This window comes from Achromobacter sp. Root170 (assembly GCF_001428165.1).
Classification (GTDB): Bacteria; Pseudomonadota; Gammaproteobacteria; order Burkholderiales; family Burkholderiaceae_B; genus Achromobacter; species Achromobacter mucicolens.
Window position 1 is genome coordinate 279982 of record NZ_LMHN01000015.1, and the last position, 56143, is coordinate 336124.

Annotated in this window: 54 protein-coding genes (2 of these 54 running past the window's edge); 31 read left to right on the forward strand and 23 right to left on the reverse strand. The window is 65.6% G+C overall.

The annotated features are described in order from the left end of the window. Positions 1 to 532: the 5' portion of a UTP--glucose-1-phosphate uridylyltransferase GalU gene (galU, locus tag ASD87_RS15690; RefSeq protein WP_056323333.1), read on the reverse strand. It extends 302 nt beyond the left edge of the window; the window shows 532 of its 834 coding nt (coding positions 1-532); its start codon is at positions 530 to 532; its stop codon lies off the left edge, out of view. A gap of 168 nt (positions 533 to 700) precedes the next feature. On the opposite strand from galU, the gene ASD87_RS15695 reads away from it, so the two are divergent. Beyond that, entirely contained in the window at positions 701 to 2251 is a 1551-nt protein-coding gene (locus ASD87_RS15695; protein WP_056323337.1) for a PAS domain-containing sensor histidine kinase, read from the forward strand. A 26-nt stretch (positions 2252 to 2277) separates the two neighbouring features. On the opposite strand, the gene ASD87_RS15700 is transcribed toward ASD87_RS15695, so the two are convergent. Further along, positions 2278 to 2787, reverse strand: coding sequence for a DUF421 domain-containing protein (locus ASD87_RS15700; RefSeq protein ID WP_056323340.1), 510 nt, complete (start codon positions 2785 to 2787; stop codon positions 2278 to 2280). 141 nt (positions 2788 to 2928) lie between these two features. On the opposite strand from ASD87_RS15700, the gene nadE reads away from it, so the two are divergent. The 12 genes from nadE (at position 2929) to ASD87_RS15760 (ending at position 24578) form a co-directional block, all read left to right on the forward strand. Then, positions 2929 to 3768 (forward strand): ammonia-dependent NAD(+) synthetase, encoded by an 840-nt coding sequence (gene nadE / locus ASD87_RS15705; protein ID WP_056323343.1) that lies wholly within the window; start codon positions 2929 to 2931, stop codon positions 3766 to 3768. 71 nt (positions 3769 to 3839) lie between these two features. Then, the gene (locus ASD87_RS15710) at positions 3840 to 7970 is read left to right on the forward strand and encodes a CheR family methyltransferase (RefSeq protein ID WP_056323345.1); all 4131 of its coding nucleotides are present in this window, start codon (positions 3840 to 3842) and stop codon (positions 7968 to 7970) included. 834 nt (positions 7971 to 8804) lie between these two features. Further along, positions 8805 to 9827 (forward strand): efflux RND transporter periplasmic adaptor subunit, encoded by a 1023-nt coding sequence (locus tag ASD87_RS15715; RefSeq protein ID WP_230965040.1) that lies wholly within the window; start codon positions 8805 to 8807, stop codon positions 9825 to 9827. An 11-nt stretch (positions 9828 to 9838) separates the two neighbouring features. Beyond that, complete coding sequence (locus ASD87_RS15720) at positions 9839 to 13015, forward strand: multidrug efflux RND transporter permease subunit (protein WP_056323351.1); 3177 nt, start codon at positions 9839 to 9841, stop codon at positions 13013 to 13015. Continuing rightward, positions 13012 to 14577, forward strand: coding sequence for an efflux transporter outer membrane subunit (locus ASD87_RS15725; RefSeq protein ID WP_082586308.1), 1566 nt, complete (start codon positions 13012 to 13014; stop codon positions 14575 to 14577). Before ASD87_RS15720 ends, ASD87_RS15725 begins: the two co-directional genes overlap by 4 nt. Next, positions 14574 to 16064, forward strand: a complete 1491-nt coding sequence (locus ASD87_RS15730) for a carboxylesterase (protein ID WP_056323354.1) — start codon at positions 14574 to 14576, stop codon at positions 16062 to 16064. Before ASD87_RS15725 ends, ASD87_RS15730 begins: the two co-directional genes overlap by 4 nt. Further along, positions 16061 to 17047 (forward strand): AI-2E family transporter, encoded by a 987-nt coding sequence (locus ASD87_RS15735; RefSeq protein WP_056323357.1) that lies wholly within the window; start codon positions 16061 to 16063, stop codon positions 17045 to 17047. Before ASD87_RS15730 ends, ASD87_RS15735 begins: the two co-directional genes overlap by 4 nt. 73 nt (positions 17048 to 17120) lie before the next feature. Next, the gene (locus ASD87_RS15740) at positions 17121 to 18542 is read left to right on the forward strand and encodes a basic amino acid/polyamine antiporter (protein ID WP_056323360.1); all 1422 of its coding nucleotides are present in this window, start codon (positions 17121 to 17123) and stop codon (positions 18540 to 18542) included. A gap of 16 nt (positions 18543 to 18558) precedes the next feature. Continuing rightward, positions 18559 to 19800: an arginine deiminase gene (gene arcA, locus ASD87_RS15745; RefSeq protein WP_056323362.1), complete on the forward strand. Its 1242-nt coding sequence runs from the start codon at positions 18559 to 18561 to the stop codon at positions 19798 to 19800. Positions 19801 to 19883: 83 nt separating this feature from the next. Then, the gene (locus ASD87_RS15750) at positions 19884 to 21314 is read left to right on the forward strand and encodes a basic amino acid/polyamine antiporter (protein WP_255357264.1); all 1431 of its coding nucleotides are present in this window, start codon (positions 19884 to 19886) and stop codon (positions 21312 to 21314) included. A gap of 25 nt (positions 21315 to 21339) precedes the next feature. Next, positions 21340 to 23160 (forward strand): SLC13 family permease, encoded by a 1821-nt coding sequence (locus tag ASD87_RS15755; RefSeq protein ID WP_056323366.1) that lies wholly within the window; start codon positions 21340 to 21342, stop codon positions 23158 to 23160. Between the two features lie 104 nt (positions 23161 to 23264). Beyond that, positions 23265 to 24578, forward strand: coding sequence for an amidohydrolase family protein (locus ASD87_RS15760; RefSeq protein ID WP_056324571.1), 1314 nt, complete (start codon positions 23265 to 23267; stop codon positions 24576 to 24578). A 67-nt stretch (positions 24579 to 24645) separates the two neighbouring features. Here the strand turns inward: ASD87_RS15760 and ASD87_RS15765 are convergent, their stop codons facing one another. From ASD87_RS15765 to ASD87_RS15770, 3 genes are all read right to left on the reverse strand, one after another. After that, positions 24646 to 25263 (reverse strand): YiiX family permuted papain-like enzyme, encoded by a 618-nt coding sequence (locus ASD87_RS15765; protein ID WP_255357265.1) that lies wholly within the window; start codon positions 25261 to 25263, stop codon positions 24646 to 24648. Further along, positions 25260 to 25427 (reverse strand): hypothetical protein, encoded by a 168-nt coding sequence (locus tag ASD87_RS27200; RefSeq protein ID WP_174245436.1) that lies wholly within the window; start codon positions 25425 to 25427, stop codon positions 25260 to 25262. The genes ASD87_RS15765 and ASD87_RS27200 overlap by 4 nt, the downstream gene beginning before the upstream one ends. Before the next feature lie 117 nt (positions 25428 to 25544). Continuing rightward, positions 25545 to 26243 (reverse strand): DUF3313 domain-containing protein, encoded by a 699-nt coding sequence (locus tag ASD87_RS15770; protein WP_056323372.1) that lies wholly within the window; start codon positions 26241 to 26243, stop codon positions 25545 to 25547. Between the two features lie 225 nt (positions 26244 to 26468). Between ASD87_RS15770 and ASD87_RS15775 the strand changes: the two genes are divergently transcribed. Beyond that, complete coding sequence (locus ASD87_RS15775) at positions 26469 to 26663, forward strand: hypothetical protein (protein ID WP_056323375.1); 195 nt, start codon at positions 26469 to 26471, stop codon at positions 26661 to 26663. Positions 26664 to 26798: 135 nt separating this feature from the next. Then, a complete protein-coding gene (locus ASD87_RS15780; protein ID WP_056324574.1) occupies positions 26799 to 27428 on the forward strand; it encodes an FMN-binding negative transcriptional regulator in 630 nt (209 codons plus the stop codon). 4 nt (positions 27429 to 27432) lie between these two features. On the opposite strand, the gene ASD87_RS15785 is transcribed toward ASD87_RS15780, so the two are convergent. Continuing rightward, positions 27433 to 28680 (reverse strand): MFS transporter, encoded by a 1248-nt coding sequence (locus ASD87_RS15785; RefSeq protein ID WP_056323378.1) that lies wholly within the window; start codon positions 28678 to 28680, stop codon positions 27433 to 27435. A gap of 80 nt (positions 28681 to 28760) precedes the next feature. Here ASD87_RS15785 and ASD87_RS15790 point away from each other — a divergent pair, with 80 nt between their 5' ends. From ASD87_RS15790 to ASD87_RS15800, 3 genes are all read left to right on the forward strand, one after another. After that, the gene (locus ASD87_RS15790) at positions 28761 to 29489 is read left to right on the forward strand and encodes a helix-turn-helix transcriptional regulator (protein WP_056323380.1); all 729 of its coding nucleotides are present in this window, start codon (positions 28761 to 28763) and stop codon (positions 29487 to 29489) included. 136 nt (positions 29490 to 29625) lie between these two features. Then, positions 29626 to 30282 (forward strand): N-acetyltransferase, encoded by a 657-nt coding sequence (locus ASD87_RS15795; RefSeq protein ID WP_082586310.1) that lies wholly within the window; start codon positions 29626 to 29628, stop codon positions 30280 to 30282. 231 nt (positions 30283 to 30513) lie between these two features. Beyond that, the gene (locus tag ASD87_RS15800; protein WP_056323383.1) at positions 30514 to 30789 is read left to right on the forward strand and encodes a hypothetical protein; all 276 of its coding nucleotides are present in this window, start codon (positions 30514 to 30516) and stop codon (positions 30787 to 30789) included. Positions 30790 to 30794: 5 nt separating this feature from the next. On the opposite strand, the gene ASD87_RS15805 is transcribed toward ASD87_RS15800, so the two are convergent. From ASD87_RS15805 to ASD87_RS15815, 3 genes are all read right to left on the reverse strand, one after another. After that, a complete protein-coding gene (locus tag ASD87_RS15805) occupies positions 30795 to 31559 on the reverse strand; it encodes a DUF1828 domain-containing protein (RefSeq protein WP_056323386.1) in 765 nt (254 codons plus the stop codon). Beyond that, complete coding sequence (locus ASD87_RS15810; protein ID WP_056323388.1) at positions 31556 to 32092, reverse strand: hypothetical protein; 537 nt, start codon at positions 32090 to 32092, stop codon at positions 31556 to 31558. Before ASD87_RS15810 ends, ASD87_RS15805 begins: the two co-directional genes overlap by 4 nt. A gap of 213 nt (positions 32093 to 32305) precedes the next feature. Further along, the gene (locus ASD87_RS15815; RefSeq protein ID WP_056323391.1) at positions 32306 to 33157 is read right to left on the reverse strand and encodes a neutral zinc metallopeptidase; all 852 of its coding nucleotides are present in this window, start codon (positions 33155 to 33157) and stop codon (positions 32306 to 32308) included. Between the two features lie 84 nt (positions 33158 to 33241). On the opposite strand from ASD87_RS15815, the gene ASD87_RS15820 reads away from it, so the two are divergent. The 4 genes from ASD87_RS15820 (at position 33242) to bamC (ending at position 36721) form a co-directional block, all read left to right on the forward strand. Further along, a complete protein-coding gene (locus tag ASD87_RS15820) occupies positions 33242 to 33868 on the forward strand; it encodes an L-threonylcarbamoyladenylate synthase (protein WP_056323394.1) in 627 nt (208 codons plus the stop codon). Positions 33869 to 33937: 69 nt separating this feature from the next. After that, the gene (locus tag ASD87_RS15825) at positions 33938 to 34585 is read left to right on the forward strand and encodes a site-2 protease family protein (protein WP_056323397.1); all 648 of its coding nucleotides are present in this window, start codon (positions 33938 to 33940) and stop codon (positions 34583 to 34585) included. An 88-nt stretch (positions 34586 to 34673) separates the two neighbouring features. Next, positions 34674 to 35579: a 4-hydroxy-tetrahydrodipicolinate synthase gene (dapA, locus tag ASD87_RS15830; protein WP_056323399.1), complete on the forward strand. Its 906-nt coding sequence runs from the start codon at positions 34674 to 34676 to the stop codon at positions 35577 to 35579. A 17-nt stretch (positions 35580 to 35596) separates the two neighbouring features. After that, positions 35597 to 36721, forward strand: a complete 1125-nt coding sequence (gene bamC / locus ASD87_RS15835) for an outer membrane protein assembly factor BamC (protein WP_056323402.1) — start codon at positions 35597 to 35599, stop codon at positions 36719 to 36721. A 187-nt stretch (positions 36722 to 36908) separates the two neighbouring features. On the opposite strand, the gene ASD87_RS26630 is transcribed toward bamC, so the two are convergent. The 3 genes from ASD87_RS26630 to mutS form a co-directional block, all read right to left on the reverse strand. Further along, positions 36909 to 37130, reverse strand: coding sequence for an endopeptidase (locus ASD87_RS26630; RefSeq protein WP_081101139.1), 222 nt, complete (start codon positions 37128 to 37130; stop codon positions 36909 to 36911). A 218-nt stretch (positions 37131 to 37348) separates the two neighbouring features. Then, positions 37349 to 38542, reverse strand: coding sequence for a cupin domain-containing protein (locus ASD87_RS15845; RefSeq protein WP_056323404.1), 1194 nt, complete (start codon positions 38540 to 38542; stop codon positions 37349 to 37351). Beyond that, a complete protein-coding gene (mutS, locus tag ASD87_RS15850; RefSeq protein ID WP_082586311.1) occupies positions 38539 to 41193 on the reverse strand; it encodes a DNA mismatch repair protein MutS in 2655 nt (884 codons plus the stop codon). The genes ASD87_RS15845 and mutS overlap by 4 nt, the downstream gene beginning before the upstream one ends. Before the next feature lie 257 nt (positions 41194 to 41450). Here mutS and ASD87_RS15855 point away from each other — a divergent pair, with 257 nt between their 5' ends. The 5 genes from ASD87_RS15855 to ASD87_RS15875 all read left to right on the forward strand — a co-directional run bounded on the left by ASD87_RS15855 (position 41451) and on the right by ASD87_RS15875 (position 44340). After that, a complete protein-coding gene (locus ASD87_RS15855) occupies positions 41451 to 41915 on the forward strand; it encodes a hypothetical protein (RefSeq protein WP_056323407.1) in 465 nt (154 codons plus the stop codon). Positions 41916 to 42111: 196 nt separating this feature from the next. Further along, positions 42112 to 42321, forward strand: coding sequence for a cold-shock protein (locus ASD87_RS15860; protein ID WP_056323411.1), 210 nt, complete (start codon positions 42112 to 42114; stop codon positions 42319 to 42321). A 200-nt stretch (positions 42322 to 42521) separates the two neighbouring features. After that, on the forward strand, positions 42522 to 42917 hold the full coding sequence (locus ASD87_RS15865) for a YkvA family protein (RefSeq protein WP_056323414.1): 396 nt from the start codon (positions 42522 to 42524) through the stop codon (positions 42915 to 42917). A gap of 96 nt (positions 42918 to 43013) precedes the next feature. After that, on the forward strand, positions 43014 to 43916 hold the full coding sequence (locus ASD87_RS15870) for an aldose epimerase (RefSeq protein WP_056323416.1): 903 nt from the start codon (positions 43014 to 43016) through the stop codon (positions 43914 to 43916). Between the two features lie 67 nt (positions 43917 to 43983). Further along, positions 43984 to 44340: a hypothetical protein gene (locus ASD87_RS15875; RefSeq protein ID WP_056323418.1), complete on the forward strand. Its 357-nt coding sequence runs from the start codon at positions 43984 to 43986 to the stop codon at positions 44338 to 44340. Positions 44341 to 44404: 64 nt separating this feature from the next. On the opposite strand, the gene ASD87_RS15880 is transcribed toward ASD87_RS15875, so the two are convergent. Together ASD87_RS15880 and ASD87_RS15885 are read right to left on the reverse strand one after the other, a co-directional pair. Then, positions 44405 to 45418 (reverse strand): zinc-binding alcohol dehydrogenase family protein, encoded by a 1014-nt coding sequence (locus ASD87_RS15880; protein ID WP_056323421.1) that lies wholly within the window; start codon positions 45416 to 45418, stop codon positions 44405 to 44407. Positions 45419 to 45445: 27 nt separating this feature from the next. After that, positions 45446 to 46240: an SDR family NAD(P)-dependent oxidoreductase gene (locus tag ASD87_RS15885; RefSeq protein ID WP_056323424.1), complete on the reverse strand. Its 795-nt coding sequence runs from the start codon at positions 46238 to 46240 to the stop codon at positions 45446 to 45448. A 113-nt stretch (positions 46241 to 46353) separates the two neighbouring features. Between ASD87_RS15885 and ASD87_RS15890 the strand changes: the two genes are divergently transcribed. Beyond that, on the forward strand, positions 46354 to 47256 hold the full coding sequence (locus ASD87_RS15890; protein ID WP_056323427.1) for a LysR family transcriptional regulator: 903 nt from the start codon (positions 46354 to 46356) through the stop codon (positions 47254 to 47256). Between the two features lie 66 nt (positions 47257 to 47322). Here ASD87_RS15890 and ASD87_RS15895 read toward each other — a convergent pair whose 3' ends face one another. Further along, on the reverse strand, positions 47323 to 47841 hold the full coding sequence (locus tag ASD87_RS15895) for a DUF6496 domain-containing protein (RefSeq protein ID WP_056323428.1): 519 nt from the start codon (positions 47839 to 47841) through the stop codon (positions 47323 to 47325). A gap of 188 nt (positions 47842 to 48029) precedes the next feature. Here ASD87_RS15895 and ASD87_RS15900 point away from each other — a divergent pair, with 188 nt between their 5' ends. Then, on the forward strand, positions 48030 to 48245 hold the full coding sequence (locus tag ASD87_RS15900; protein WP_056323431.1) for a dodecin: 216 nt from the start codon (positions 48030 to 48032) through the stop codon (positions 48243 to 48245). A gap of 733 nt (positions 48246 to 48978) precedes the next feature. Here the strand turns inward: ASD87_RS15900 and ASD87_RS15905 are convergent. Together ASD87_RS15905 and hpxZ are read right to left on the reverse strand one after the other, a co-directional pair. Further along, positions 48979 to 49533, reverse strand: a complete 555-nt coding sequence (locus ASD87_RS15905; RefSeq protein WP_056323434.1) for an NADPH-dependent FMN reductase — start codon at positions 49531 to 49533, stop codon at positions 48979 to 48981. A gap of 156 nt (positions 49534 to 49689) precedes the next feature. Continuing rightward, positions 49690 to 50064, reverse strand: a complete 375-nt coding sequence (gene hpxZ / locus ASD87_RS15910; protein ID WP_056323436.1) for an oxalurate catabolism protein HpxZ — start codon at positions 50062 to 50064, stop codon at positions 49690 to 49692. Between the two features lie 201 nt (positions 50065 to 50265). On the opposite strand from hpxZ, the gene ASD87_RS15915 reads away from it, so the two are divergent. Beyond that, positions 50266 to 50805 (forward strand): antibiotic biosynthesis monooxygenase, encoded by a 540-nt coding sequence (locus ASD87_RS15915; RefSeq protein WP_056323439.1) that lies wholly within the window; start codon positions 50266 to 50268, stop codon positions 50803 to 50805. 50 nt (positions 50806 to 50855) lie between these two features. Here the strand turns inward: ASD87_RS15915 and ASD87_RS15920 are convergent, their stop codons facing one another. Genes ASD87_RS15920 through ASD87_RS15945 form a run of 6 tightly spaced genes read right to left on the reverse strand, consistent with a single transcriptional unit; the run spans position 50856 to position 55888 of the window. After that, a complete protein-coding gene (locus tag ASD87_RS15920) occupies positions 50856 to 51563 on the reverse strand; it encodes a GntR family transcriptional regulator (RefSeq protein WP_056323441.1) in 708 nt (235 codons plus the stop codon). Positions 51564 to 51606: 43 nt separating this feature from the next. Continuing rightward, a complete protein-coding gene (locus tag ASD87_RS15925) occupies positions 51607 to 52995 on the reverse strand; it encodes an AtzE family amidohydrolase (RefSeq protein ID WP_056323445.1) in 1389 nt (462 codons plus the stop codon). Then, entirely contained in the window at positions 52992 to 53174 is a 183-nt protein-coding gene (locus tag ASD87_RS15930; RefSeq protein WP_056323446.1) for a DUF4089 domain-containing protein, read from the reverse strand. Before ASD87_RS15930 ends, ASD87_RS15925 begins: the two co-directional genes overlap by 4 nt. Positions 53175 to 53201: 27 nt before the next feature. Beyond that, positions 53202 to 54023 (reverse strand): ABC transporter ATP-binding protein, encoded by an 822-nt coding sequence (locus tag ASD87_RS15935; RefSeq protein WP_056323449.1) that lies wholly within the window; start codon positions 54021 to 54023, stop codon positions 53202 to 53204. Beyond that, the gene (locus ASD87_RS15940) at positions 54023 to 54877 is read right to left on the reverse strand and encodes an ABC transporter permease (RefSeq protein WP_369818543.1); all 855 of its coding nucleotides are present in this window, start codon (positions 54875 to 54877) and stop codon (positions 54023 to 54025) included. Before ASD87_RS15940 ends, ASD87_RS15935 begins: the two co-directional genes overlap by 1 nt. 3 nt (positions 54878 to 54880) lie before the next feature. After that, positions 54881 to 55888: an ABC transporter substrate-binding protein gene (locus tag ASD87_RS15945; RefSeq protein WP_056323453.1), complete on the reverse strand. Its 1008-nt coding sequence runs from the start codon at positions 55886 to 55888 to the stop codon at positions 54881 to 54883. 239 nt (positions 55889 to 56127) lie between these two features. On the opposite strand from ASD87_RS15945, the gene ASD87_RS15950 reads away from it, so the two are divergent. Continuing rightward, a protein-coding gene (locus ASD87_RS15950; protein ID WP_056323455.1) for a LysR family transcriptional regulator crosses the window boundary here: on the forward strand, positions 56128 to 56143 show its beginning. The gene runs 905 nt beyond the window's last position; only the first 16 of its 921 coding nucleotides appear in the window; it begins with the start codon at positions 56128 to 56130; the stop codon falls past the right edge of the window.

Consider the following 56143-nt stretch of genomic DNA (forward strand, 5'->3'; position numbering starts at 1 on the left):
GGCTGCCGGAGACGATCCCGTACTGGTGGGTGTTGGCTTTGGGCACCTGCTGGATCGCGAGGACGCTGCCGTCGAACTCCCGGGCTACCTTCGCCATTTCGCCGATGACGGGGGCATCCGCGTCTATCATGTCGTCCGCCAGCAGCACGGCAAACGGTTCGTTGCCTACAATGGGCGCCGCGCAGAGCACCGCATGGCCCAGCCCCAGGGCAGCCGGCTGGCGGGTGTACACGCATTTGACGTTGTCCGGAATGACGTTGCGGACGGTTTCCAGCAGGGCGTTCTTGTTTTTCGCTTCCAGGTCGTATTCCAGTTCCGGCACGCGGTCGAAATGATCCTCGATGGCGCGCTTGTTTCGGCCGGTGACGAAAATCAGTTCCGTGATGCCTGCGGCGACCGCTTCCTCGACGGCATACTGGATCAGCGGCCGGTCGACGATGGGAAGCATCTCCTTGGGCATGGCCTTGGTGGCGGGAAGAAACCGCGTGCCGAGGCCCGCGACGGGAAATACAGCTTTACGAATGGGTTGCATTGCTAAGGCCCTCTATGCCCGGACGGCGCCAGGGATGGGCCGCCCACTGATCGCTGTTACAGCAAATTTTGTGCCTGCCGGGCGGCGGCTGTAACAGAGTTTTCGGGATGGCACGCCGTTTGCTGACGGGGGCTTGAGCATGAATAGACACGCAGGTGGGGACATTGCATGACTTCTTTACCGGATTTTCCGTCCGAGGATCGCTATCGTCTGCTGGTAGGGGCAGTACGGGATTACGCCATCTACCTTTTGGACGCCAATGGCCGCGTCAGCAGCTGGAATCCGGGCGCTGAACGTTTCAAGGGCTATGGCGCGGACGAGATCATCGGGCAGCACTTCTCCGTTTTTTACACGCCGGAGGACCGGAATGCCGGCGTGCCGGGGCGCGCGCTGGAGACGGCACGGCGAGAGGGGCGCTTCGAGGCCGAGGGCTGGCGTGTGCGCAAGGACGGCAGCAGGTTCTGGTGCAGCGTGGTGATCGACCCGGTCGTTGACGATCGCGGCGAACTGGTCGGCTTCGCGAAGATCACGCGCGACATCACCGAGCAGAAAGAGCGGAACGAGCAACTGCAGGAAGCCCGCGATTCGATGCACCATGCCCAGCGCAACGAGGCCATTGGCCGGCTGACGGGTGGCGTGGCGCATGACTTCAACAATTTCCTGACGGCGATCCGGTTCTCCGCGGAATTCATCAAGCGCTATCCCGACCTGCCTGCTTCGCTGATGCGTTATGTGGGCATCATCATCGACACGACGGAAAAAGCGGCCCAGCTTACCCGGCAGTTGCTTGCCTACGCCAAGCGGCAGCCGCTGCAGCCGCACGCGTTCGACGTGCGCGATAGCCTTGCTTCGATGCGGCAGCTCTTCGAAACCACGGTGGGGTCGTCCGTGGCGGTCAGCTACGAGTTCGGGCCGGGCGACTGTACGATCTTCGCCGATCCCACCCAGCTTGAGTCGGCGCTGCTCAACCTGGTCATCAACGCGCGCGACGCGATGCCCTCGGGCGGCCAATTGAGGATATCGGCCCAGATCGTGCCCGACACTGCGACGCTTGGCGGCTTGGCGAGGCTCAATGGGCCGCAGGTGGCGCTGTCGGTGCAGGATTCCGGCAGCGGGATTGAGCCGGAGGTGCTGGCGCATGTCTTCGAACCCTTCTTCACGACCAAGGGCCAGCATGAGAACTCCGGCTTGGGGTTGAGCCAGGTGCAAGGCTTTGTCCGGCAATCGGGCGGCGACGTTACGGTGGACAGCACGGTGGGCACGGGCACGACGTTCACGCTGTACCTGCCAGCCGCGAAGGCGTCGGGCGCCACGGCCGAATCGCCCGTCTCCGTTGAGCTGGCCAACGTGCCGGTGCGCCGCGAGGTGCTGCTGGTGGAAGACAACCGCATGGTCGGTGAAGTGGTATCGGCATGGCTGGAAGAGCTGGGTCAACAGCTCACCTGGACCGTTGACGCCGAAAAGGCTCTGAAGGAACTTGAACAGCGCGACGGCAGGTTCGATCTGGCCATTCTTGATCTGGTGCTGCCCGGCATGAACGGCATGGATCTGGCCTATCGGATCCGGGAGCGCTGGCCCGGCATCCGGATCGTGCTGGCCAGCGGTTACAGCGAGGCGATGGCAGGGCCCCGGGCGCTGGGCTTTCCGGTCATGCAGAAGCCTTATTCCGTTGAAGCCCTGATGCAGGTGCTGACCGAGGACGCGCATACGATGCCCTGAGCGCCGGGTGCTTCACGGGACCGGCGCTATACCCGGCGAAACCGGTTGTGCGTCCGACGTTTGATGACGCTGATGTCGCCATCCGGTTCGATATACGCCCGGCGCACCTCAGATAGTTCAAGCACCCCTTTGAGCCGAAGCTGGCTCATGAGCTCATCTTCGGTCAGGTATTCACGCCGGAGCGCCCGTTTGGCGATCACGCCGTCCCGCACCAGACACACGCGATCCGACTCCAGCAGGCGGCCCAGCGGCTTGCAAAAATAACTGACGCGGTCAACCAACACTGTCCAGCCGAGAATCGTGGAAATCAGCACCATCCCATCCAGGATGGATTTGTATTCACCGGCCATCGCATTTTGCGCGGCATCGGCAATCAGCACCAGCACCAGCATGTCGGCCACACCCAGCGAACCGACATCGCGTCGCCCGGCAAGCCGGAGCAGCAGGAAGATGAACCAATAAACGATTGTCCCGCGGATGAAGATTTCCAGCGGGGCCACGGAAAACGAAAACATCGTCGACCAATCCGGGTCCATTGCGGCGCCTCCTTCAAGCAAAACGCAATCCCTGGACAAGGCGAGCAAGTTGTGTGCCTGCGCGGCCGCAGCCCAGGGGCGGGCAAACCGCTGGGCACACGGTTTGCTGCGAGGATCCGCCAGAAGCTGAAAGGAGTGAATATGCAATCCGAGAACTCGTCCTTGCGGGCGCAAGACGTCATTGCGCGCGAACTGGGCGTCACCAAGGACTTTGACGCGGCGGCAGAACTGGAAGCGCGGATCGCATTCCTGGCCGACTACCTGACTCGCGCCGGGCGCGCGGGCTATGTGCTGGGCATCAGCGGCGGGGTGGACTCCACGGTGGCCGCTCGAATGGCGCAGCTTGCCGTCGAACGTGTGCGATCCCAAGGCAGGCCGGCCACGTTTATCGCGGTACGCCTTCCCTATGGCGAACAGCGCGACGAGGAAGATGCGGCGCAGGCGCTGGACTTCATCGCGCCGGACCGCCGCATGCGCATCGACATCAAGCCGGCGGTGGACGCGCAGCGCGAGGCGCTTCGCGCAGCGGGCGTGGCCTACGCGGACGAGGCGGCCGAGGACTTCGGCGCGGGCAACATCAAGGCGCGGCAGCGCATGATCGCCCAGTACGCAATAGCCGGCGCGCTGGATTGCCTGGTCATCGGCACGGACCAGGCGGCCGAGGCGTTGATGGGTTTCTTCACAAAGCATGGTGACGGCGCGGCGGATGTGCTGCCGCTTCGTGGACTGACCAAGCGGCGGGTACGGGCGTTGGGAACGCAGTTGGGGGCGCCGGAGCGTCTGGTGATGAAGGTGCCCACGGCCGACCTGGAATCGTTGCGGCCGTTGCGCCCGGATGAGGACGCGTACGGTGTCACGTATGCCCAGATCGATGGATATCTGGAAGGCGAGGCGATTGCGCCGGACGCCGTGGCGGTGATCGAGCGGCAGTTCAACGCCACCGCGCACAAGCGTGCGCTGCCGCCGGGGCCTGCATCGTGACGTGAAGCCGCCGCGCTTTTCGCGACCTGTATCATTGCCGATACCCTTCAGCCCGTCACCCCAGGCAAAAAATGTCCGATTCGCCGTCCGTTCCGAACAACAAGCCCGGCGTCGTCCGTAGTGACCTCAGCTTTCCTGTGGTCGGCCTGGGCGCCTCAGCCGGGGGGATCGACGCGCTTAAAACATTTTTTTCGCATATGCCGGCCAAGCCCGGCATGGCCTTCGTCGTGGTGGTGCACCTGTCCGCGGATCACGAAAGCGTCCTTGACAGGATTTTGCAGTCCAGCACCGTCATCCCGGTCGCGCAGGTCACCAAGCCGGTCCCGATCCAGCGTGATCACATCTATGTGATACCCCCGGGCGCGACGCTGGCGATGAACGACGGGTATCTGCGCGTGACCGCCGCCACGCCCAGACCGGAAGGCCGCCACATCGCCATCGACACGTTTTTCCGGACGTTGGCCGACGTGCACACAACGCGCGCCGTCGGCATCGTCCTGTCCGGCGGCGGATCGGACGGGTCGGTGGGCCTTGCCCGTATCAAGGAACAGGGCGGCGTGACGTTCGCGCAGTCGCCCCAGGACGCCGAACACGACACCATGCCGCGAAGCGCGATCGCAACGGGCGCGGTGGACATCGTGCTGCCGGTGTCGATCATGCCGGATCGCCTCAGGAAAATCGCGGAGAACATGGGCAGCATCCACCTGCCGCCGCTGACCGAGGAGGAAGCCGCGGGCGCGGCCGACGCCGAGCAGGCGGTGGATGAGTCCAAGCACGATCGCAACACGTTGCGCGAGATCCTTGCCTTGCTGCGCGCCCGCACGGCGCACGACTTTCGTCACTACAAGAAAGCGACGGTGCTGCGCCGGATCGAGCGCCGCATGCAGATCACGGGCACCGCCACCCTGGCGGACTATGGAAAGCTGCTTCAGGAACGCAGCGACGAAACCCCCAAGCTGCTGTCCGACATGCTGATCGGCGTGACGCAGTTCTTCCGTGACCGGGACGCCTTCGCCAATCTGGATGAATTTGTGCTGCCCAAGCTGTTCAAGGCACTCAGCCATGCGCCGGATTCCGCGTTGCGCGCATGGGTGGCGGGTTGTTCGACGGGCGAAGAGGCGTATTCGCTCGCCATGTTGATGAGCGCGCGGGCTGCGGCGATGCCTCAGCCGCCCAGGATCCAGATCTTTGCCACCGACATCGACGAATCGGCGCTGACGGTGGGCCGGGCGGCGGCCTATCCCATGGCGATCAAGGCCGATGTGCCCGAGGCAATGCTGCAAAGCTTCTTCAGCCGCAAGGACGACGAATACCGCATCAAGAAAGACGTGCGCGAGCGTGTTCTGTTTGCCGTGCACAACATCCTGCGCGACCCGCCTTTTTCGCGGCTGGATCTGGTCAGCTGCCGCAATCTGCTGATCTACCTGGATCGCGAGGTGCAACGCGATGTGCTGCGCATGTTCCATTTTGCGCTTAAGCCGGGCGGCTTCCTTTTTCTGGGCAGCTCCGAATCGGCCGATGCGTGCCCGCAGCTGTTCCAAGTGGTAGACAAGCGCTATCGCATCTACGCCGCGCGCGAAACCCCGGCGCAGCTGAGCGGCATGCCCGAACTGACGGACGGCGGTTTCAGTCACGTGCGGCCCATCCACGCCTCCACCGCGCCGGTGCGTGAGACCAAGGTGTCGTACGCCGCGGTGCACCAGCGCGCGCTTGAAATGTACGCGCCACCCAGCGTCATCGTCGATGCCAACAGCGACATCGTGCATATCTCGGACCGCGCAGGCCGTTTCCTGCGCCATCCGGGCGGCGAGCCTTCCCGGAATCTCCCGGCGTCGGTGCATCCCGAACTTCGCACCGAACTGCGCACGGCAATGTTCCAGGCGCTGCACTCGCGCAAGAGCGTTGAGGCGCGGCGGGTCAAGATGACCTTTGGCGACCGCCAGGCCTACATCAACATGGTGGTGCGGCCGTTCCGGCACGAGGAGTCCGCCAGCGACTACATGCTGGTGCTGTTCGACGAGGTCGAAGACGTCATGAGCGCCGATGGCAGCCAGGGCCCGACGAGCGGCTCTGCCGCCGTGCTGACGCAGCTGGAGGCAGAGCTGCAGCGCACCAAGGATCAGTTGCAGGCCACTATCGAGCAGGCCGAGACCTCGACGGAGGAACTGAAGGCCTCCAACGAGGAACTGCAGGCCATCAACGAAGAGCTGCGTTCGACCACCGAAGAGCTGGAAACCGGCAAGGAAGAACTGCAGTCCGTCAACGAAGAGCTTATTACCGTCAATGCGGAACTCAAGACCAAGGTCGACGAAACCGCCAAGATCAATGACGACCTGCAGAACCTGATCGCGTCCACGGACATCGCCACGGTGTTCGTGGATCGCATGATGCGCATTCAGTGGTTCACGCCGCGCGCCTCCGATATCTTCAATGTGATTCCCAGCGACGCTGGCCGTTCGGTGCTGGACATCACGCATCGGCTGGAATATCCGGACCTGGCCAAGGATGCCGCGGGCGTGTTCGAATCGCTGCGGCCGCTTGAGCGCGAGGTGCGCAGCGCCACCGACCGTTGGTATCTGGCGCGGCTGCTGCCCTACCGCAGTGCCGAACACCGCATCGAAGGCGCGGTCCTGACGTTCATCGACATCACCGACCGGCGCAAGGCGGAAGACCGGGTTCGTCTGGGCGAAGCCCACCTGAAGCTGATGACGGAAAGCGCGCGCGACTTCGGCATCATGACGCTGGATAACCAGGGCATCATCACCAACTGGAACATCGGCGCCGAGCTGATGTTTGGATACACCAGCGCCGAAGCCGAAGGCAAGTCGATATCCATCATCTTCACCGACGAGGACATTGCCGCCGGCCGGCCGGAATACGAACTCGATCGTGCCCGGCAGATCGGTTACGCGCCGGACGAGCGGTGGCACAAGCGCAAGGATGGCAGCCTGGTGTACTGCACCGGGGGCGTGAACCGCATGGACGACCCGGTCTACCAAGGGTTCGCGAAGATCGTGCGCGACGTGACGGAATTGAAGCTGCGCGATGCCGAGCAGGAATCGCGGCTGGATCGCGCGCGTGCCGACAGCATGCTCAAGGACGAATTCTTCGCGGTCGTGTCGCACGAACTCAAGCACCCGCTCAATCTGATTCAGCTCAATGCCGAGCTGCTGGCCCGCGCGCCAGCCGTGCGCAACCTGGCGCCGGCAGCGCGCGCCATCGATCTGATCCAGCGGTCGGTCAGGGGCCAGGCCCGCATCATCGACGACCTGCTGGACCTGTCGCGCGTGCGCACCGGAAAGCTGGCGCTGAACAAATCGATCATCGACGTCGCGGCCATCGCGAAAAATATCCTCGATGTGCTCAGGCCCGCCGCCGCCGCCGCCGGCGTCGACCTGCGCGCGGACTTCGATCCCGCCCTGGCGATCTACCTGGATGCCGACCCGGTTCGCATCGAGCAGGTGATCTGGAATCTGCTGAACAACGGGATCAAGTTCACGCCGGAAGGCGGGCGGGTCGCGCTCAAGCTCGCTGTTGAAGACAACCGTTTGAGGCTGGACGTGGCCGATACGGGCCAAGGCATCGACCCGATGTTTGTCGGCCGGGTCTTCGACATGTTCAGCCAGGGTGACATGCGTCAGAAGGCCGGCACCAGCCCCGGGCTGGGTATCGGACTGGCGGTCGTCAGCGAACTCGTCGGCGCCCATGGAGGCACGATCGAGGTGCACTCGGACGGTCGGGGCGCCGGCGCGCGGTTCACGGTTTGGCTGGACCTGGCCGGGGCGCGCGAAGAACAGGACGCGCCCCAAACCAATGGCGACATGCCGCTCGACGGGTTGAATGTCCTGCTGGTCGACGATTCCGAGGACGTCCTGCAGGTCATGCGCGAACTGCTGGATCTGGAAGGGGCCATCGTGACGGCCGTCTCCAGCGGCCGCGAGGCCTTGGAACGGCTGGATCAGTCCCCGTTCGATCTGCTGCTGTCGGACATCGGCATGCCCGACATGGATGGCTATGCGCTGATGCGGGCCATCCGCGAGCGGGAGGACGGCGTCGATCTGCCGTCCATCGCGCTTACCGGGTTTGGCGCCAAGGAAGACATGCGAGAGGCCGTCAGCGCCGGCTTCTCGGCGCACATCAGCAAGCCCGTGTCGTTGGACGATCTGCTAGAAGTCGTGCGCAAGATTCGTCCCCGCAGTTGAATGTCGCCGGCGGCCGCGCGCAGCGGCCGCCGCACCCCCTCCGCCGCGAAGTTTCAATTAGTGCCAATTTTCCGCTTCTGGAAATAATTAACCTGCATTGCCGTAAAGCGTGATGGCGCCTCTTTTGGGTTGCGCGCAAAGCATGCTGCGAAAATTCGCATATTTGCGACCACCAATCCGGACACGCATGCGCCAAGGTTTCGATGCAAGGCGTGAAAAATGCTGCCATGCGGGCGATTGACACCATCGAGAAAAGCTTGCGCTCAGCGTCGCCGCTACTTAAGCTGTCCCGAAACGCCGCGCCCCAGCACGTGACGTGCCAGCGTCGGCAAGCGGATCGCAGCGCCTTTCCGCCGAATGACCACGCAACACTTTGTCAGCCAGTTTCCCTTGTCCCGGACATAAAGGATCCTTGTGCGAAAGTCGATGGTCTTGTTGGTATCACGATGCGGCCGGCGCACGCCCGGCACGCATCGGCCTTGCCCAGTTGGGCAGGTTCTTCCTGGATCGGTTGTTTCCCGATCGGGCCCTCCTCCCTTTTCCGGCGCGTTATTCCCTTTGCGCCGCGTCGCGCCCGTAATCCACAATAAATACGCTGAACCGGCGCACCCGCCGCGCCATTGAGCTGTCCGAGCTGGGCCCTTTCCACCGGTGGGGGGAGAGGGAAGTGGGACCTTGAGTCCGACCGCGTGGGAGTAGGGGATGATGCAAGCGAGCAGCAATGTCCGTCGTGTCGTGTTGTATGCGTTGAGTGCTTGGACGATGGTGTTGGCGGGGTGTGGGGACCGGAACGATGCGGCTGCCGTCCCCCTGGCGCCCGTAAAGGTTTTCGTGATGACCGTGGGGAGCCAGCCGGTCGATCTGAACGTGGATCTGCCGGGCCGGATCGAACCCATCCGCACGGCCGAAGTGCGGGCGCGCGTGGATGGCATCGTTGAGAAGCTGCTGTACACCGAGGGCAGCGACGTAGAGGCCGGCGACCCGCTGTTCCAGATCGACCCGAGCGACTACAAGGCGCAGCTGGCGCAGGCCAATGCCATGCTGCAGCGCGCACAGGCCGTGCAGAAGAACGCGCGCTCGGTCACCGAGCGGTTCCGCCCGCTGGTGCAGCGCCAGGCGGTCAGCGCACAGGAGTACGAGGCGGCGCTCGCCGCCCTGGGCCAGGCGCAGGCCAATGTCGCCGATGCGCAGGCCGCGGTCACGCTGGCGCAGTTGCGCCTGGACCGTTGCACGGTCAGGGCGCCCATCGCCGGGCGGGTGGGACGCGCGCTGGTCACGGAAGGGGCGCTGGTCAGCGCATCCGGCGCAACGCTGCTGGCGCAGGTCAACCAGCTTTCGCCGATCAGCGCCACGTTCACCAAATCCAACACCGCCATCATGGACCTGACCGACTACGCGCGCTCGGGCGCGCTGGCCACGGCGGGCAACACATTTCCGGTGCGTCTTATGCTGGCCAATGGCCGCGAGTTCGGCGAAACGGGCGTCGTCGACTTTGCGGACCTGAGCGTGGACCGGACGACCGGCGCTCAGACCATACGTGCCCGCTTTGACAACGCCAAGCGGGAACTGCTGCCGGGGCAGTTCGTGACCGGGCAGATCCTGGTGGGCGTGCGCAAGGAGGGCATCCTGATCCCGGCGCGGGCCGCGCGGTTGAACGGCGACACGGCCACCGTGTTCGTCATCGGGCCGGGCGATACGGCGGTGCCTAAACAAATCCAGGTCGGCGAGCAGGTCGCCGGCAACTGGCTGGTGCGTAGCGGCCTTGAACCCGGAGAGCGGGTGGTGGTGGACGGCTGGCACAGAATCAGGCCCGGTCAGCAGGTCGATCCAGTCGAACAGCAAGCCGCGAAACCCTGACGGAGCCGGCCATGGGTTCATTCTTCGTGTTGCGGCCGGTATTCGCCTGGGTAGTGGCGCTTTTCGTCCTGTTGTTCGGCCTGATCTCGGTGGTGCTGCTGCCCGTCGAGCAGTACCCGAATATCGCGCCGCCTTCGATCACCATCCAGGCGACCTTCCGGGGCGCCGATACCACCACCATCGATCGCACCGTCACCTCCATCATCGAGGAGGAAATGAACGGGGTCGACAACTTCCTGTACATGGCGTCGGTCAGCCGCGCCAACGGCACGGCGCAGATTACGGTGACGCTGGAGCCGGGCACGGACCTGGACGTGGCGCGCAGCCAGGTGCAGGACCGCCTGAGCCGGGTCGAGCCGCGGCTGCCGCAAGAGGTGCGCCAGTTGGGCGTGGCCGTGACCAAGGCGTCATCCGGCTTCCTGATGCTGCTGGCATTGCAGTCCGAAAGCGGCAACGTCAGCGCCGTCGAGATGGGCAATTTCGCGTCCAACAACATCCTGAATGAGCTGCGCCGCATCCGTGGCGTGGGCGATGTGCAGCTGTTTGGCTCGTCTTACGCCATGCGGATCTGGCTGGACGAGCGCAAGCTGGCGAGTTTTCAGATGTCGGCCAGCGACGCGATGCGCGCGGTGCAGGAGCAGAACGCGCAGACGATCGGCGGTTCGCTGGGCGACCTGCCGCTGGCGCGCGGCGCGGACTTCAACGCGCAGATCGTCGCGCAGAGCCGTTTTTCCACGCCCGAGCAGTTCCGCCAGGTCATCCTGCGCGTGAACAACGACGGCTCGCTCGTGCGGTTGGGCGACGTGGCGCGGGTGGAACTGGGCAACGAAAGCTACAACTTCCGCCTCAGCGTCAACGGCAAGGAGGCCGCCGGCATCGCCATCCAGCTGGCCAATGACGCGAACGCGCTGGACGTCGCGCACCAGGTCCGCCAACGCATGACGGAGCTGGAATCGGTCTTTCCGGCGGGCGTCGGCTGGACGGTGCCGTTCGACACCACGCCCTTCATCACGACCTCGATCAGTTCGGTGCTGGTAACCATGGTGGAGGCGCTGCTGCTGGTCACGGCGATGGTGTTCCTGTTCCTGCAAAGCTGGCGCAGCACGCTGATCCCGACGCTGATCGTGCCGATTGCGCTGATCGGCACCTGCGCGGGCCTGTTCCTGTTTGGCGCATCCATCAACCTGCTGTCGCTGTTTGGCATGGTGGTGGCGATCGGCGTGTTGAACGACGACGCGATCGTGGTGTCCGAGAACGTGGCCCGCATCATGCAGGACGAAAAGCTCTCCGCGCCGGAGGCCACGCGCAAGGCGGTCGGCCAGGTGTGGGGGCCGATCATCGCCAGCACGCTGGTGCTGGTGGCGGTGTTCGTGCCGATGGCGATGTTTCCCGGGTCCAGCGGCGCGATCTACCGCCAGTTCTCCATCACCCTGTCGGTCGCCATCGTCGTGTCCACCGTGCTGGCGCTGTCGCTGGGCGCCGCGTTGTGCGCAACGCTGCTCAAGCTGCCGGACGGCAAACCGCCGAAGGGACGGGTGTCCAAGGCCAAGCAATGGGTGTTCGACAAGTTCAACGCGGGCTTTGACGCCATGACGCGCCAGTACGTGCGGGCGGTCGAGCACATGCTGGTGCGGCCGCTGCGCTGGATGCTGATCTTCCTAGGCGTGTGCGGCCTGACGATCTTCTTGTTTTCGCGCTTGCCGGGCGGCTACCTGCCGCTGGAAGACCAGGGCTATTTCTTCGTGTCGTACACCGGCGCGCCCGGCACCACGGCCGACCAGACCGAGGTGGCCGTGCAACAGGCCGAAAGCCTGCTGCGTGAGCAGCCTGCCGTGCGCAACGTGGCGTCGGTGGTCGGGTTCAACTTCTTCGGCCAGGGGCAGACGGCCGCGCTGTCGTTCGTGGACCTGTACCCGTGGAGCGAGCGCACGGATCGCAGCAAGGCGGTCGATGCGCTGGTCGGGCGCAGCAACCTGGCCTTCCGCCAGATCCCCCAGGCGATGATCTTTGCGCTGAACCCGCCGCCGATCCCGTCGATGGGCAACGCGTCGGGCTTTTCCATGAAGGTGCAGGACCGCACGGCGCAGGGCGGCGCGGGCTTGGCCGCCACGGGCGCGGCGATGATCGCGGCCGCCGCCGCCAGTCCGCTGCTGACCGGCGTACGGCTGGACGGCATGCCGCCGGGACCGCGGTTGTATGTGGAGATCGACCGCGTGCATGCTCGCGCGCTGGGGTTGCAGGTGGCGCAGGTCAACCAGGCGCTGACGCTGGCGTTCGGCTCGAACTACGTCAACGACTTCCTGCACGATGGGTCGGTGCAGCGGGTTTTCATCCAGGCTGAGGCCGATCAGCGCATGCAGCCGCAGGACATCGCCGCCTTGCAGTTGCCGAACAACCGGGGCGAGATGGTGCCGTTCTCGGCGTTTTCGCGAATGCGCTGGATCGATGGTCCGCAGCAGCTGGAACGCTATAACGGCTTTCCCTCCATCACCATTTCAGGCGAAGCCGCCGCGGGCCGCTCCAGCGGCGTGGCGCTGGCCGAAATGGAGGCCATCGCCGCGCGGGTCCTGCCGCAGGGCATCACCTACGAATGGACCGGGACGGCGTACGAGGAACAGCAAGCGGGCAACCAGGTGGCGTTGCTGCTGGCCCTGTCGCTGGTCGTGGTGTTCCTGCTGCTGTCCGCGCTATACGAAAGCTGGTCCGTGCCGGTGTCGGTGCTGCTGATCCTGCCCTTTGGCATCCTGGGCGCCGCCGCGTTCACGTTGGGGCGCGGCATGTCGGCGGACATTTACTTCAACATCGGCCTGGTGACCATCATCGGGCTGGCCGCCAAGAACGGCATCCTGATCGTGGAGTTCGCGCTGAAGGAGGAGCTTGAAGGCCGCGACCGCAAGGAAGCGGTGGTCGATGCGGCCCGCCAGCGCCTGCGGCCCATCATCATGACCAGCGTCACGTTCGTGCTGGGCATGCTGCCGCTGGTGCTGGCGACCGGCGCGGGCGCGGCCAGCCGGCAGGCGGTGGGCACCAGCGTGATGGGCAGCATGCTGACCGCCACGCTGTTCGGGGTGTTCTTCACGCCACTTTTCTACATGGTGGCGCGGCGCTGGTCCGGGCCCCGGAAACCTGCGCCCAAGCCTGGCGAGAGCGGTCCGGCCAAGGCCGAAGAGCGGGGAGAGAATCCATGACCCCCGCCCGCCTTGCCGCCGCCGCGCTGCTTATCGGTGGGCTGTCCGCGTGCAATTTTGCGCCCGAGCACCGCCGGCCCGAAGTGGCCACGCCCGCCATGTTCCCGGGCGAGGTCCCCCCGGATGCCAAGGCGGCGCAGGACGTGACCTGGGAGCAGTTCTTTGGGGATGCGCAGCTCAAGCGCCTGATTGCACGGTCGCTGGAGCTGAACCAGGACCTGGCAGCGGCCACGGCCCGGATCGAGCAGGCCCGCGCGTTCTACCGCATCGAGCGCGCCAATCAGCTGCCGCAACTGGACGCCGGCGCGGCGGCGTCGCGCAACCAGCAGCCGCTGACCGTGCTGGACCCGGCGCTGGCCGGGTCACGGCAGACCGTGCAATTCAATCAGTTCAACGCGCAGGTGATGGTCTCGTCGTTTGAGCTGGACTTCTGGGGGCGGGTGCGCAATATGACCGCCTCGGCGTTGCAGCAGTACCTGGCGACGGTGGAAGGCCGGCGCGCGTTCCGCCTGTCGCTGATCGCAAACGTGGCCTCGACCTATTACGACGCCCAGGCAGGCGAAGAGGGCATCGCGCTGGCGCAGCGCACGGTGGAGACGCGCAGCTATGCGCTTCGCGTGGCCAAGGACCGCCTGGACGCCGGCGTCACGTCGCGCGTCGACTTCGAGCAGTCCGCCATCCTGCTGACCCAGGCGCAGACCCAGCTTGCCGAATGGCAGCGCGCCACGGCGGGGCATTGGAACCGGCTGTGGGTGCTGGTCGGCGAAGACCTGCAGCAGGAGATGGCCGCCGGCCAGCCCATCGAGGCCGCGGGGCAGTTCGATGCGCTTAGCCCCGGATTGCCGTCTTCGCTGCTGGTGGTCAGGCCGGACATCCGGCAGGCAGAGAACCGCCTGCGCAGCGCCAATGCCAACATCGGCGCGGCGCGCGCGGCACTCTTTCCGCGCATTGCGCTGACCGGATCGCTGGGCTACGCGTCCACCGAGCTGTCGGATCTGTTCTCCTCGCCCAGCCAGATCTGGAACATCGGCGCGGGGATAGGGTGGCCGATCTTCGACTACGGGCAGCGGCGGGCGGCGGTGGATCTGGCCACGGCGCAGCGCGACGAGCTGGTCGCCAACTACCGCAAGACGGTGCAGACCGCGTTCAGCGAAGTGGCGACCGCGCTGGAGAACCGCAAGCGCTTCCAGGAACAGGTCACCGCGCAGGAGACGGCGATCCAGGCGCAGCGCCGGCTGGCTGAAACCGCCGAGTTGCGCTACATGAACGGTATCTCCATCTACCTGGAAGTCGTCGATGCGCGGCGCGGCCTGTTCAACGCGGAGCAGCAGATGCTGACGCTGCGGGCCTCGCAATTGCAGAACGGCGTGTCGCTGTACGTGGCGCTGGGCGGCGGGGACGAGCAGCCGGAAGCGGTCATGGCGGACGCGCCGCCTGCGGCGGGCGATCCCGCCGCGGGACCGCCTGCCGCAGGATCGCCTGCCGCAGGATCGCCCGGCCCCACGTCCACGCCCGTTCTGCCGGCGGGGACAGGTTCTTCCCCCTCGGGAGCCGCGCAGTGAACACCGGCAAGCCTACCGACGCCGTCCAGCGCCCGCGGTGGCGCCGGCTGCGCAAGGCCTTGTTCATCGTGGCCGGGGTGGCGTTGCTGATCGTCTTCACGCTCATGGGCGTGCGCCTGTACGACATCCAGCAGGGGCCACCGCTGGCGGCGTGGCACACGTATGTGCCGCAGGAACTGGACGCCGAGCGGCTGGACCGCAGCACCTGGGACGATTACCTGGCGCATGAGGATCAGCTTTTTGCGCTGGTCAGGCAGAACGTGGGCGACAAGCTGCTGCCCGAGGACAAGGTGGACAGCAACCGCTATTTCGCGGACGCGAAGGTGTACCCCGAGCATTTCGCGCATGACTGGAACCGGTCGTTCATGCTGCTGCCGGCGGGTGAACCGCGGGGCGTGGCCGTGCTGCTGCATGGCCTGACGGATTCGCCCTACAGTCTGCGCCACGTCGCCGCCCATTACCAATCCGTCGGCTACGTGGCGATCGCCATCCGGATGCCGGGCCACGGCACGGTGCCTGGCGGGCTGACGGACGCGCATTGGGAAGACTGGGCGGCGGCCACGCGCCTGGCCGTGCGCGAAGCCCGCCGCCGCGTGCCGGCGCCCAAACCGCTGCACATGGTGGGCTTTTCCAACGGCGGGGCGTTGGCGCTGATGCACGCGCTGGATGCGCTGGACAACCCCAAACTCGACAAGCCCGACCGCCTGGTGCTGATCTCGCCGATGGTCGGCATCACGTCGTTTGCGCGCTTCGCGGGCTTGGCGGGCCTGCCGGCCATCCTGCCCGCGTTTGCCAAGGCCGCGTGGCTGAGCATCGTGCCGGAGTTCAATCCCTTCAAGTACAACTCTTTCCCCGTCCACGCGGCCCGCCAGTCGTTCGAGCTGACGCAGACGCTGCAGGACAGGCTGGTCGCGCAGCAGCGCGCGGGCGGCCTGGAACGGTTGCCGCCCATCATCACGTTCCACTCCGTGCTGGATTTCACCGTCAGCACGCGCGCGCTGATCAACGCGCTGTATGCGCGGCTGCCGGCCAACGGCAGCGACCTGGTGCTGTTCGACCTGAACCGGGCCACCAAGCTTGGGCCGCTGTTCCGGCGCGGTGTCGCCTGGCAACTGGCGGGCACGCTGCCCGGCGAAAAGCGCAACTATCGCCTGACGCTCGTCACCAACGCCAGCCCCACGTCAAGCGCCATGATCGAGCGCGTCATTGAGCCGAACGCCACCGCCGTCGTGGAACGGGCCATCGGCATGGACTATCCGCGCGAGGTCTATTCGCTGTCGCACGTGGCGCTGCCGTTCCCGACCGACGACGCGCTGTACGGCACGCATCCGGACAACATCGAAGAATTTGGCATCAGCCTGGGCGCCATGTCCATGCGCGGCGAAGTCGGCGCCTTCGTGATCGGCATGGACACGCTGACCCGGCTGACCTCCAATCCGTTCTATGCCTATCTGGTCAAGCGCGTTGATGGGGTGATACCACGATGACGTCCTTCGCAATGTCCGGCATCTTTGCCCTCCTGCTGCTCGGCCTGCTGTATTTGGCCAGCCCGATCTTCGTGCCGTTGGCGTTTGCGTTGTTCGTCATCTGCCTGGTTGCGCCGCTGCGCCAGTACCTGGGCCGCAGGATGCCGGCGCCGCTGGCCGCGATCCTGGCGCTGGTGGTCACGGTGGTCGTGTCGGTGGTGTTCCTGTCGCTGGCGGCCTGGGGCTTCAGTCTGGTCGCGCAGTGGGTCATGGCCAATGCCGCGCGCTTCCAGCGTCTGTTCACGCTGGAGACCGAAACGCTGCACCCGCATGGCGCGATGGCGATCCAGATGTTCCAGGACAGCTTCAACGTGTCGTGGCTGGTGCGGGCGATCCAGGAGGTGGCGCTGCGGATCAACAGCATGCTGGGCATGATTTTCATCGCCTTTGTCTTCATTGCGCTGGGCCTGTTCGAGCTTGACGAGGCGCCAGCGCGGCTGATCCGCCTGCTGGGCGAGGCCCGGGCGCAGCGCTGGATGGCGATCGGGCGCGAGGTTGCCGCCAAGCTGCGCTGGTACATGGTGATCCGCACGATCGCAAGCGTGCTGACGGGCGTGACGGTCTGGCTGTTTGCCATCTATGCCGGCCTGGAACTGGCGACCGCCTGGGGCGGGCTCGCCTTCCTGCTCAATTACATCCCCTTCCTCGGGCCGCTGGTGGCGACGGTGTTTCCCGCGTTCTTTGCATTCGTGCAGGTGGGATCGCTGCAGACCAGCATTGCGGTGCTCGTTGTCCTGAACTGCATCCAGATCGTCTACGGCTGTTATCTGGAACCCAGGCTTGCCGGCAGCGCATTCGCGCTGTCGCCGCTGATGGTGATGTTTGCTGTTTTTTTCTGGGGGTTTGTGTGGGGCATTCCGGGCACGTTCATTGGCGTGCCCCTACTTATCACGATGACCACCGTGTACGGCGCAGGCCGCAGTTCACGCGTTGCCCGCAGCTGAGCCGGCCGGTCCGGGCCACGCCCGGCAAGCCGGCCGACCCGCTCACGTCTTTGCTCAATATTGGAGGTGCATGATGGAAAGCAGTACTCCCAAGAAGCTTGGATTGCTTGCCTTGACCGGCATGGTGGTGGGGTCGATGATCGGCGCCGGGATCTTCTCGCTGCCCAGGACCTTTGGCGGGGCGACGGGCGTCGTCGGCGCGGTGATCGCGTGGATCATCGCGGGGGCGGGCATGTACACGCTGGCGCGCGTGTTCCAGGCGCTGGCCGAGCGCAAACCCGACATGGACGCCGGCGTCTTTGCGTACGCCAAGGCGGGCTTTGGCAACTATATGGGCTTTCTGTCCGCGTTTGGCTACTGGATCGGCAGTTGCATCGGCAACGTGTCGTACTGGGTGCTGATCAAGTCCACGCTCGGCGCCTTCTTTCCCGTTTTCGGAGACGGCAACACGGTCATCGCGATCGCGGTGGCATCGGTGGGGATCTGGCTGTTTCACTTCATGATCCTGCGCGGCGTGCAGCAGGCGGCGTTCATCAACGCGGTCGTGACGGTCGCCAAGATCATTCCGATCCTGGTGTTCATCGTCGTGCTGTTCGTGGCGTTCAAGGTCGACCTGTTCCGCATCAACTTCTGGGGCGAAATGAGCGGCTACAGCCTGTTCGAGCAGGTGCGCAGAACCATGCTGGTGACCGTCTTCGTATTCCTGGGGATCGAGGGCGCAAGCGTGTACTCGCGGTTCGCGTCCAAGCGCTCGGACGTGGGGGTGGCCACGCTGATCGGCTTTGTGACGGCGTTGCTGCTGATGGTGCTGGTGTCGCTGCTGCCCTATGCGGTCATGCAGCAGAGCGACATCGCCGGGCTGCGCCAGCCGTCGATGGCCGGCGTGCTGGAATCGGTGGTGGGTCCGTGGGGCGCGGTGTTCGTCAGCGTGGGGCTGTTGATCTCGGTGCTGGGCGCCTATCTGGCCTGGTCGCTGATCTGCGCGGAAGTGATGCACGCGGCTTCCAAGAACGAAGACATGCCGCGCGCGTTCGCCCGCGAGAACAAGAACGGCGTGCCGGTCGTGGCCCTGTGGGTGACCAACATCATCGTGCAGCTTTTCGTCATCAGTACGTACTGGTCGCGCGACGCCTTTGCGCTGATGCTGAGCCTGACCAGCGCGATGTCGTTGATCCCCTACCTGCTGGTCGCCGGCTTCGGCTGGCAGCTTGCCAAGCGCGGCGAGACGTATGTCGACGGCAAGGACCGCAAGCGCGATCTGACGCTTGCCAGCATCGCGGCCATCTACACCGTGTTCATGATTCTCGCCGGCGGATTGAAATTCCTGCTGCTGTCGGCGCTGTTGTACGCGCCCGGGTCTGTCCTGTACTTCTGGGCCCGGCGCGAGCAGGGCAGGTCGTTCTTCACAGGTTGGGAGTTGGTCGTATTCATCGTGGCATGCGTCGGAGCTTTGGCCGCCATCGTCGGCCTGATCTACGGCTGGATCGCCATTTAACGTCTGGGAGCTAGTCATGGCTGATACCGAGGAATTTGGAGTCCATTCAGAAGTCGGGCAATTGCGCACGGTGATGGTCTGCGCGCCAGGACGCGCCCACGAAAGATTGACGCCCTCCAATTGCGATGCGTTGCTGTTCGACGACGTCATGTGGGTCGACAACGCCAAGCGGGACCATTTCGACTTCATGACCAAGATGCGGGACCGCGGCGTGGACGTGCTGGAAATGCACAACCTGCTGGCCGAAACGGTCGCGATACCGGAGGCAAAGAAGTGGATCCTGGACAACCAGGTGGTGGCGAACCAGGTCGGGCTGGGATTGCTCGATGAGATCCGCAGCTACCTGGACGGGCTGGCGCCGCGCAAGCTGGCCGAGACGCTGATCGGGGGGCTGTCGACCGACGAGTTTCCCGAGTCGGTGGGCGGCGAACAGCTCATGCTGATCAAGGAGGCCGCGGGCGTCACGGAATACCTGCTGCCGCCGCTGCCCAACACGCTGTACACGCGCGACACGACCTGCTGGATCTACGGCGGCGTGACGCTCAATCCGCTGTACTGGCCCGCGCGGCACGAAGAGACGATCCTGACGTCGTCCATCTACAAGTTCCATCCGCGCTTTGCCGGCAAGGTGAACGTCTGGTGGGGCGACCCCACGGCCGACCACGGGCTGGCCACGCTGGAAGGCGGCGACGTCATGCCGATCGGCAACCGCACGGTGATGATCGGCATGAGCGAACGCACGTCGCGCCAGGCCATCAGCCAGCTGGCGGCCACGCTCTTTGCCAAGAACGCGGCCGACCGGGTGATCGTGGCGGCCATGCCCAAGCTGCGGGCGGCCATGCACCTGGATACCGTGCTGACCTTCGCGGACCGTGACTGCGTGCTGATGTACCCCGACATCGTCAACAACGTCCAGGCGTTCTCCTACCGGCCGGGCAACACCCCGGGCTCGCTGGAACTGCATAAGGACAAGGGGTCGCTGGTGGACGTGATCGGCGAGGCGCTGGGCGTCAAGAAGATGCGCGTGGTCGAGACTGGCGGCAACGCCTATGTCCGCGAGCGCACGCAGTGGGACAGTGGCGCCAATCTGGTCTGCATCTCGCCCGGGGTGGTGCTGGCCTACGACCGGAACGTCTACACCAACACGCTGCTGCGCAAGGCGGGCATCGAGGTCATCACCTTCGTCGGCGCGGAACTGGGCCGGGGCCGCGGCGGCGGGCATTGCATGACGTGCCCGATCTCGCGGGATGCCGCCTAGCGGGGCATCGGCGCGCGCGACCGTCCCGGCGGGGGACGGCCGCGCGGGCGGGGCAAGCACTGGGTCTTTTTCAGGAGAAGATCGTGAGCGGGGAAACTGCCAAACTTTCTCGCATGGCGCTTGCCGCCATGGTGGTGGGCTCGATGGTGGGGGCGGGGATCTTTTCGCTGCCCAGCGTGTTTGCGCGCAATACCGGTCCGGTGGGCGGCATGGTGGCCTGGGCCATTGCCGGCACGGGCATGTTGACGCTGGCGATGGTCTTCCAGTTCCTGGCGCGCCGGCGTCCCGATCTGGACACGGGCATCTTCGCGTACGCCAAGGCCGGCTTCGGGCTGTATCTGGGGTTTCTGGCGGCGCTGGGCTACTGGACGGCCGCCTGCCTGGGCAACGTCAGCTACTTCGTCATCTTCAAGGGAACGCTGGGCGCCGTGCTGCCATTCTTCGGCGACGGCGACACCGTGCCGGCCGTGCTGGTGTCTTCGGTGCTGTTGTGGTCCACCCATTTCCTGATCCTGCGCGGCATCCGTCAGGCCGCCGGCATGAACACGGTCGTCACCATCGCCAAGGTCGTCCCGATCGCGATCTTCATCGTCTTTGCCGCCTTTGCCGTGGACCTGGACGTGCTGCGCGCGAACATCGCCGAGGGGCTCAGCGGTGAAGGCAAGGGCAGTCTTTTCGAGCAGGTGCGCAACACGATGCTGGTCACGGTGTTCGTGTTCCTGGGGGTGGAAGGCGCCAGCGTCTATTCGCGCTACGCCAAGCGGCGCGAGGACGTGGCGGTTGCGACCATTGTGGGTTTTCTGCTGGTGCTGGCGCTGCTGGTGATGGTGACGATGCTGTCGTACGGCGTGCTGCCGCGCGCGGAGATCGCGGCGCTGCGCAATCCGTCCATGGCGGGCGTGTTGCGCGCGGTGGTCGGGCCGTGGGGCAGCATGCTGGTCAGCGTGGGGCTGATGGTGTCGGTGGCAGGCGCCTATCTGGCGTGGATCCTGCTGGCGGCCGAAGTGCTGCGCGCCGCGGCCGGCGCGGGCATCATGCCGTCGTTCCTGGGCCGCGAAAACCGGCACGGTGTGCCGGCAGCCGCGCTCTGGCTCAGCAACGGCATCGTGCAGCTCTTTCTGATCGTCACGCTCTTTACCGAAGACACCTTCGTGCTGCTCAAGAACATGGCCAGTTCGATGAGCCTGATGCCTTATTTCTTCGTGGCCGCGTTTGGGCTGATGCTGACCGTCCGCGGCGAAACCTATAACGGCTGGAGCGGGCGGCGCAAGGTCGAGCTGGCGCTGGCGGTGGCCGCCACGGTCTATGCGGCCGGCCTGGTGTATGCGGGCGGCTTCCGGTATTTCGTCCTGTCTTGCGTCATCTATGCGCCTGGCACCATCCTCTTTCTGATCTCCCGCCGGGAGCAGCGCGGCAACATCTTTGCCCCGTATGAATGGCCGATCCTGATTCTGGTGCTGGTGTCGTGCGGCATCGGCGTGTGGGCGATCAGCACGGGCAACACGGCGTTCTAGGGACGCGCGAAGGAGCCGCACGGCAATGGTCAGCGAACTGGCAATCGTCCTCACCATCCTCTGCGCGGCTGTCGTGCTGTTTGTCATCGGGCGGCCCCGGTCCGATGCCGTGGCGCTGCTGGTCATGCTGCTGCTGCCCCTGAGCGGCACGGTGACCTACCGCGAGGCGCTGGACGGGTTCTCCAATCCCAACATCATCCTGATCGCCTGCCTGTTCGTCGTGGGCGAGGGGCTGGTGCGCACGGGCGTCGCGCAGGCCGTGGGCGACCTGCTGTTGCGGCATGGCGGCAAGAGCGAGGGATGGCTGGTGCTGCTGGTGATGGGGGCCGTCGGCTCGATGGGCGCGGTGATGAGCTCCACGGCCGTGGTCGCCATCTTCATTCCCATCGTCCTGCGGATCGCGCGCAAGTCCGGCATGGCCAGCCGCCGGATCCTGATGCCCATGGGCGCGGCGGCAGCCATGAGCGGCATGCTGACGCTGGTGGCAACCACGCCGAACCTGGTGCTCAACAGCGCGCTGGGCTATGCGGGCTACGAGGGCTTTCGCTTCTTTGACTTCACGCCGATCGGCATTGTGGTCTTGGCCGGCGGCATCGCCTACATGCTGTTTGCGCGCAATCTGATCGACGCGGGCCAGGGGCCGCGCGCCGCGAACCGGCCCAGCTTCGGCGACTGGGCCACCAAGTATTCCCTGCAGAACCGGGCCTGCCGCCTGCTGGTGCAGGAGGATTCCGATCTGGTCGGACGTCAGCTTGGCATGTGGGCGGGCGAACTGGGCAAGGCGGCGTTCGTCATCGCGATCGAACGCCATTCGCGCTTCGCCCGGGCCGTGATGCGCCCCACGGCGGACGACGTGCTGGAAGCGGGCGACATCCTGTTGCTGGACATGGACGCCGAGGGTTTCGACATCGACGGATTCTGCGTCCGGCATCAGGTCAAACGGCTGGCGATGTCCGGGGTGTACTTCACCGATCAGGCGCGCGACGTGGGCATGGTGGAGGTCATCATCCCCTCGGAGTCGCGGCTGGAGGGCGCGAATGCCCGCGAATCAGTGGTGCTGGCGCGGCACGGGCTCTTTGTTGTCGGCCTGTGGCGCGGCAAGGAGGCCATGCGGGACCTGCCGAATGTAAAGATGCGCGTGGGCGACACGCTGCTGGTGGTCGGCCCGTGGGCAGGCATTTTCTCGCTGCAGGCCGAAGAGCACGATCTGGTCAGCCTGGCCATGCCGGTCGAAGCCGATTCGCTGGTGCCGGTGCCCAATCGCGCCCTTCACGCGCTGTTCTCGCTGGCGACGGTCGTGTTCCTGATGCTGACCGACTGGGTGCCCAACGTGATGGCGGGCCTGATCGGCGGCCTGATGATGGGCCTGTTCGGCTGCGTGACGCTGGACGTGGCGTACCGGTCGATCAACTGGCGCGCACTGATCCTGATCGTGGGCATGCTGCCTTTTGCGCTGGCGCTCAAGCGCAGCGGCGGCGTCGATATGGCCGCGCAGTTCCTGCTGCACTATTCGGGCGACTGGGGCATCTACGGACAGCTGGCGCTGGTGTTCGTGGCGACCGTCACGTTGGGCGTGGTGGTGTCGGGCACGGCCACTGCCGTGCTGATGGGCCCGGTGGCGATCAGCATCGCCGAAAGCCTGCATGCTTCACCCTACGCGTTTGCGATGACGGTGGCCATCGCGTCGTCCGCGGCGTTCATGTCGCCGGTGTCCACGCCTTCCAATGCACTGGTCAGCGTGGCGGGGGGCTTTGGCTTTGCCGACTATCTGAAGATCGGAACGCCATTGACCTTGTTTTCCCTGGTGGTCAGCGTGATGCTGATCCCGATCCTGTTTCCGTCCTGAGGGCGGATGACTTACCCAGAGGCGCGATCATGGTTGTCAGGACTGGTATTGCATTCACGGCGGCATTGCTGATTTTCGGGGCTGCTTCGGCGCATTCCCATTCCTTGCCCGCAGCCCACGCGGCGCCGCCGCCGGGCGCGCCGGCGGCGGCCGATTCCCGGATCCTCTTCGAAAATGTCCGCATCTTCGACGGCGTGTCGGGCGAGCTGAGTCCGGCGAGCAGCGTGCTGGTCCACGGCAACGTCATCGAGAAGGTGTCGCGCGACAAGGTGCCGGCCGACGGCGCGCGGGTCATCGACGGCGGCGGGCGCACGCTGATGCCGGGGCTGATCGACATGCACTGGCACAGCATGTTCGTCGGCGTGCCGCTGGCCGTGGCGATGACCCAGGATCCGACCTACCTGAACATTGTCGCGGGCGTGGAGGCGGGCAAGACGCTGATGCGCGGCTTCACCACGGTGCGGGACCTGGGCGGCTCGGCGTTCAGCCTGAAGCAGGCGGTGGACCAGGGCGTGATCCCGGGCCCACGCATCTACCCGTCCGGCGCGATGATCAGCGTGACCAGCGGGCATGGCGATTTCCGTTCGATGGCGGACCTGCCGCGCACGCTAGGGGCGCCAGCGTCGCGGCACGATCTGGCCGGCGACAGCACCATTGCCGACAGCCCCGACGAAGTGCGCCTGCGCACGCGCGAGCAACTCATGCAGGGCGCGACGCAGATCAAGCTGACCGGCGGCGGAGGCGTGTCGTCGCCGCACAGTCCGCTGGACGTCGTGACGTTCACCGAGCCCGAACTTCGCGCGGCGGTGGAGGCCGCGACGGATTGGGGTACCTACGTGGCGGTGCACGCCTACACGCCCACCGCCATCCAGCGGGCCATCAAGGCGGGCGTGCAGAGCATCGAGCACGGCAGCATGATGGACGAGGAAACGGCGCAGCTGATGGCCCGATCGGGCGCATGGCTTAGCACGCAGCCCTTTCCGGACGAACTGGCGGACGCCTTTCCCCGCGGCTCGGACCAATGGCAAAAAGCGCAGGAGGTCTTTGCCGGCACCGACCGGACCTATCAGCTGGCGATCAAGTACAAACTGAAGACGGCGTTCGGCACCGACATCCTTTTTTCCAGCCAGCTGGCGGCGCAGCAGGGCAGGATCCTTGCCAGCCTCACGCGGTGGTACACGCCGGCACAGACTCTCATGATGGCGACCGGCACGAACGCCGAATTGCTCAAGCTGTCGGGCAAGCGCAATCCTTACCGCGGCGACCTGGGCGTGGTGCGCGAGGGAGCGCTTGCCGATCTGCTGCTGGTCGATGGCAACCCCATTGAAGACATCTCGCTGATCGGTGACCCGGAGAAAAACTTCCTGGTCATCATGAAGGACGGTGTGCTTTACAAGGACACCGTGCCGGTACGCTGAGCGTTTCAGGCGGGCGGCGCAGGCATGATGCCCCACGGCGCGCGCCGTTATCGGCGCGGCGCCGCCGTCAGAAGGTGCCGACGGTCACCAGTTGGTCCGACGCGAACATGGCGGCCGGCGAGATGATGGGTTCTTCCCAGGGAATGCGCTTGCCGTAGCGTTCCTGCATCTTGGCCTGCACGGCGGGCGAGGCCAGATCGAAGCTTTTCAGCGGGGCCAGCGCGCCAATCTGCACGCCGAGGACGCGCTCGTAGATCTTCCAGACCAGTTCGGAGCAATAAATCTGGTCGTCCGACCAGGCGAACACCAGATCGTAGGGCTTGCCCACATAGGCGGCGCCCGCCTTGGCGAGGCGGGCGCGCGCGTCGGGCGTGAGCTGCGATGCGTCGCGCAGCCGCTTGACGACGTAATGGCCGCGCTCGCCTTGCGCGATCCATTGCGAGAGGGGGGTGTAGCTGACGCGCGCCGCGGCCTCGAGCACGTAGGCCTGGCCTTGGCGCGTCACGATCATGCCCATGTGGCTATAGGGCGAATGCGTGGCCTGTTGGATGGCCAGGCTTTGCGCCGATCGCGACTGCTGGAAAACCATGTCGCCCGTCTGCAGGTCGGGCGTTGCGGCGGCGGCCATGGACAGCGCGCAAAGCGCTGCCCCGGCGGCCGCACAGACCTTTGCCGCCAGCCTCACGGGCGAGCCCGTCCTGTCGCAGGCGTCTGCTTTTTGGCGCGCGGTTTGGCCGCGGGCTTTTCTTCCTTGGGCGGCGTGTCGAACTCTTGTTTGTTGCGCTCGCCGCGTGGCGTGTTTTCGGGGTGGGGTTTGGGAAATGCCCAGGGCTTTGTTTTCTGATCCATTGCATGTACTCCTTGCACAGGCGGAACAGTAGCATTAGCCGTGGTCCCTGGGTAAGTGAGGGTTGACGTCAATATTCATCACATCGTGATATGCAGCGGAAAATGGTCACCCGCGCGTCACGGCGTTTTGGGAATTTCCGCGACCCAGATGCGGTCGAACTGCTCGCGAACCCGGCGCGCCCAGTCGTCGATGGCGCCTTGCACGTCGGCCGCCGTGGGCTTGCGGCTCTCGGGCAGGTTGCTGCCCGTGACGGCGCCCATCGAGGCGATCAGCAGCTGGTTGGTGGTGGCATCGCGCGCCGAGGCTTCGATCAACAGCCGCGCCGATTGATCGCGCAGGCCCGCGGCCTTGGCCGTCTGGCCCAGTACGTAGCCGATCGGCACGTATTCGCCCGGGCGCGGATCGCGATCGTTGCGGAAGGTGCCCGTGATGGCGGCCCGCAGCCGAACCGAGCGCGGCGCGGGCGCCGATATCAGCTGATAGCCGGCCTGCGAAAACTCCCGGCGCAAGGCGGCGTTCATGTAGTCCAGCACGCGCTGCCGCAGTTCGGCATTGTCGCGAAAGTCCAACTCGTCAGGCCGGTCGCCGGGAATGTAGGTCACATTCTCCAAGAGCAGCTTCTTGTCGAACTGGCTGCCGATCGGCGGCCCCGGCCGGACCCAGATGCGGCCGCCGCTCCAGTTCGGGTCCTGCTGGAGCTGGCTTTGGGGTTCGCCAAGCGCGGTGGAATAGTCCTTGGCCTTGGGCAGGTTGGTGCAGCCGGCCAGTCCGATGAGTGCGCTGCAGGCCGCGCACAGTGCGAGGTTGGGCTTCATGGGGGCTTTCCTTTTCAGGCAACGGCGTCCGCGGCGGCGGACTCACGACCGGCACGATTCATGCTGGCAATTATCTGCCCGAAACTCGCGCTGCCGCGGCTATTTTTTTGGCTGCGAGCATCGTCTGCGCGCCTGGCCGCATCATCCTTCTGGCCATGCGAAAACGCTGTCTTGCCGCCTGTGGCCAGCGCTACGATGGGCATGTGCACATAGAAGGAGACATCTATGGACACCGCCAACGAATGGTATGCCGCCGTCAAGGAATGGCAGCGGGCCCGCGATGAACTGACCGAAGCGATCGCCGCGATCCAGTGGCCCAGTCCGACGCCCGGCTGCCTTGAAAACTACGACCGCGCCTTTGCGCATGAAACCGAGGCCCGCGAACGCATGAACGCCGCCTACGCGCGATCCCGACGATAGCAGCGAGACGCATTGGCGGCGCCAGTTGGCGTACGAGGTGCTTGGCTCCATGAAACGCGGAAGGTGTGGCTCTTTCAGTGGGGCCACGCGCGCGGTATGTTGTCGCTTTTCCGACCTTTTCATCGCGCCGCCATCATGTACCTGCCGTCCGCCTTTCGCGAAGATTCGCTGGATATCCAGCACGAGTTCATCCGCGCCCACCCGCTGGGCGTCGTCTGCACCAGCGGCGACGGCGGGCTGATGGCCAATCACATTCCCTGTCTGCTCTATCCCGAAGGCCCGCATGGCGTCCTGCGCCTGCACGTGGCGCGCGCCAATCCGCAGCTCGCCGAACTGGCTTCGGGACGCGAGTGCCTGGTGGCCTTCCACGGGGCGCAGGCCTACATCACGCCGTCCTGGTACGCGACCAAGGCGGAGACGCACAAGGTGGTGCCCACCTGGAATTTCGTGGCTGTCCACGTGTGGGGCACGCCTGTCATCCAGGACGATCCGGCGTGGCTGCGCGCCCAGCTGGAGGCGCTGACCGACAGCCAGGAGCGTGCGCGCGCCCAGCCGTGGCGCGTGGACGAGGCGCCCGCCGATTTCATCGCCGCGCAGATGCGCGCCATCATCGGCGTGGAAATCCCCATCGCGCGCATCGAAGGCAAGTGGAAGGTCAGCCAGAACCGCAACGCGGCCGATCGCGAGGGCGTGGCCGAGGGGCTGGTCAACGAACGCGGCGACGCGGTCATGGCCGGCCTGGTGGCGCGGCGCGGCGGCGCCTGAGGCGTCAGGGCGCGACGCGCCTGGCGTGGGCGCCACGACCGGCGGCAAAGCACAGGATGGCAGCCAGTTGCAATACGGCGGCGGCGGCGAGGAAACCCGGCAGCGCCAGCCCCGTCGGCTGCAACAAGGTCCGCAGCGCCCCGAAGGCGGCCGGCGCAAAGGCATAGGCGCCTTGCGACAGCGCCACGATCAGGGGCACCACCCGGGCCGCATCCTCGCGCGCGAATTCCGCCTGTGCGATCAGGGGCGGCAGGGACGTGGCGTTGCCGATGCCCGACCCGAAGAGCACCACGCCCGCCCACACCGCCCACGCGTGGTCCCCGGCCAACATCAGCACCAGCGACCCGGCGATCTGCACGGCATAGGCCGCGCAGGCAATCCGGCGGCGGTCGGCCGCCGGAGGCATCAGCCAGCCGACGAGCGAGCGTCCGGCGATGGCGCTGGCGGTGGCAAGTCCCATTGCCAGTCCCGCCGTCTGCGCGCCCAGCAGCGGCGCCAGCAGCGACAGCAGGTGCGCAATCAGGCCGATCTGGGCGAACAGGCCCAGCGCCATGCCGGCGGCCAGCGTCACGAACGCGCGGTCGCGGCGCAGCGGGCCGGCGGCCGCCGGCGCGGTCTGGGTGGCGGTGGGCGGCTTGCCCCCCGCGTCGCCGTCCGGGGCCTGGCCAAGCTGTCGCGGCGTCACTGAAAACACCTTGCGCGACAGCACGCCGATGACAACGACCATCGCCAGCCCTACCCACAACGCCGCCTGCGCAAAGCCGGCGTGCGCGATCAGGAACACCCATAGCGGTGAAAAGACGACGCCGCCGACGCTGGCGCCGTTGTAGGCCATGCCCAGGGCGGCCGGACGCCGCCGCACGAACCAGGGGGCAATCAGGGCGTTGACGGCGGCGGCGCCCAACGTCACCCAGCCCATCCCGCTGCACGCCGCGGCGGCATACAGCTGCGCGGGCGTCTGCGCCACCGCCCATCCGGCCACGCCCACGGCCAGCAGCGCCGCGCCGCCGACGGTCGTGCGGGCGACGCCGATGCGGCGGTGAAGGCGCGGCAGGTTGGCCACCACCACCGTGCCGGCCAAAAAGTGCAGCGTGACCGCGCCCGATACCAGCGCGACGCTCCAGCCGGTGCGCTGGACGACGGCGTGCAGGAATACCGGCGGACCGTAAAAACCCACGCCCCAACCGAAGACGGCGAGCACGAAGGTAGCGCAAAGGACTTTCCAGCCGAAAAAGGGAGGGGAGGCGGACATGGTCTGGGCGATTGATGCGAGTTTCGATGCGGCGAAGTATGCTTACGGCCTACACACAACACTTTGGCCGATATCGAATCATGGATTCCGAGTTCGCCGACATCAACCTGTCCGCCGTGGCAGGCGCCATCGCCGATCCCGCGCGCGCGCGCATGCTGTGCCTGTTGCTGGACGGCCGCGCGCGCACCGCCACGGAACTGGCCGCGGCCGCCGACATCGGCGCGTCCACGGCCAGCAGCCATTTCCAGCGCCTGCGCGATCAGGGCCTGGTGGAAATGGCCGTGCAGGGCAAGCACCGCTACTACCGCCTGGCCAGCGGCGATGTCGGCCACGCGCTGGAGGCGCTGCTGGTGGTGGCGGGCGCCGAGCGCGCGCCGTTCAAGCCGACCACGCCGTCCGCGCTGCGCGACAGCCGCACCTGCTACGACCACATGGCCGGCACGCTGGCCGTGCGCATCCACGACGCGATGCTGGGCCGGCATTGGCTGACGCCGGACGGGCGCGCCTATGTGCTCACGCCGCTGGGCGAAGCGTCGCTCGCGCAAGTGGGCGTCGACGTGGCCCAGGCGCGCCAGCGCCGCCGCCGCTTCGCCTGCGCGTGCCTGGACTGGAGCGAACGGCGTTTCCATCTGGGCGGCGCCTTGGGCGCGGCGCTGCTCGATGCGCTGCTCGCGCGCGGCTGGGTCGCAAAGGACCTGGACTCGCGCGCATTGCGCATCACGGCCAAGGGCGAGCGGCAATTCCCGGCATTTTTTGGTCTGGCGGGCGACCAGCCCGCAGCCCAAAGGGACACGCATGCAGCAGCGTGATCGATTCCTCGCCTGGCCCCATTCACCGCCCTGACCGGCGGTGCACCCGCACACAACTTTTCAAGCCGCGGATGCGGCTTTTTTTACGTCTCCCGTCCCTCGCGGACCGTTCTTCAACCCTGTACAGGAGGTGGCCTTGCCTACGCTGGCCTTGCACGCGTTCCGTCACGTCATGTCGATCGTGACGGAATTGCGCATCGACGTTAACCATAGTCCCCAGGAAGTGGACAAGGAGCTCGATGCCATCCACAACCGCATGAATCGTCCGATGGACCGCTTGCATGGATTGCCGGAGGTCAAGACCGACATTCCTGGCATCGTGCTTCGCTATCGCGAGGCCGACGGCGAGTATTACGTGTATGTGGTGGACGTGCGGCGGGACCGGCTGGCGGGCTATACGGTGTTCAACCGTCTGATCGAAGTGGGCCGGCGCGCCGATCCCTACGTGCGCGCGCCGCATTCGAAGTACGCAGCGCCCTACCAGGGCATGGGCCTGGCCACCGCGGTGTACCGGTGGGCGCTGGACGCTGGCCTGTGCATTCTTAGCGGCGCCCGCCAGTCCGTCGGGGCGCACCGCCTGTGGATGGGGTTGTCGCGCCACTACGCGCTGGGTTACGTGGACCTGCGCTGCAAGCAGCTCACCTATATGGGGCGCGAGGTGGCGCCCCGCGTGCGCGATGACCTGCATACCCGCATGATCCTGCTCGGCAAGGGCTGGCGGTTGGACGACTACATGCGCGTGACAGGGATGAATATGTCCGAGGATGCGCTTTCGCAACAGACCCTAGGGTAATCCCCCGGAATCGGCGGTGGGCGCCGTTGCGTGCAGCGCAGGCGCCGGCTCGCAAGCCGCGCCGGCGCTACCTTTCAGGCATGAAAGCGGATGCGCTTCTCAACATTTGAGAAACGGGGACACGCCTGCGTTGGCGCAACAGTGTTTCTATTTTCTGCTTGAGTTACAAAACTTATCCGGATTGTCATGAAATCACGGAGTATGCTCGACGGCAGATAGAGGACTACCGAAGTGCATCAGAACAACTTGATCTACAAGGGATACCGCCTCACGGCCAAGGTGTCCCGGGGCGGCGGCGCTATCGTGCCCCCGCCCGAAGCCAGCGGCCCTGTCTTCACTGCCTCGGTGATGGTTGTCCAGGCAGGCGCCATACTCGAAGGCGGCGACGAATACCCCGTGCCCCAGTTTGCGGGCGGCGGCTTCGTCTACAGTCCGCGCGAGGCCGTGCATGCGGCCATCGTGCACGGCCGCGAAATCGTCGACGGCCTGACCAACACGCCGTCCTGAGACGGCTAGGCCGAAAACACCTCTCGCCAGTCACGGGTCTTGGCCAGCGTCTGCACGGTGGCGGACTGCTCCAGGATCGTCACGGCCTTCTTGAATTCCTCGGCCGATGCGCCGTCTTCAAGAATCACCATGCGCGAGTTGCGCGCATCGGCCATCTTCACATCCGACATCTTGCCGTGGGTCTGGTAGACCTGCGTCCAGTCCATCTTCTTGCCCGCTTTCAGGGCGATCGGCTCGATGTAGGTGAGGGCGGTGCTGCCCGCCGCGCGCACCGCGTACGCAAAGTCCGCCGTGTGGCCGCTGCTGCCCTTGGCGCGCGCGCCCTTGACCATGCGGTTCACGCCCACGCCTTCGGCCAGCGCGCGGCCCACCTGCGCGCGGAATCGCAGCTGGCTGAACCTCGGCATCCATTTCGAGCATTGGAACGACAAGGCCATCGCCAGCTTCACCGCGTCCCACAGCGCTTCCTGCAACTGCTCGATCGGACCTTCGGCCACGATGGCGCCGGACCGGTCGAAATGGGCGAGCGTGACGCCCGGCGTTTCGTTCAGGATGTCGATGCGCTTGGCCGCCACGTCGATGCCAAAGCTGGACGCATGCATGGCGGTCTCACAGGCGTCGGTCAGGTAGAACGACGACTCATCGGGATGCGCGATGAAAAAGGCGGCGTGCTGGCCGTCCAGGCCCAACGTCATGGGAGAGACGGCGCGAATGGCGTGTTCGCCCGCCGGCAGGACGGTCCAGCCGGAGGCTTCCAGAAAATTGCTCATAGGATCAGTTCGATTTGGCGGCCTTTGAGGGGATGCGCAAAGCCGCCGGCCAGCGTCAGGTTCGCTCGCGGCAGGAAATACTGCATCAGCGCGCCGATGGTGTCCAGCGCGGGCACGATGGGCTCGGCATAGCCTTCGCCTTCTTCGACCCAGATGTGTTCATGGCTGCGGTCGGCAAGCGGCTTGCGGTATTGCGGCCGGTCCGCGCCCACCAGGCTGGTGTGGAACGAATCGTCGGTATCGACGCCATACACCCGGTGCGGGCCCACGAAGAGACTGGCGCAGAACGCCTCGGTCAGGAAGATGGTGGCCTGCCCATGCACCGCCGTGCGGGCGCCCCGGTACATGACGCGGAAGATCACGTCTTCGCGCACCTCGCCCTTGATCTTGCATGGACAGCTGAACTCCATCCACTGGGCATTGCCCGCGGCGGGTTTCGGCAGCCAGAGGATCGGCTTGGCGGTTTCCTTGGGTTCGGCAAGAATCTCTTGCACCTCATCAACGGTGATTAGCGGTTCGAACTTGTTGGCCATGGAAACGAATCTAGGGTCTGGGGGCGCGCGAAGCAAAACGTGCATGCGGCATGCGCTGCGCCCCGCCGCGCCGCGGTGAAGACACGCGCGCGCAGCATTGCGAGGGGGCGTAATCTTACAAGATGAAGACGGCCGGGGTTTGTGGCCTGGATGGATATACAGGTGTTGGCGCCGTGCGGCCCGGAGCGGGCGAGGGCCGCGCAGCGCCGGGCGTCACAGAGACGTCGCGCCAAACGTGTCGCACTGCTTGATGCTGCCGCTTTCCAGGCCGCGCTTGAACCAGCGCACGCGCTGCGCGGAGCTGCCGTGCGTAAAGGCATCGGGCACGACGTATCCCTGGCTTTGCTTCTGCAGGCGGTCGTCGCCGATCGCGGTGGCGGCCGCCAGCGCTTCTTCGACGTCGCCGCCTTCCAGGATGTTGCGCGCGGCATCCGCGCGCTGCGCCCACAGGCCGGCAAAGCAATCCGCCTGCAGTTCCAGCCGAACCGACAACGCATTGGCCTGCGACGGGTTGCGCCGGCGCAGTTGGTCCACCTGGTCCGAGATGCCCAGCAGGTGCTGCACATGATGGCCGACTTCATGCGCAATCACGTACGCCTGCGCGAAATCGCCGGGGGCCTTGAACCGGTTCTGCAGTTCGTCGAAGAACGACAGGTCTATATAGACCTTGCTGTCGCCCGGACAGTAGAAGGGCCCCATGGCGGATTGGCCGGTGCCGCAGGCCGTGGGCGTGGCGCCGCGAAACAGCACCAGCTTGGGCTCGACGTACTGGCGGTTCAGTTCCTTCTGGAAGATGCCGGTCCACACGTCTTCGGTTTCGCCCAGGACCTTGGACACGAAGAGGGCCTGGGGATCGTTGGCCGGCGGGGCCGAGGCGGGCGCCTGCTCCTGCACGGCCGGGCCTTCCGCCATGTCCAGGACCACGCGCGGATCGACGCCGAAGTACATCGCCACCAAGGCAAGTACTATCGTGCCTATGCCAATGGTCCCGCGGCCGCCGATTCGTGGGCCGCTGGAACGGCGGTCTTCCACATTGTCGCTCTGGCGCGAATTATCGAGGCGCATACTGGTTCTCCGGGCGGATCGTCATTACCGCCATTTTGCATCGCCGCGCTATTGGGCGGCCTTCAAGGATGTTAGGATAAACCCATGGCTTTGTATTTCTCTGTCCACCCCGCAAATCCCCAGCCGCGGCTGCTCAAGCAAGCCGCGCAATGGCTCAATGACGGGGGCCTGGTGGCAGTGCCCACCGACTCCAGTTACGCCGTCGTCGCCCGCCTGGACGACAAAAGCGCCGCCGACGGGCTGCGCCGCCTGCGCGGACTGGACGAACGTCATCACCTCACCCTCCTGTGCCGCGACCTGGCCGAAATCGGCCACTTCGCCCGCGTCGACAACAAGCAATACCGACTGCTGAAAGCCGCGACGCCCGGCCCGTGGACCTTCATTCTCGAAGCCACCAAGGAAGTGCCGCGGCGCGTGTCGCATCCCTCGCGCAAGACCATCGGCATCCGCGTGCCGGATCACGCCGTCCTCTTGGGCTTGCTGGAACAGGCGGGTTCGCCGCTGCTGTCCACCACGCTCATCCCCAAGGATGAAACCGAGGCGCTGAACGACGCCGAGGAAATCCGCGAGCGCTACGACCACGATCTGGCCGCCATCATCGATGCGGGCGCCTGCCCGCAAGCGCCCACCACCGTGATCGACCTGACCGGCGACGAGCCGGTCGTCGTGCGCCTGGGCCGCGGCGATCCCGCTACCCTCGGACTTGTCTGATATTCCCCCTCGCCACGATGCACGAGACGCGCCGCGCTGGCGCGCGGCTCATCTACAATCCGGTTCGCCATGAATGACATCATCCAAACCATTGCGGTCTACGCGATACCGGTTATCTTCGCCATCACCCTGCATGAGGCGGCGCACGGCTACGTGGCGCGCATGCTGGGCGATCCGACCGCCTACCAGGCCGGACGGGTCAGCCTGAATCCCGCACGCCACATCGACCCCGTCGGCACGCTGCTGGTCCCGGTCGCCATCCTGCTTGCCTCCAAGCTCATGGGCAGTCCCGGCTTGCTCTTCGGTTGGGCCAAGCCGGTGCCCGTGGACTTCGGCCGCCTGCGCCGTCCCAAGAAAGACATGGCCTGGGTCGCGCTGGCCGGACCGGCCGCCAACCTGTTCATGGCCATTTTGTGGGCGCTGTCGCTGCGGCTCTTCATGGAAAGCGGCCTGCACGAAAGCTTCTGGTTCGAAATGGCGGTGGCGGGCGTCAACGTCAACCTGGTGCTGATGGCGCTGAACCTGCTGCCCATCCTGCCGCTGGACGGCGGACGCGTTCTCTTTAGCCTGCTGCCCAATCGCCTGGCCTGGCAATACTCGAAAATCGAGCCGTATGGATTGATCATCGTCATTGTCCTGCTGGTCACCGATGTGCTCTGGTTATTGATGCAACCGGTGCTCGGGCTGGGAACGACGATCGTTCAGTGGTTTCTGTAAGATTCCACCCAATATCCGTTAAACTCAGCGGTTTCACTGAATCAGGCCCTGGGGCAATCCCGCCGCGGGGTTTTGGAGCCCGACATCTATGGCATCCCCTGCTACCGCCGCAGGCGTTAATTTCCAGGGCAGCATGGTGGCCTTGGTCACCCCAATGCAACCCGATGGCAGCCTGGACTACGCTGCCTACCGGTCGCTGATCGACTGGCATGTCCAGGAAGGCACCGACGCGCTGGTGGTGGTGGGCACCACCGGGGAGTCGCCCACGGTCTCCATGGAAGAACACGCGGAACTCATCCGCGTTGCCGTCGAACATGCCGCCGGCCGCATTCCGGTCATTGCCGGCGTGGGCGCCAATTCCACCGACGAAGCCATCCACCTGACCCGCCACGCCAAGGCAGTGGGCGCGCAGGCTGGCCTGTCGGTCGTTCCGTACTACAACAAGCCGTCGCAGGAAGGCCTGTACCGCCACTTCCGCACCATCGCCGAAGCCGTCGACCTGCCCACCATTCTTTACAACGTGCCGGGCCGCACCGTTGCCGACATGAGCAACGAGACGATCCTGCGCCTGGCGCAGGTGCCGGGCATCATCGGCATCAAGGACGCCACCGGCGACATCGCCCGCGGCGGCCTCTTGCTGCGCGAAGCGCCTGCCAGCTTCCAGGTCTTCAGCGGCGACGATCCCACCGCTGCGGCCCTGATCCTGCTGGGCGCGCGAGGCAACATTTCCGTCACGGCCAACGTGGCGCCCAAGCTCATGCGCGACCTCTGTGCCGCCGCCCTCGCGGGCGATGTGCCCAAGGTCCGTGAACTTAACGCGTTCCTGGCGCGTCTGAACAAGGTTTTGTTCGTCGAAGCCAACCCCATCCCCGTCAAGTGGGCGTTGGCCCAAATGGGCCGCAGCGCGCTGGGCTACCGGCTGCCGCTGGTCGAACTGAGCGCGCAGCATCACGCAACGGTGCGCAATGCGCTCCAGGAAACGGGACTGCTCTAAATATCGTGAGGAAACGTATGAACAAGCGTCATGCCGGTTTGTCGGCATTGATGTCTCTGGTGTTGCTGGCCGGGTGCTCCGAGGTCAACCAATTCCTGGGCAATGAAGAATCGGTCGACTACAAGAGCGCGGTAAACCAGCGTGGAGAGCCTCTCAGCATTCCGCCCGACCTGACGCAGGCCAATAGCGATCCCCGCTACCGCGCGCCGGCCTCGGGTTCCACCACCTTCTCTGAATTCCAGCAACAGGGTGTGGCCCAGGCCAGCGCCCCGAAGACCAGCAACGTGCTTCCCAACCGTTCGGACATGCGCGTCGAACGCGACGGCGATCTGCGCTGGCTCGTCGTGGACCGTCCGCCCGAGCAGGTTTTCCCCCGCCTGATCGACTTCTGGACCGAAAGCGGCTTTACCGTCGCCACCAACAATCCCGGTGCCGGCCTGATCGAAACGGACTGGGCCGAGAACCGCGCCAAGATCCCCGAAAGCTGGCTGCGCCAGGCGCTGGGGGCGGTGCTGGAATCGGCGTGGGATAGCGGCGAGCGCGAGAAATTCCGCACCCGCGTCGAACGCGTCAACGGTCACACCGAAATCTACGTCAGCCACCGCCAGATGCTCGAAAAGCGTGTCGGCTCCGACGGATCGCAGGTGCAGTGGCAGAACGGCAAGGAAGACCCGGGCCTGAACGCCGCCATGCTGGCGCGCATGATGGTCTTCCTGGGTACCGACGTCGACAACGCCCGCAAGCTGGTGCAGCAGGCCGAGGCCTCGCCGCAGCGTCCCGCCGTGCAGCAGGACGTCCGAGCCCAGGGCGCGTCGCTCATCGTCAGCGAATCCTTCGACCGCGCCTGGCGCCGTGTCGGCGTGGCGCTCGATGGCGGCGGTTTCGCCGTCGATGACCGCGATCGTTCCTCCGGCGACTACTTCGTCCGCTATGTCGACACCGACACCGGCGAAAAGATGGAACAGCCCGGCTTCTTCAGCCGCATGTTCTCTGGCGACAAGAAGGCGCAGGCTGCTCAGTACCGTATCCACCTGGTGGGCAACGGCGAACAGACGACCGTCTCGGTCCTGGACGCCAACGGTACGCCGGACAGCAGCCCGACCGCGCAGCGCCTGCTGAGCGTCCTGAAGGACAAGATGTAATAGAACCGCCGGGCCGCGCGCTCACGCGCAGCGGCCGTCGGCAGGGCCCCGGGTCGGGTGCCCATGCCCGGCCGGCGGCAAGCGCGGACTTCTCGTCGCTTACGTTCCGGCAAGGCACAAAAAAACCCTGGCATCACATGCCAGGGTTTTTTTTGCGTCTTCAGTGCGGGGGTTCGTGCCTGAAGGATTACGACGCGGGGGTGGTCGAGCCGCCCGGGGTGGTCGAACCGGAGCCAGGCGTCGTGCCCGGGGCCGCCGGTGCGGGCGAGGCCGGCGGCGTGCCGCCAGGTGCGGGCGTGGTGGCGCCGGGAGTCGGGCTGGTCGCCGGCGCCGGGGCATCTTCCTTCTTGTTGCAAGCGCTGAGCGCGACGGCCAGCACCGAGGCAATAATCAAGGTTTTGCTCATCATTATTTGAACTCCTGTAGATGACGACTCTTGAAACCCCGTTAGGGGAAACCAGAACTCAGGCTACAGGAAGGTTCAGGCCGATCGCGTAGGAAAGTTAAATCGTTCGCATCCCAACGGCAACAAACCTTTCAGCTTGGTGTTATGTCTTTCTTGATGTGACCCGGTTTACAGACCTGATTTCTTTCTGTGTGACACGGATACGCGAACGTTTCCAGATACTACTCGGCTCGGTAATGAATCCAGCCCGAGTCCAGCCAATCGGCCAAACATGCCCGTGCTTCGTCGGAAAGACGGGCGCAGGCGGGATGCGCACAATCCAGGCTACGTGAATCGGCCAGCAGGCGCAACGCCGCATCCGCGGGCGTCATGACGGTTTCTCCATTGATGAACAGCTGTTTGCCGCGATAGAGCATGCGGCTGCGGCGGTCCAGCACCAGGCGCCCGGATGCGGGCCAGTCCTCTTCCAGATCCACGTCCATGCCCTCCGGCGCGTCGAACACGCTGAGGTTGCTGGGCTCGGTCAGCCAGCACCCCAGAAAGCGCGACGCCAGCGCGTCGTCAAAGCGCAGCTTTTCCACCGTTTCCAGCGTGGCGGCCACCAGTGCGTCGGGTAGCGCCGCGGGCGTGTCCACGGCCGGCTGGGCCGGATCGCGGTAGACGGCCGACAGCTTCGGGCCGGGCAGGGCGGGCTCGCCATAGGGACCACCCAGAAGGCCCACGCGGGCCATGACCTGGTCCGCGGCCGCTTCCAGGAGGCCGCGTGCCAGCGTCGCCTGCGTCGGCGCCCGGAAACCGATGGAGATCGTCATGCAGCCATCGCCCATGGCAATGCCGTCGTGGGCTGCCTGCGGCGGCAGGTACAGCATGTCGCCGGGCGCCAGCACCGCCTTTTCCTCGGGCTGGAAGTTGCTCAGGATCTTGAGCGGCAAGTCCGGTTCCAGCGACAGGTCCTTCTGGCGGCCATAGCGCCATTCGCGCTCGCCCGCGGCCTGCAGCAGGAACACGTCGTAGCTGTCGAAATGCGGGCCGACGCCGCCGCCGTGGCTGGCGATGCTGATCATCACGTCGTCCAGGCGGGCGTCCGGAATGAACCGGAACTGGGCCATCAGCTCGGCGGCCGCATCGCTGTGCAGGTCCACGCTCTGCACCAGCAGCGTCCAGTCGCCCTCGTTGTCCTTGGGCAGACGCGCAAAGGGGCCGTTTTCCATCTGCCATTCGCCGTTCTCGCGCCAGATGAGGCGCGACTCCACGTCGTCGCGGCGCGCGAGTTTCTTGATGGCCGCGATGGTGACGGGCGGCTTGAACGCCGGAATGGCCTGGCGGATCAGCAGCGGCTTCTTCTGCCAGTAACGGCGCATGAAGTCGTTGGGGCTTTGATTGCCCAGGAGCGCAAGCGGATGGTCGAGGTTCATTGGAGGTGCTTCTTCAAGCGGTAAAGGGCATCCAGCGCTTCGCGCGGGGTGAGGCTGTCGGGATCGATGGCGGAAAGCTCCTCGCGCAGGGAGTCGAGCGCCTCGATGGTGTCTGCGCGTTCGGCCTGCGCATACGCCTGGGCGTCGGCCTCGGCAGCAGCCGAGAACAACCCCAGCTGCGGCGTGGGGGCGCCTTGCGCTTCCAGGCGTTCAAGTTCGCGCGTCGCCTGCCGGATGACGGCGGCGGGCACGCCGGCGCGCTGGGCAACCTGAATCCCGTAGCTGCGGCTGGCGGGCCCTTCGCGCACTTCGTGCAGGAAGACGATGCCGCCCGCCGACTCGGCCGCGGCCAGGTGGACGTTGGCGGCCGTGGGCTGCTCGGCGGGCAGGCGGGTCAGTTCAAAGTAGTGCGTGGCAAACAGCGTCAGCGCGCGATTGTGCGACAGCAGGCGGCACGCAATGGCCCACGCAAGCGCCAGGCCGTCGTACGTGGACGTGCCGCGTCCGATTTCGTCCATCAGCACCAGGCTGTTGGGCGTGCTGGCCGACAGGATGGCCGCGGCCTCCGTCATTTCCATCATGAAGGTCGAGCGTCCACCCGCCAGGTCGTCGGCAGCGCCGATGCGGGTGAAGATACGGTCGATCTTGCCGATCCGGGCGCGCGAGGCCGGCACGAAGCTGCCAATGCGCGCCAGCAGCGCGATCAGCGCCACCTGCCGCATGTACGTCGACTTACCGCCCATGTTCGGGCCGGTGATGAGCAGCATGCGCCGCGCGGGATCCAGACGGCAGCCGTTGGGGGTGAAGCGTTCGATGGCGCGTTCCACCACCGGATGGCGGCCGGCCTCGATGTCGATGTCGGCCTGCTCGGACAGCTCGGGCGCGATCCAGTCGTGGCGCTGCGCGTGTTCGGCCAGCGCGGCCAGCGTATCCAGCTCGGCCAGCGCCGCCGCGCAGTCGGACAGCGGACGCACGTGCTCGGCCAATACGTCCAGCAATTGCTCGAACAGCCATTTTTCGCGGGCCAGTGAGCGGTCCTGCGCGGACAGCACCTTGTCCTCCCAGGTCTTGAGCTCGGGTGTGATGTAGCGCTCGGCATTCTTGAGCGTCTGGCGGCGGCGGTAGTCTTCGGGCACCTTCTCCGTCTGGCCCTTGGTGACTTCGATGTAGAAGCCATGCACGCGGTTGAACTCCACGCGCAGGTTGCTGATGCCGGTGCGCTCGCGCTCGCGCGCTTCGAGCTGGACAAGGAAGTCTCCGCCGTCCGCGGCCAATGCGCGCAGCTCGTCGAGTTCGGCGTCAAAGCCGGCTGCCAGCACGCCGCCATCGCGGATGGCCACGGCAGGCTCAGGCGCGATGGCGCGCACCAGCAGGGCGGCCAGGGTAGGGTCCACGGACAGATGCGAGATCAGTTCGCCGATGCGCGGCGAGGCGGACATTGGTTCGACCAGGTCGGCAAGCGCGGGCAAGGCCTGCAGCGCGTCTCGCAGGCTGGCGAGCTCGCGCGGGCGCACCGACCGCAGCGCCAGGCGCGCGGCAATGCGCTCGATGTCGGGAAAGGCATTCAGGGCGGCGCGCAGCGCTTCCAGCAGACCGGCCGAGCCAAAGGTCTGCTCCACGTCCATGCGCCCGGCCAGCAGCGCCGAAATGGCCTGCTGGCGCGCCAGCGCCTGGTCGTTTTCGCGCAAGGGGTGATGCAGCCAGCGGCGCAGCAACCGGCTGCCCATCGGCGTGCGGCAGCCGTCCAGCAGCGAGAACAGCGTGGGCGAGTCTTCGCCCGACAGCGTCTGCGTCAGTTCCAGGTTGCGCCGTGTGACCGGATCCAGCAGCACGAACTGCCCGGGCCGCTCGGCCGACAGGCTTTGCACGTGCGCCAGTGCCTGCGACTGCGTGCGCGCCGCATAGCGCAGCAAGGCGCCGGCCGCGCAGATGCCGGCCGGCATGTCTTCGATGTCAAAGCCCGCCAGCGTGTCCGTCTTGAAATGCGCCAGCAGGTGCGCGCGCGCGCCGTCGCTTTCGAAGTGCCAGTCCGGCACGCGGGAGCGGGCGCCCTCGAACGGAAAGTCGAACTCCGCGGTGTCGGCGCAAACGATCTCCGCCGGCGCAATGCGGTGCAATTCCGATTCCAGCTGCGCGGGCGCGCATTCGGTCACCCGGAACTCGCCGCTGGCCAGATTCAGCCACGCCAACCCCGCGCGCGGCGCGCGAGCACTGCCGCTGACGCAGATGGCCGCCAGCGCGCGATCCGCCTTGGCCGGCAGAAGGGCGTCGTCGGTCAAGGTGCCGGGCGTCACGATGCGCACGATGCGGCGCTCGACCGGCCCCTTCGAGGCGGCGGGATCGCCGATCTGCTCGCAGATGGCGACGGATTCGCCCATCGCCACGAGCCGGGCCAGGTATTGCTCCATGGCATGCACAGGCAGGCCAGCCATGGGGATGGGCACGCCGTTCGACGAGCCCCGCTTGGTCAGTGTCAGATTGAGCAGCCGCGCGCCACGCTCGGCGTCTTCGTAGAACATTTCATAGAAGTCGCCCATGCGATAGAACAACAGCAACGGCCCGGCCTCGGCTTTGAGGCGCAGGTATTGCTGCATCATGGGGGTGTGGCCCGCGTGGGCGTCGGCGGCGGTATTTTGCAGTGCAGAATTCATGCCCGTGATTGTATCGGGGCGGACAAGTCCCCGCCGAGCCGGGGCGTGGCGATTTGGCGGTGGGTTGCGATTTTTCGCATGACTGCGCACCTGGACGAATGGTGCGCATACGAAACAGGCTGAATCGCGCCGAAATCGGCTGAAATAACCTTCGGAAATGGACGCGCAGTTGCCCGCGACAAATGTCGCTATGGTTGTCGCCTGGCCGCACAACAACGCGGTGAGATGACATCGACCTCCACGCCATCGGGATCAAAATGAAAGTCAAATCCATGCTGTCTTTCGTCGTGCTTTCCTTGCTCGCCGCCGCGGGCGCCCAGGCAGACAACTGCCGGGCCAATTACCAAGGCGGGGAAGATTGCCGGTACGACGATGGCACCACGTCGTCGAGCCGCTCCAACTACCAAGGCGGCTTCGATACGACCTATAGCGATGGCAGGACCTCCACCAGCCGGAAAAACTACACTGGCGGTTTTGATACCCGCTACAGCGATGGCAGCAACTCCACCAGCCGGTCAAATTACACCGGCGGCTACGATACGCGTTATAGCGACGGCTCGTCCTCTTCCAGCCGGAAAAACTACACGGGCGGTTACGACACCCGCTATAGCGATGGCTCATCGTCTTCCAGCCGGAAAAACTACAACGGCGCGCTGGACACCCAAGCCCGGCGTGACAAAGACGGCAAGGCCGATACCCGCCGCCCGGCCGGCGCCCGCTGAATAATGTTTGTGTCTGACACCGGCGACGGCCACCCAGCCCCGCGGGGGCAAGACGCCGTAGCGCGCATGGCTTCCAAGAATGCGTTCAGTGGCATCGCCGGCACATGCGTCATTTAGTAACGGTCATATCTTTGTGGCTGCGAATGACCCATAGTGCGTGCAGGGATATTTTTCCCTGGAAAATCTAGGACTTACATTGAAGATTGAAACTGGTATTGTGAAGTGGTTCAACAACGACAAGGGGTTCGGCTTTATCATGCCGGAGCTGGGCGGTAAGGACCTCTTCGCTCACTACTCTGAGATTCAGGGCAGCGGGCACAAATCTCTTGAAGAGAACCAGCGTGTATCGTTCGTCGCCGGCCAAGGACAGAAAGGTCCGCAGGCGACAATGATCAAACCGATTTAAGAACTGGCTGGCTTGCCTCAAGGCAAGCGGGCTGGCACCTAGCAAGTGGGGCCGAATCCTTTGAAGCAAGGGATTCGGCCCTTTGACTTTTGGACGACCGCGGATTACTTGCTGATCGCATCGCGGAAGTTGAAGACGCGATGGGTTGTTCGGTGGGCGGCTCTTACAATCGCCGTTTCCCATCAATAACCTGCCCAGCCGTGAACGCAAGCGAAAAGTTGAAGGCCTGGGCCAGGCGCATCAAGCGTGACGGTGTGACGCTGTGGTTCGCGGGCAAGCATCCGCGAACGCCGTGGTACGCAAAGGCGCTTGGCGTGTTCGTGGTGGCTTATGCCTTGAGCCCGATCGACCTGATTCCCGACTTCATCCCGGTGCTGGGATATGTCGATGACGTCCTGCTGCTTCCCGTCCTGATCTGGCTGACGATCAAGTTGCTTCCTGCGGATGTCGTTGCCGAATGCCGCCTGCGCGCGGACGAATGGATGCGGGAAAAGGGTGCGAAGCCCAGAAGCCTCCTTGGCGCGATATTGATCGTGGCGATCTGGATATCCTTTGGCGTCGCGGCGTGGCTGTGGTGGGGCGCCCGAGGCGCGTGAGCGGCGCCCCGGCTACGCCAACTTGCAGCCCCAACGCGCCGCCGGGCACAATCGTCCCGACGTGGCGCGTGTGGACGCCGCGGGAGTTTCAACGCCATGCCCGATATTGCCGTTCCTGACGTGCTGGATGCCAGCGAGCGCGTTTCCATTTCAAGCGGCGACCACCAGGCCGAGCTCGCGCCCGGCGGGGGCGGCCGGCTGACGCGGCTGTCCACCGGCGGACACGACTGGATCGTGCCGCTGACCGCCACCGAATGGCCAGCGGGCCGATGGCCGCGTGCCGGATCCTATCCGCTGGCGCCGTATTCCAACCGGATCCGCGATGGCGTCTTCACGTTCAATGGCGCGCGCTACGCGTTGCAGTCCGTGCCCAACCGGCCGCAGGCGATTCATGGCTCGGGGCTGTTCCAGTGTTGGCAGGTCCGCAATCTGACGCCCGACAGTGTCGATCTGGTGCTGGATCAGCCGGCCGGCGTTCTGGGCTGGCCCTGGCCGTTTGAATGCGTGCAGCGCTGGCGGCTGGACAGCCGCGGGCTGAGCCTGAAGATGGCCATCACCAATCGAGGCGACACGCCGATGCCGTGCGGGATGGGCATTCATCCGTATTTCACGGCGCAGCGCGTCGCGCTGCACGCCCGGCGCATCTGGCCGTCGGACGAGAATGGCCTGCCCGCGGGCAGCAAGACGACGACGGTGCGAGAGCTGCGCCAGTCCGCCGAAGGCTGCGACACGTACCTGTCGCAATGGCAGGGCCGCGCGACGCTGCACTGGCCCGACGGCCACGAACTGGCGTTGCATGCCGATCCGGCGTTCGCGCATCTGGTGGTGTACACGGCGCCGGGGGCGGATTTCCTTTGCGTGGAACCGGTCAGCAACGTGGCCGATGCGTTCAATCTGGCGGCGGCGGGCGAGACCCGAACCGGCATGCTGGTGCTGGAACCTGGAGAGCGTTTTGCCGCCACGCTTCTGCTGGGGCTTGCGCCAGCGCGGAAAAAGTGAATGGCAGCTTGGTAAGCGCCGCACCCTGCGGCGATAATCCGCTCAAACCAGAATCAGGAGTCGTTACGTGAAAAAGCTCAGCACCGAACAATTGCAGGCTGCGGTCGAGACGCTTCGCCGGACGCAGGCCAAGCTGGCTCGCGCCGGCAACCTGCCGCTTGAGCCCACCATCTACGCCAGCGCCAAGGGTTTTCGCCGCAACGTGCCCGATTATGTGTGGTCCTGGCTGTCCGGTCTGCTGGCGCCGCACAAGAGCCTGTCTGCCTGGATGGACACGCACCAGCCGGGCTGGCGCGAAGGCAAGACGCCGGCGGCCGCCGTCTATGCCCGCACGGAAAACGGCTGGTTCCAGTGGCTGATCGCCGAACTGGAAGCCGAAATCAACGACCCGCACGCGCGCGCCAAGCGCGAAGGCCGAGGCTGATTGGCCTGATCGCGCCCGGCGCGGCGCGCCGGCGCACGCGATCCCGTTCGGGATCGCCGCGTTTCTAGAACCCTTCCAGCACGATCTTGCCGCGCGCCTTGCCGCTTTCGATGAAGGCGTGGGCGCGGCGCAGGTTTTCCGCGTTGATCTTGCCGTAGTGCTCGCCCAGCGTGGTGCGCAGCGTGCCGTTGTCGATCAGGCGGGCAGCCTGATTCAGCAGTTCGTGCTGCGCGATGAGGTCGGGCGTGTTGTGCAGCGGCCGGGCAAACATGAATTCCCAATGCAGGGAGGCTGACTTGCCCTTGAGCAGCCGCACATCGATCGCGGCCGGGTCGTCGATCAGCGCAATCTTGCCCTGCGGCGCAATCGCTTCGGCCATCTGCGGGAAATGCGTGTCCGTGTGCGTCAAGCCGGCGATATAGCTCACATTGTCAAAGCCGATGCGCTTGAGTTCGCCGGCCAGTGGTTGGGTGTGATCGATGACGTGATGCGCGCCCAGGTCGCGCACCCAGGCTTGGGTCTCGGGACGCGAGGCCGTGCCGATCACGGTCAGGCCGGTGAGCTGTCGCGCCAGCTGCACCAGGATCGAGCCAACCCCGCCTGCCGCTCCGATGACGAGCAGGCTGCGCTGGCTGGGCGCGGCATTATCCAGGACCCGCAAGCGGTCGAACAGCAGTTCCCACGCGGTGATCGTGGTAAGGGGCAGGGCGGCCGCCTGCGCAAAATCCAGGCTCTTGGGCATGTGGCCGACGATGCGCTCGTCCACGACATGGCGTTCGCTGTTGGCGCCCGGACGGGTCAGGGCGCCGGCATACCAGACGCGGTCGCCCGGCTTGAAGAGGCTGGTGCGCGCGCCGACCGCGCGCACGATGCCGGCGGCGTCCCAGCCGATGATTTCGGGCTGGCCGTCCTTGGGCTTGCGGTTGGCGCGGATCTTGACGTCCACTGGGTTGACCGAGATGGCGTGCACGTCCACCAGCAGGTCGTGGTCGCCCGGCACGGGTTCGGGGGCGGTGATGTCCTGCAGGGCGTCGGCGTTGTCGGCGGGCAGGTTCTTGAAGTAGGCAATGGCTTTCATGGCGGGAGCATCCGGCGGTTCAGGGGTTCAGATGATGGAGCGGACCACGCCGCCGTCCACGCGCAGGGCCGCGCCGTTGGTGGCCGACGCTTGGGTCGAGCAGGTGTAGACGACCATGTTGGCCACTTCTTGCACGGTGGCCAGCCGGCGCAGCAGCGAGGTGGGGCGATGCTGGGCGATGAAGTCCTGCTCCATCTGCGCTTGCGAGACGCCTTGCTCCTTGGCCATTTCCGCGAAGAAGTCGGCGACCCCGTCGGACCGGGTGGGGCCGGGCAGCACGGCGTTGACGGTGACGTTGGTGCCCGCGGTCAGCTCGGCCAGGCCGCGCGAGACCGCGAGCTGGGCGGTCTTGCTGACGCCGTAGTGGATCATCTCGGGCGGGATCTGCACGGCGGATTCGCTGGAAATGAACACGATTCGGCCCCAGTTGGCAGCCAGCATGCGCGGCAGGTAGTAGCGCGACAGCCGGATGCCGCTCATGACGTTGGTGTCCATCATGGACTGCCAGTCGTCGTCGGTGATTTCGGTGAAGGACTTGGGCGTGAAGGTGCCGGCATTGTTGACCAGGATGTCCACGTCGGGATGCGCGGCGCATACCGAGGCGGCGCCGTCCGCGGTGGCCAGGTCCGCCTGCACGGTCGTGACCTGGGCGCCTGCAACTTGCTGCGTGACGGTCTCAGCGGCTTGCGCCAGCTTGGTTGCATTGCGGCCGTGCAGGACGACCTGCGCGCCGGCCTCGGCCAGTCCAATGGCAATCGCCAGCCCAATGCCGCCGGAGGATCCGGTGACAAGCGCCTTCTTGCCGTTCAGTTCGATTTTCATGCGGGGACTCCTTGCGTGTCGGGGGAATGAATGCATGATTACCCACTCCGCACCGATGAAAAACGGGCTAGCATCGCAGGCAGTTTCAATAAATTTTTGAAAATGAGGCCAAATTGGTCCGATTCGAGGATTTGAAGATCTTTGTCGCCGCGTCGGATCTGGGCAGCTTTTCCGCCGCCGCGCGTGAGCTCGACCTGACGCCAGCCGTGGCAAGCGCCGCGCTCAAGCGGCTGGAAGAGGCGTTGGAAACGCGGCTTTTCGTGCGCTCAACACGTAGTCTGCGTTTGACCAGCGATGGCGAACGCTACCTGGAGTATGCGCGCTCGGCGCTATCCACCCTGGAAGCCGGCAAGAACGCAATGGCGCGCGACAAGACGGACATTGCCGGCACCTTGTCGGTATCGATCCCGTCCGACCTGGGCCGCCACGTGCTGCTGCCGTGGCTGGACGAATTCCAGCGCCAGCACCCGCGCGTCAACTTCCAGCTACGCATCAGCGACCGGCTGGCGGACCTGTACCGGCAACCGGTCGACATCGCCGTGCGTTACGGCACGCCGAACGATTCCAGCCTGGTCGCACTGCCGCTATCCGAACACAACCGGCGTGTCGTATGCGCGGCACCCGCGTACCTTGCGCGGCATGGCGTGCCGCAAACGCCGGCAGACCTGCGCCGCCACAACTGCCTGTCGTTCGTGCTGGGCGAAACGCTGCACGATCGCTGGACCTTCGAACACGAGGGGACCAGCCTCACCATTCCGGTCAAAGGCGATCGCGTGGGCGACGACGGTGACCTGGTGCGGCGTTGGGCGCTGGCTGGGCACGGCATCGCGTACAAATCGCGCTACGACGTGCTGAGCGACTTGCGCGCGGGCCGACTGGTCGAACTGCTGGCCGGCTATGGCAGCGAGCCGTCGCCGCTCTATCTGCTGTGCGTGCACCGTATGCTGCTATCGCCCGCGGTGCGGCGCTTGCGGGAATTTCTGCAGGAACGGTTCAAGGCATTCGAGGCGGGCTAGCCGCACGTTCAGGAATTGCTGCGGTATCGCCACGCAGCATCGGTTCGCCTATGTCAGACCGCCATATCAATGCGCCGCATGATGCCCGCCTGCTGCCTGCTTGTTCGCTGCACGCGTGCGTGCCGCCTTCTTGGCAGCGGCTGAGCGTCCAGCCGCACCCTTGGTCGCGGCTGCCTTGCGCGCGGCGGCCGAGCGGTCCGCAGCCGTGCGCTTGCTGGCCGTCTTGGTCGCGTTGCGTGACAGCGCGGACTTCGACGCGGGCTTGGTGCTTTCCTTCTTCAGGGCTTTGGTCGTGGCCTTGGAGCGCGTGCTCGACTTGGCATGGCCGTCGTGCGCCGCGCGGGTGTCCTGCGCTGCCTTGCGTTTGGTCTCGGCGCTGGCGTTCTTGGGCGTACCCAGCTTCACCCCGGCGCGGCGCGCCTTGGACAGGCCAATTGCGATCGCCTGCTTGCTGGATCGCACGCCATGCTTGCCCTCGCGCACATTGTCGATTTCCTCGCGCACGAATTCGCCGGCTTGCGTCGATGCTGATTTGCCTTCGCGCTTGTCCCGCTTCGCGCGCTCGATGGTCTTTCGTTCAGGCATGGTGGTCTCCTTTGCTTCGCATTGCAAAAGTGATTCCGTCGCCGGTCGAGACCGCGCGACGGAACTCGTAACACCACTCTATCGCTGCGCAGGTATCCTGTGTGTTCGAATGGATTGCCGGTCGTAAGCGCCGGAACACGGCGAAAGTACCGACGATTCACGACTCACCCCCTATGCGGAGACGAGCTATGTCGAATCATGTCTACAAGCAGATCGAGTTGGTGGGCTCTTCCACCAAGTCCACCGACGATGCGATCGCGAAAGCCATCGAGCGCGCGTCCGAAACTTTGCGCAACCTGGATTGGTTCGAGGTGACCGAAGTGCGCGGCCACATCAAGGACGGCAAGGTGGCGTACTGGCAGGTAGGGTTGAAGATCGGCATGCGCCTGGAAGGCGATTCCTGATCCCGCCGCTGGTCATTGCTTGACCACGCCTCGCAAGTGACTGTCGCATAACGAGTTTCTGTACTTGTTGTGCGACTGTTCAGAGGCTTGTCCACATTCCATGGGGACAAGCCTGTCCGCTTGTCCACCGTCCCATCTCGTCCTCATCCCGCGCGCTGCGGCGGCGGCACGGTGAGCGATTCTTGCCCGCACCCTGCAAGTCGATGATCTGCAAGGCTTTTGGCAGAGTACTCGCAGACTGTCCTCAGGCTTATCCACATTTGGCGGGGACAACCTCAGCACGGTTAAACCGCGTTTGGGCCTTTCTTGACCACGCTATGTAGGGTATTGATATGAAACGGGATTTTCCACCTGCCCTCATACTGTCCTCATCCTTGTCCACAGAAGGCGGGGACAAATCCACACTCGGGCGTGCGCCATCGCCCTGACACCCCCAACAACGCCGAAAACCGGGGATAACTCCATCAGAAATCGTCCATAAGGATGATTGCGCATTTATTGACCGCGCGTCGCAAGTGCTTGCCGAGACAGGGAATTTTTGATCTGCCCCAAGGCTGTCCTCACCTTTCTCCACAGTTGGAGGGGATAAGTGGGGGCGAGCCGGAAGATGCGATGGTGTCTGGCACCCAACGATAAAAAAAGCCCCTCGACGCATCGAGGGGCTTGATCGCCCGGAGGTAGATCGGGCGATCGGCGCCGGCACGCGCGGGGCGTGGCCGGCGTCGGCGGCAGATCAGGCGTTCATTTTCTTGATCCAGTCGACGTAGCGGTCCACCCAGCCCTGCAGGAACTTGCGGGTGCCTTCGTTGGTGATGGTGAACTGGTCGTCGACGAGGCCTTCGGAATACTGCAGGAAGACTTCCGGTGTGGTGAGCGCGTTGGCGCCTTCGGCGGCCAGGATGTTGCGCAGGTGTTGCTGCATCATGGCCGTGCCCGCGGCGCTGGGCGATGCGCCCAGGATGCCGACGGCCTTGCCGGTCCACGAGTTCTGACCCCACGGACGCGAACCCCAGTCGATGGCGTTCTTGATGGCGGCCGGGACCGAGCGGTTGTGCTCAGGAGACACGAACAGGATGCCCTGCGCGTCGGCGATTTGCTGCTTGAGCTTGGCGGCGGGGGCGGGCAGGTTGTTTTCGTTGTCCTGGTTGTAGAGCGGGATGTCGCCCAGGCTCACATACTCGAACTTGAAGTCGGCCGGAACCAGCTTTTCCAGCGCACGCGCCACGCGCAGATTGATCGAGGCGGCGCGCAGGCTTCCGACGAAAACCGCAATCTTGTATGTGCTCATGAGCAGGGGCTCCAACAAGGAAAAGGGAACGGCCAGTGTAGACCTGCAGAAGTCCGGGCTCAATGCCGTTTGCGAATATTCACAAGGCGTTCGGTAATGTCGGCCTTATGCCCGCAGGGCCCGCGCGCCTTGACGGTACGCGGGCGATCGACGATGTCACGTCATCAGACTGACATGGGCGGCGACGACGCGCCAGCCTTCGGGGGTGCGCATCCACGTCTGGCTCTGGCGTCCGGTGCGGGCGCTACCCTCGCGCTGGAATTCCAGGTTGGCGGTGGCGAAGTCCCGGCCATAGGTGGTGATGGCGGTGCGCAAGACTTGTCTTGCCAGGCCTTGCGGCGAACGCTGTGCGCGGAAGGCACGGATCTCGTCGTAACCGTAGAGGTTTTCGCCGGCGCCGTAACGCAGGGTATGAGGGCTGTTCCAGAACAGGGTGTCCAGCACCTCCACGTCGTTGGAAACCAGCGCCGCTTCGTAGCGTTCGACAACCGCGGTGACCTCGGCCACGACGTCGGGCAGATTGATGTCCATTGCTGCTTATCTCCGGTATGCACCAGCTTGGTGCGTGAGGTAGGGGTAATCACCAATATGGGGTGTGTTGCGGTGCGCAAATATCCACGCGCCGGACCCCGGAAGTCCTCGCAAGGCGGGATTGCTGCGCTGCAAGGCTGGCACGCCGTTTGCTAGGGTTAACGTGCATAACACGCTGCACGCTGCCCCAGGAGTATCACCATGTCCGCATCCGCCGTTTCCGTTCCGGTCACCATGATGGTGACGCGGCACATCGCGCCCGAACGCTATAGCGATTTCCTGTCCTGGATGCGCCAGGGCGAAATCCTGGCGGCGGGCTTTCCGGGGTTTCTGGGATCTGGCGTGCTGCAGCCGCCCGAAGGCGGCGACGAATATCAGATCTTGCTGCGCTTCACGGACGAGGCGAGCCTGAGCCGGTGGGAGAAATCCCTGCCGCGCCGCATGTGGCTGGAGCGCGGCGCCAGCCTGGTGCGGGCGAGCCACGAGCATCGCGTGAAGGGCACCGAAGGCTGGTTTGCGCCCAAGGCGAGCACGCCGCCGCGCTGGAAGCAGGCGGTCAGCATCTGGCTGGCCTACTTTCCGGTGCTGCTGGTGTTCTCGATGCTGGTGAGCGAACACTTGAACATCCTGCCGGTGTTCTGGCGCGTGCTGATCACGAGCGTGATACTTACGCCCATTATGGTGTTCTTCTGCATTCCATTCATCTCGCGCGTGCTGCATCGCTGGCTGCGCGCCGGCTGAGGCCGCGGGGGCGCTGAGCCGCGCGCCGGGCGCGGCGGTGTCCTTCACCTTCACGCGGCCTTGGCGCGGCGGGTCGAGTACAGCCGGTGCAGCGTGATCTTGCGCACGGCGTTCTGGCTGTCCTGGATATGCGCGCGCAACAGTTCCGCCGCGCCCACGGCATCGCGCGCCAGGATGGCGGACAGGATCGCGGCGTGTTCCCGGTACGTGGTGCCGATGCGGTCGGGTTGTGTGAAATCCAGCCGCCGCACGATGCGTATCCGCTCGGTGGCGGCGCGGTGCACGCGTGCGATCTCCGGGTTGCCGGCGGCCGCCACCAGCTCGACGTGAAAGCGTTCGTCCAGGTCCGCCAGCCATTCGCAATCGCTGGAACGGTCGTTTTCGTCCACCAGCCACGTCTCGGCAAGCGGACGCAGCGCCAGTAGCGGATCGGGCGACTGACCCGGCGCGCACAGCGCATGCACTGCGGCCGCTTCCAGCACGCTGCGCAGCTCATAGAAATGATCCAGCGTTTCGAAATCCAGCGGCTTGACCAGCCATCCATTGCGCTGGCGCACCTCTAGATAGCCTTCCCGCTCCAGCCGGAACAACGCCTCGCGCACGGGCGTGCGGCTGACCTGCAGGCGATCCGCGATCTCGGTCTCGGTGAAGCGGTCGCCCGGCGCCAGGCGGAAATCCAGGATGTCGCGCTTGAGCGTGGTGTACGCGGAGTCGGCCAGCGTGCGCGGCATGTCGATGGCGGCGAAGGCGGTGTCCATGTCGAGGCTCCAGGCGTTGCGGGTGGTGGGGCGGGATGGGCGGTCAGACTGGCCGGACGCGGGCTGCGCCGGCTTGTTCCAGCGCATGGGCTGCGCGCAGGCAGTCGATCTCACGCCACGGGGCGGCGATAAGCTGCACACCCAGCGGCAGATGGCCGTCCTCGTCCAGCTCCGGCCACGTGGGCGCGGTGCAGACCGGCAGGCCGATCGCGGAAATCGGTTGCGTCAGCAGGCCCATGCTGGCGCGGGCCGGCAGTTGCTTGCCCGCCAGCGTCAGCCAATCCGCGCCGATGGGCGTGGCGCTGACGGGCGTGGCCGGGGCGATGAGGACGTCGTAGTGTTCGAAGAGGGCCAGCGCTTCGAGATAGGCGCGATGGCGCACGCGCTGCGCCTGCTGCACCCAGGCCGCGGGGACCAGGCTGCCGGCCACCAGGCGGTCACGCGAATGCGGTTCGTAGTAGTCGTAGTGCGTGACGAGCCGGCGGCGGTGCAGCGCCCCGCCTTCGGCCGCGGTGATGACGAAGGCGGCGGCGCGGGCTTGCGCCGCGGCGGCAAAGTCGACCTCATCGGTGGCGCCCAGCGCGCGCGCGGCAATCTCAACGGCGCGGCGCGCCTGCGGCCCCGCCCATTCCGAAAAATACCCGCCCAGCACCCCGACGCGCAGCGCGCCCGCGCCCTCGGAAAGGGCCGGCAATGTGGGCGTGGCGGGGCGCTGCGCGCAGGCGATGTCGGCCTCGTCCGGGCCTTGCAGCGCGTCGTAAGCTGCGGCCAGATCGCCGGCGGTGCCCGCGAAGGGCCCCAGATGATCCAGGCTGCCGACAAAGGGGAAGGAGCCCGTGCGCGGCAGGCGGCCGAAGGTGGGCTTCAGGCCGAAGACGCCGCATAGCGAGGCCGGCACGCGAATCGAGCCGTTGGTGTCCGACCCCAGGGTCAGCGGCACCAGACCGCCGGCCACCGCGGCGGCGCTGCCGCCGGACGAGCCGCCCGCGATGCGGGCCGTGTCGTGCGGGTTGCGGCACGCGCCGTAATGCGTGTTTTCCGTGGTGAAGCCGTAGGCGTGTTCATCCATGTTCAGTGCGCCGATCAGCACGGCGCCCGCCTCGCGCATCCGCGCCACCAGCAGCGCATCGCGGCTGGCGGGCGGATTGGACGCGTTGACGCGTCCGCCGGCCAGCGTGACTTCGTCGGCGACATCAAAGAGGTTCTTCACGGCGTAAGGCACCCCGGCCAGCGGCGGCAGCGTGTCGCCGCGCGCCCGGCGCGCATCGATGGCCAGCGCTTCCTGCCGCGCGCGGCTTTCCGTCAGGGCCGTGAAGCAGTTGTAGCGGGGATCGCGCTCGCGCACGCGGGCGAGGGTGGCGTCCAGCACCGCCACGGCGCTGCGTTCGCCGCTGCGCACCTGGCGGGCGATATCGTGAGCGGGGCCGGTCACGGGCGGAACACCGAGGCCGATTCCAGTTCCACCGGCAGCGGCTCGTCTGCAAACGCGGCGGCGATGTCGTGGATGCGGGCGAACTGCTGCGCGACCTGCTCGGTGGCGGACTCGCGCAGCGCATACCCCGACAGCGCCAGCGCGCTGCGCACGTATTGGTCGATGGTTTCCTGTGTCATGGCGGATGCTCCCGGTGATGGCGTGGGTTACTTGCGCACTTCGCGCTGGAAGATCTCCAGGCTCAGTTTCTTCATCTGGATGAAGCTGGGCTCGGACAGCGTCTCGACTGTGCGAGGGCGCGCATCCGTGTAGTCCAGGATCTCGGCGACCCGCGTGGGGCGCTTGGTCAGGAGCAAAACCTGGTCGGCCAGGTACACGGCTTCCTCCAGGTCATGCGAGACCAGCAGCATGGTGGTGCCGGTCTGCAGGAAGACTTCCTGCAGCTTCTCGCGGATGAAAAGCGTCATCTCGAAGTCGAGCGCCGAAAACGGTTCGTCCAGGAACAGCACCTCGGGCCCGGGCGCCAGTGCGCGCATGATCGAGGCGGTCTGCTGCTGGCCGCCGGAAAGTTCGTAGGGATAGCGGTTCAGATCGAACTTCACGTCGAACGAGGCCACCAGTTCCTCGACGCGCGCGTCGACCTGGGCCTTGCTGCGGCCTTCCAGCCGCAGCGGATAGGCGATGTTGTCGATGGTGCGCAGCCACGGAAACATGGCTTCGCGGTAGTTCTGGAAGACGTAGCCGATCTTGGTCTGCGCCAGCGATTTGCCGTCGAACAGGATTTCGCCGGCATCGATGGGGATGAGGCCCGCGATCATGTTGATCAGCGTGGACTTGCCGCAGCCGTTGGGACCGAAGACCGATACGATCTTGCCCTTGGGAATGTCCAGGTTGAAGTCTTCATACAGCGGCCAGCCGGCGAAATACTTGGTCAGGCCGCGGATGGTGATGTGCGTGCCCAGCGGGCCCGGCTGAAAGGGCGCGGCAGCCGGTCCGGGGGCGATGGCGGGATTGATGACGGTGGACATTATCGGCCGCTCCAGTGAACCACGCGCTTTTCCAGCACGAGAAAGAGAATGTTGAGCACATAGCCCAGTGCGCCGGCCGCCAGGATCGCGGCATACATCTCGCGCACGTTCAGCACCTGCTGCGCATTGATGATCCGGTTGCCCAGGCCGCTGTCCGAGCCGATGAACATCTCGGCCACGATCACGATGACCAGCGCCATCGACACGCCGCTGCGCAGGCCGACGAAGGTGGGCTGCAGGCTTTCCCAGATCAGCACGTCCTTGAAGATCTGCCAGCGCGAGGCGCCCATCACGCGCGCCGCCATCACCCGCTGCTTGCGGGCATTGATGACGCCGTAGGCGCTGTTGAACAGGATCACCAGCACGGCCGCGAAGGCGGCGATGGCGATCTTGTTCATGTCGGTCACGCCGAAGATCATCAGGAACAGGGGGATCAGCGCGGAGGACGGCGTGGAGCGGAAGAAGTCCACCAGGAACTCGACGCTGCGGTAAGCCTTTTCATTGCTCCCCAGCAGCACGCCCAGCGGCACGCCGATCACGCCGGCGATCAGGAATGCCTGCACCGTGCGGTTCAGCGAGGACAGGAAGTCCGCCAGCAGCGGTCCGCCCGCCATGCCCTTGACCAGCGCCACGATGGTGGCGCTGGGCGTGGGCAGCAGCACGGGGCTGACCAGCTGCAGCCGCACCACCAGGTCCCACACGATGAACAGCGCCAGCGGGCCGATCAGGGGAAGCAGGCGCGCGCTGTTGAACTTGCGCGGCGGTTTGGACATGGCCGTCTGCGCCTTGGGTGGCGCGGTGCTGGAGGCCGTGGAAGGGGCGGGCGTGGCGCCCGTAGCCGTGGTCGCGGTCATGGATCAGCCCTTGTAAAGCATGGTCGAGACGTCGACCTTTTGCGCGAAGATGCCCTTGTCGGTGAAGAGGTCGAAGAACTTCTGGAAGTACTGCACGTCGCTGGGCGTGAACTCGTTATGCAGCGTGTAGGCGGCCAGCGGCACTTCTTCGGTCATCGGACCTTCGATGGCGGTGTAGCCCTTCAGGAAGGGGCGCGCCTCGGCGGGGTTGGTGCGGATCAGTTCGATGCCGCGCGCGTACGCGGCGATGAATTTCTTGCTTTCCTCGGGATGCTTTTTCAGGAAGGCGGTGGTGAGCGAGGCCGAGCCGCCGAACCACGGCGCCATGGGATCGCCCAGCACGTATTTGGCGATCACGCCCGTTTCCAGCACGCGGGTCGTGCCGTTCAGGCGGCCCACCGTGCCCGTGGGTTCAAGTGTGTAGCACGCATCCAACTGGCCGGCGGCAACCGCGGCGACGTGCTGGCTGATCGCCAACTCGACCACGGTTGCTCCGGTTGCGCCGGCGCGCTCCAGTACTGCCTTGGCCAGCGTGGAATTCTGGATGCCGGGACCAGAACCGACCTTTTTCCCCTTGAGGTCTGCGATGGATTTGATGGGACTGTCTTTTGCGACGATGAACTCGTCCAGCACGTTCTTTACGTTGCTGGGGTTGGACGCAAAAATCTTGAACAGGCCGGGCGAGGCGATCTCGCCGATGGCCAGGTTGGCCGAGCCCGTGCCGTTGGCGCTGCCGTCGGCACGGCCCGCGAGCATGGCTTCCATGACCTGCTGCGCGCCGGCGAACTTCAGCGCCTCGACGTTCAGGCCCGCTTCCTTGAAGTAGCCTTTCTCGATGGCGGCGTAGAACGGCAGGCCTGCGGCCACGGGCCAGAAGCCGATGCGGATGACCGGACCCGATTGCGCGCGCACCAGCGCCGGGGCGGCGAGCGCCGCGGCGCCCATGGCGGCGCCCTGGATCAGGCGGCGGCGGGTGGCGTTGAAGGCGTAGGGTGCGTTGCGATCGATCATGTGAGGCTCCTGGGCTGCTTGAGTGGGGGCGCTTGTAGACAAGCTTGCATACCAGTCATCAAGCAATACCCGTGCCAGGTTGCGCGAGGGAGGGTTTGCCCCGTGGTGCGCCCCTTGCCGCTTCAGGCTGGTGCCCGCCGTGAACCAAAATGGTGCAAGGCGCACCACATAAGGGGACATAGCGCCTCGCCGCGCAGTCGGGCACGCGCGGCCGCCGGGATGGCAGTAGCATCTGGCCCATGAACACGCGTTTTG

Bases quoted from the DNA above. Each gene is read 5' to 3' on its own strand.
- ASD87_RS15695 (WP_056323337.1), top strand. From the start codon at position 701: ATGACTTCTTTACCGGATTTTCCGTCCGAGGATCGCTATCGTCTGCTG.
- ASD87_RS15700 (WP_056323340.1), bottom strand. From the start codon at position 2,787: ATGGACCCGGATTGGTCGACGATGTTTTCGTTTTCCGTGGCCCCGCTG.
- nadE (WP_056323343.1), top strand. From the start codon at position 2,929: ATGCAATCCGAGAACTCGTCCTTGCGGGCGCAAGACGTCATTGCGCGC.
- ASD87_RS15710 (WP_056323345.1), top strand. From the start codon at position 3,840: ATGTCCGATTCGCCGTCCGTTCCGAACAACAAGCCCGGCGTCGTCCGT.
- ASD87_RS15715 (WP_230965040.1), top strand. From the start codon at position 8,805: ATGACCGTGGGGAGCCAGCCGGTCGATCTGAACGTGGATCTGCCGGGC.
- ASD87_RS15720 (WP_056323351.1), top strand. From the start codon at position 9,839: ATGGGTTCATTCTTCGTGTTGCGGCCGGTATTCGCCTGGGTAGTGGCG.
- ASD87_RS15725 (WP_082586308.1), top strand. From the start codon at position 13,012: ATGACCCCCGCCCGCCTTGCCGCCGCCGCGCTGCTTATCGGTGGGCTG.
- ASD87_RS15735 (WP_056323357.1), top strand. From the start codon at position 16,061: ATGACGTCCTTCGCAATGTCCGGCATCTTTGCCCTCCTGCTGCTCGGC.
- ASD87_RS15740 (WP_056323360.1), top strand. From the start codon at position 17,121: ATGGAAAGCAGTACTCCCAAGAAGCTTGGATTGCTTGCCTTGACCGGC.
- arcA (WP_056323362.1), top strand. From the start codon at position 18,559: ATGGCTGATACCGAGGAATTTGGAGTCCATTCAGAAGTCGGGCAATTG.
- ASD87_RS15755 (WP_056323366.1), top strand. From the start codon at position 21,340: ATGGTCAGCGAACTGGCAATCGTCCTCACCATCCTCTGCGCGGCTGTC.
- ASD87_RS27200 (WP_174245436.1), bottom strand. From the start codon at position 25,427: ATGGATCAGAAAACAAAGCCCTGGGCATTTCCCAAACCCCACCCCGAA.
- ASD87_RS15770 (WP_056323372.1), bottom strand. From the start codon at position 26,243: ATGAAGCCCAACCTCGCACTGTGCGCGGCCTGCAGCGCACTCATCGGA.
- ASD87_RS15775 (WP_056323375.1), top strand. From the start codon at position 26,469: ATGGACACCGCCAACGAATGGTATGCCGCCGTCAAGGAATGGCAGCGG.
- ASD87_RS15780 (WP_056324574.1), top strand. From the start codon at position 26,799: ATGTACCTGCCGTCCGCCTTTCGCGAAGATTCGCTGGATATCCAGCAC.
- ASD87_RS15785 (WP_056323378.1), bottom strand. From the start codon at position 28,680: ATGTCCGCCTCCCCTCCCTTTTTCGGCTGGAAAGTCCTTTGCGCTACC.
- ASD87_RS15790 (WP_056323380.1), top strand. From the start codon at position 28,761: ATGGATTCCGAGTTCGCCGACATCAACCTGTCCGCCGTGGCAGGCGCC.
- ASD87_RS15805 (WP_056323386.1), bottom strand. From the start codon at position 31,559: ATGAGCAATTTTCTGGAAGCCTCCGGCTGGACCGTCCTGCCGGCGGGC.
- ASD87_RS15810 (WP_056323388.1), bottom strand. From the start codon at position 32,092: ATGGCCAACAAGTTCGAACCGCTAATCACCGTTGATGAGGTGCAAGAG.
- ASD87_RS15815 (WP_056323391.1), bottom strand. From the start codon at position 33,157: ATGCGCCTCGATAATTCGCGCCAGAGCGACAATGTGGAAGACCGCCGT.
- ASD87_RS15820 (WP_056323394.1), top strand. From the start codon at position 33,242: ATGGCTTTGTATTTCTCTGTCCACCCCGCAAATCCCCAGCCGCGGCTG.
- ASD87_RS15825 (WP_056323397.1), top strand. From the start codon at position 33,938: ATGAATGACATCATCCAAACCATTGCGGTCTACGCGATACCGGTTATC.
- dapA (WP_056323399.1), top strand. From the start codon at position 34,674: ATGGCATCCCCTGCTACCGCCGCAGGCGTTAATTTCCAGGGCAGCATG.
- bamC (WP_056323402.1), top strand. From the start codon at position 35,597: ATGAACAAGCGTCATGCCGGTTTGTCGGCATTGATGTCTCTGGTGTTG.
- ASD87_RS26630 (WP_081101139.1), bottom strand. From the start codon at position 37,130: ATGATGAGCAAAACCTTGATTATTGCCTCGGTGCTGGCCGTCGCGCTC.
- ASD87_RS15845 (WP_056323404.1), bottom strand. From the start codon at position 38,542: ATGAACCTCGACCATCCGCTTGCGCTCCTGGGCAATCAAAGCCCCAAC.
- mutS (WP_082586311.1), bottom strand. From the start codon at position 41,193: ATGAATTCTGCACTGCAAAATACCGCCGCCGACGCCCACGCGGGCCAC.
- ASD87_RS15855 (WP_056323407.1), top strand. From the start codon at position 41,451: ATGAAAGTCAAATCCATGCTGTCTTTCGTCGTGCTTTCCTTGCTCGCC.
- ASD87_RS15870 (WP_056323416.1), top strand. From the start codon at position 43,014: ATGCCCGATATTGCCGTTCCTGACGTGCTGGATGCCAGCGAGCGCGTT.
- ASD87_RS15880 (WP_056323421.1), bottom strand. From the start codon at position 45,418: ATGAAAGCCATTGCCTACTTCAAGAACCTGCCCGCCGACAACGCCGAC.
- ASD87_RS15885 (WP_056323424.1), bottom strand. From the start codon at position 46,240: ATGAAAATCGAACTGAACGGCAAGAAGGCGCTTGTCACCGGATCCTCC.
- ASD87_RS15895 (WP_056323428.1), bottom strand. From the start codon at position 47,841: ATGCCTGAACGAAAGACCATCGAGCGCGCGAAGCGGGACAAGCGCGAA.
- ASD87_RS15900 (WP_056323431.1), top strand. From the start codon at position 48,030: ATGTCGAATCATGTCTACAAGCAGATCGAGTTGGTGGGCTCTTCCACC.
- ASD87_RS15905 (WP_056323434.1), bottom strand. From the start codon at position 49,533: ATGAGCACATACAAGATTGCGGTTTTCGTCGGAAGCCTGCGCGCCGCC.
- hpxZ (WP_056323436.1), bottom strand. From the start codon at position 50,064: ATGGACATCAATCTGCCCGACGTCGTGGCCGAGGTCACCGCGGTTGTC.
- ASD87_RS15915 (WP_056323439.1), top strand. From the start codon at position 50,266: ATGTCCGCATCCGCCGTTTCCGTTCCGGTCACCATGATGGTGACGCGG.
- ASD87_RS15920 (WP_056323441.1), bottom strand. From the start codon at position 51,563: ATGGACACCGCCTTCGCCGCCATCGACATGCCGCGCACGCTGGCCGAC.
- ASD87_RS15930 (WP_056323446.1), bottom strand. From the start codon at position 53,174: ATGACACAGGAAACCATCGACCAATACGTGCGCAGCGCGCTGGCGCTG.
- ASD87_RS15935 (WP_056323449.1), bottom strand. From the start codon at position 54,023: ATGTCCACCGTCATCAATCCCGCCATCGCCCCCGGACCGGCTGCCGCG.
- ASD87_RS15940 (WP_369818543.1), bottom strand. From the start codon at position 54,877: ATGACCGCGACCACGGCTACGGGCGCCACGCCCGCCCCTTCCACGGCC.
- ASD87_RS15945 (WP_056323453.1), bottom strand. From the start codon at position 55,888: ATGATCGATCGCAACGCACCCTACGCCTTCAACGCCACCCGCCGCCGC.